The organism is Tropicimonas isoalkanivorans, assembly GCF_900112335.1.
Lineage (GTDB): Bacteria > Pseudomonadota > Alphaproteobacteria > Rhodobacterales > Rhodobacteraceae > Tropicimonas > Tropicimonas isoalkanivorans.
In genome coordinates, this window is sequence record NZ_FOLG01000002.1 from 173173 (window position 1) to 220799 (window position 47627).

The window sequence follows — 47627 nt, forward strand, 5'->3', positions numbered from 1 at the left end:
GCCCGACATGGGCGGCGTACTGGCGCTCGCTCATGCCTTGCATCGCCAGCCCCGATTATCATTCAAAGTCAGGTGCTTATGTCGTTGATAAGCCTCGCGGACAGAGCGAACGTCCATCCCACAAGGACGATGCAACTTACGAAGGAGCCACCACGATGACCACCCGCTTGAACCCGATCACCACCCCGCGCCACGAACTCCGCGCCGAGAAGGCGCGCCGGAACAAGGAAGCCGCGCTGAACGCCTTCATCGGCAAGAAGGCCGAGATCGACGAGATGCTCGCCCGCCTGCAGGCGCTCAGCGACGACCACTTCAACGCCCACCCCGACGAGGTGAACTGGGGCCATGTCGGTACCCTCGAACACTACGCCAGCCTCCTGAGACTCATCACCGACAGCGCCTTTGGTGAGGGCGAACACGCCCGCTGATCTCCGGCGCTGCCGGAACTCCTGCCGCGCGCCCTGCGCGGCTCGGGGTCGTAGAAGGGTCGCGACGGTCGCGACCCCGAACACGGAGACGACCCCATGACCAAGCTTTCCGACACCCAGCTCGTGATCCTCAGCGCCGCCGCGCAGCGCGAGGACCGCAACGTCCTGCCACTCCCCGGCTCGCTCCGCGGCGGCGCCGCCGCCAAGGTGGTCGGCGCGCTGCTCTCCCGTGGGCTGATTGCCGAGACGGCGACCGACAGCCGGGCCAAGACCGACGCCGCGCTCAACCGCATCTGGCGCAACGACGAGGACGGCAACGCCATCCTCCTGCACATCACCGACGCAGGCCTCGCCGCCATCGGCGTCGAGCCGGAGAGCGGCGGCAGCGCGCCCACGGACGCCGACGAGGCGCCGAGCGCGGAGCCCCCGCAGGACGCTCCAGCCGGGGCCGACCCCGCGCCTAAGGCGCGCACACCGCGCACGGGCACGAAGCAGGCGAAGCTGATCGAGATGCTCCGCGCAGAGGGTGGCGCGACCATCGAAGAGATCGTCGCCGAAACGGGGTGGCAAGCTCACACCGTCAGAGGTGCCATGTCCGGCGCGCTGAAGAAGAAGCTGGGCCTGACGATCACCTCCGAGAAGGTCGAGGGACGAGGTCGCGTCTACGCCATAGGCGGCTGACACCTCGCGTGGCAACGAACTCCATGCCGCCGCCCAACGCTGGGCGGCGGTCCTTCATTCCACGCTCCGTATCCGGATCGCCTCAAACAGCCGCCTTAGCAGGTAGCCACGCGCCAGCGAGACGCCGACGAAGGCGAGGCCGATGGTCAGATGCTCCGCGACACCCGTCTCGATCCCGAACCACGGGAACACGACGATCTGCGTGGCGATGGCCAAGAAGTAGCCGACGACAACGTTCGCCGCGGCCTCAACCATCGACATGGCCCGGCTCTGCTTCATCGCAGGCTCTCCATGAAAGCCATCACGAACTCTGCCGCAACCGGCGGCACGATCGCATTGCCGTAGCCCCGCAGGAGCCCCATGCGACCGGATATCCCATCAGCCAGCGGGAATGTTCCGGGCTCAACGGGCCGCCATTTTCCATCCCGGCAGAGGAGCCAGTCCGGATCTCGCCAGACACCGTCCGTCGCATTGGTCCCGGCGGGGTCGGCGCCATCGACCAGTCCACCAGCTTCACCGTCCTGCGGCTCGCATCCGTGTTGCCCGCCGCGTTGTACGCTGACGTCGCGGGCGAACCCGCCATCGCCGTTGGCCAGCCCGCCAACCACACCTGCCGGCCGAGAAGCGCGTTGATCGGAACAGTCCGGCATTCGGATCCGTCCTTGTGATCCCGCGCCGAGGCTGTCGCCCAGCCCGCCCGGCTCCAGGGCCATGGCGCCGAAGAACAGGCGCTGGCGGATGTGCGGCGCGCCGATGCCCGCAGCCGGCAGATCGGCCGCCGCGACGGCGTAAGATGCCGCTTCCAGGTCAGCCGCCAGAGCGTCGAACCACGCCCACCCAGCCGGATCCTCAGCCGCTGTTCGAGCCGCGCCGCCAACGCGTCCGAGCACTGCCGTACTCGCGACCTGCTCGCCGAAAACGAACTCCGGGCGGCAGGCTGCGACGAGCCGCAGGAAGGCCGGGGCGAGATGGCGGTCATCGTCCTGTCCCTTGCGCTGCCCGGCCTGACTGAATGGCTGGCAGGGCGGCGAACCGGTCCAGACGGACATGTCCTCGGCCACGCCCGCGAGGCGCAGCGCGTAGGGCCAACCGCCGATCCCGGCGAAGAAATGACATTGGGTGAAGCCGCGCAGGTCGACGGGCTCCACGTCCAGGATTGACCGCCCGTCTACTTCGCCATCCGGCAGCAGCTTGGCCGAGATCAGCTCCCGCAGCCATGCGCATGCCGCGAGATCGGCAACGTTGTAGTAGACGGCCATCAGGCTGCGGCATCGGCCTTGTCGCCCAGCCGCTCGGCCTTCACCTCGTCGAAGGTCCGGCCGTCTCCGTCGAGGATCACATCGCGCCCGGTCTCGGCCTGCCAGCGTTCGACAGCCACATCGACATAGGCCGGGCTGATCTCCATCGCGAAGACACGGCGGCCATTGGCCTCGCCCGCCATGATCTGCGACCCGGAACCCGAGAACGGCTCGTAGCAGAGCCCGCCGCGGGCGACATGCTGGCGCATCGGGATGCCGAACGCGTCGAGGGGTTTCGGCGTCGGGTGGTCGGGACGCTCGTCCTTTGCGAAGGACGGCATCTCCCAAGTCGAGGGCAGCGTCTGCTCGGCGACCTTCGGCGGGCGGTTCGGCCGGCGCCAGCCCATGAAGCAGGGCTCGTGCTTCCACAGGTAATGCGAGCGGGTCAGGACGCCGCGGTCCTTCACCCAGATGATCTGCTGGTGGACGAAGGCGCCGGCCTTTTCCCAGCAGGCCTCCAGCATCGCCTGGCGGCGAGAGGCGTGCCAGCAATACCAGGCGGCATCGTCGGTAATCGCCTCGGCGACCGCAGCGGCGATGAAACCGTCGTAGAGGTCCGCCCCCTGCGAACTGTCGTCCCAGGTTGTGCCGTAGGACGCCGACCAGTCCTTGTTGCGGGTCGGATGGTTCGAGCCGTCGTAGTCGACAAGATACGGCGGGTCGGTTGCGAACAGGATCGCCCGCTCACCACTCATCAGGCGGCGCACATCCTCGTGGCTGGTCGAGTCCCCGCAGAGCAGCCGGTGGTCGCCGAGGATCCACAGATCGCCTGTGCGCGAGGCCGGGTTGCGCGGCGGCTCGGGGATGGTCACCGGAGGCACCGAGCCCCCGGCGCCACCCTCTTCTTCACCGCCCTCGTCCGGATCGAAGGCCAGCAGCTTGTCGAGCTCGCCGTCGGAGAAACCGACCAGCGACAGGTCGTAGTCGTCCGCGAGCAGGTCCTGCAGTTCGGCCGACAGCAGCGCCTCGTCCCAGGTGCCGAGTTCCGTCAGCTTGTTGTCCGCGATCCGGTAGGCCCGGCGCTGCGCCTCGGTCAGGTGGCCCAGTACGATCACCGGCGCCTCGGTCAGCCCCAGCTGCGTGGCGGCCAAGACGCGCCCGTGGCCCGCGATCAGTTCTCCGTCCTCACCGACGAGGCACGGAACGGTCCAGCCGAACTCGGCCATGCTGGCGGCGATCTTCGCGACCTGGTCGGCGCCATGCACCTTCGCGTTCTTCGCGTAGGGCTGGAGCTTGGCCAGAGGCCAGGTTTCGATCCGCTCGGGGGCGAAGCTCAGCGTCATGGGCGGGTGGTGTCCGTCGTGAGGTGGATACCGGCCGGAATCCGGACTCCGGATGCCGCGCTGGACTCCACGTGGGGTCCAGCGGCATCCGGGGTATCCGGCCCGCAGGCCAGCGATTATTGGTGTTCGCGCGGGAGTCGGGTGGCTCTGGCTTCTGGGTGGCTTCCCAAAAATCCGGCCCTGTCGCTGGCGAAATATTGCGCCAAGCCCGCCAGCATACATAGTCGCCAGGAAGGAACCACGCACTTGGGCTGGGGGCGGACAGCGGCTCGCAAGGAAAGGATAAGCGCCTTTCCTTTCGTAACGGGTTCGCCAACGAAAGGATGTTTTTGCTCGGGTCCGTCCCGCGCGCGCCTCTCCCGAGTATATCCGGTTTCTAACCCGGGAGAGCCGTTTTTGTCTTAGCGAAAACTGTCCGGCGAACACTTTCCTATTGCGCCCATAGGCTTACGCGCCAGCGGCCAGCGCGATCACCTTGCGCTTCGACAGGCTGCGATTGAACGACCGCCTGTTGAGCGTCAGCGCGATCACCGATAGCCCGTATTGCCAGTGCTGATGCGCCGCGGAGCGTCGCAGACCGACCGCCCAGCAGATCTCCTTCCAGCGCTCGCCATGCGCTTTCATCCAGACGATCTTGCCGTCGAGCGGCTCGAGGCAGGCCGTCCAGGTGAGGGTCTCCTCCATCCGGCTGATGTCCTGCGGCGAGGGCAGCACGCGCATCGGCTTTGGCTCCTGGCCGACCTTGTCGCCGAAGCTGTGGACGATCTCGGGCCACGTGCTGAAGTATCCTTGCCGCCGCGGCTCGGGCATCCGCTTCAGCACGAGGGCCGCCACGGCGAGCCGCTCCTCGACCATTGCCGGGGTCCAGTCCGTCATCGCTGCACCTCCTGTTCCGAGGGGCGCGCGCCGTAAAGACGCTCGCCGAGTTGCCGTACTAGCTCCCGCTCAGGCCAAGTAAGTCTCTGGTCGTCAAGCGAAACTGCCAGAACGCCTTGCTCTTTCCAGCCTTCGCGCTTGACCTGTTCGGGGTCGCGGCGATGGCCGCCGTAGCCCTTGGGATGCCACCTCATTGGACGCCTCCCTTGGTCTCCAGCGCCCAGAACAGGATGGCGATGGCATCGGCCTCGTTGTCGTCGGCCGGGCTGAATCCGCGGGCCCGGGCAGCGTCGATCATGGCATCCTTGTTCGCGTTGCCCTTGCCGGTAGCGAAGCGCTTGATCGTGCCCACCGGGACGCCCTCGTAGGGCACGCCGCGCAGCTCTGCCCACGAGGTCAGCGTCGCCATGAGCCCGCCGTAGACATGCGCGGCGTCCGTGCCAGCGTGGCGGCGGACCTCCTCGAACCAGATCGCGGCGATGGGCCCGGAGAGCCGGTCCAGCTCGGCTAGCCAGTTCGTGAAGCGCAGATACCGCATGCCGCCGCCATCGAAGCGACCGGTACGGAAGGACACCGTGCCGGAGGTGATCAGCCCATCGGCTCCGTGCAGGGCCCACCCCGTGGTGATGCCGAGATCGAGCGCGAGCAAGGTGCGATCGGCGCGGTGCGCGACAGGCAGATCGGGGATTGCCTCGCGAGCGCTGGTGGCGAGAGTCATGTCAGCCATGGGTGGTCTCCTCTTCTGGTTGGCTGCTCGGGTGGAAGACGACGGCGGCCTGGTGCTTGGCGGTACGGGGCCGCCGTCGTCGGATCGGGTGGTTCGGGCGAGGACGGGCCACGCGCGCGAAACCCCTGGGGGTGGGCGTGGGAGAACCCGCCTGCGGCGTTCTCCCCCACCCCCGTAGGGGGTGGTTTCTCCCCCCAAACTGGAAGTCTGCATCAACCCACTGACAGAAAATGGGTTTTCCAGTTTGGATGGGTCACTTTCAGCATTTCCGGCCGAAACTGGTTGCAGCGTAGTCTTTGCGGTTCGAGCGCAATTCTGCAGGGGCAGTTTCGGAAGCGGGCCGAAACTGGCCACAACGGACGTGTGCGGGGCGGCGCGAAACGACGGCGAGGCAGTTTCGGAAAGGCCCCGCATCTGGTTCAAACTGGCCCCTGCGCAATTCTGCGCGGAGCGATATGCGGGGGCGATCATGGCCGCTCCCCCTCCGGATAGACCCAGACATTCGGGTTCTCGACCTCAAGGAGCGCCCCGGTCTGTGGCGATTTGTAATGGGTGGGCAGCACAGCGACGCTGGCGGGGGTGACCTCGCCGGTCGCCGGATCGACCTCCTCGCCGCCCGTGGGCATGACCATTCCCTCGACGCAGAGGTACCCGAAGCGCGAACGCGACGGCCCGAGGCCATAGGGGGCGCCGTCGCGGATGAACTTGATGGCGCCCTTGGTCGCCTGCACCGCGATCCGGTCGCGGATCGAATCCTTACCGCCCAGACCGGCCTTGTTCTCGAAGGCCTCGGCGAACTGGTTGATGGTGTAGAGCCGCCCCTCGACCGCCTCGTCGAGCAGGAGGGAAAGGATCACGTCCCGCTTGCGATCACGCTCCGCGTCGTATTTGGCGCCGACCTCCGCACGCACCAACCTCTCGTTCATGGGATTGATCTCGGCCCATGCGCCATCCAGCTTGTCGACGAGCTTCGCTGGCAGTGCCGGCCCGTTCCGGAGCTCGATTTCCAACCGCCTCTGGGTAGAGTCCTCCTCGGGTCGGTGCAGGATCAAACCGGTGGTGTAGAAGCCCCGGAGCGCGCTGGCGCCGGATAGCGCAAGGAACGGATCCTCCTTCACCTGGTGCTTGGAGAGCTTCTTGGTGTGGTGAACGAGGATCACGCCGCACTCGGGATTGACGTGGTCGCGCAGCACCTCGACCCGGTCCTTGAGGAAGAACATCATGGCGGCGTTGTCGTTTTCGCCACCGCCATCAGGGCCGCCATCGAAGAGGTTGCGGATCGGGTCGATGCAGAGGATGTCGAGTGGTTCGTCGGGGAACGCGGCCCTGATTGCCTCGGCCACGCGGGCGCTGCCCTCGGCATCGAGCAGCATCCGCAGTTTCGGCGTAACGATAAGGTTGTCGCGCGCGGCGGCGATCAGCTCGGGCTGGAGACCGATCTGCTGCATGCGCTCTCGCAGGTAGTGGTACTGGATCTCGGCCTGCAGATAGAAGATCCGGAGTGGCCGAGGCGGGGTGAAGCCGAGGAAGGGCACGCCCGCCGCCATGTGCACGAGCAAGGCGATCAGAAGATCGCTCTTGCCGACCTTCGGCGCGCCGCCCAGCACCAGGAGCCCGCTTGGCGTCAGCACGCGCGGGCCGATGATGTCGTCCGGCATCGGGCTCGTGTCGTCAAGGAGCGCGCCCAGAGTGAAGGTCGGCAAGTCCGTCTGCGTGGGCGCTGCGCTGTCGAGGCGGATCAGCGGCGGCCCGTGCCGCTTGATGTGCAGCTCCCAGAGGCGGTTGGTCTCGCGCTTCAGCCGGTCGAGTGGCCAGGACGGGCGCAGCATCGCGGCGTTGTAGCCGCAGATCGCCGTCCAGCCCTCGTCCATCGACATCCGGCCCTCGTGGACCAGCCGCAGGAAATAGCCGATGGCGGCCGAGGCGCCCTCGAAGCGGGACCAGTCGTCCGTGCCGCCCTCGCGAACGGGCGTCACCAGCACGTCGTCGATTGCAGGTTTCTCGCGGGGCTCCGCCGTGGTCATGCCGACGCCTGCCATGGGCGGCATGTCGGCGACGCGCTCGGCCATTTCGGCGAGATCGACCTCGAGCTCGGTCGCCTCGCGGATCTGCACGAGCCGGGTCAGCCCGCCCTTATGATAGACGGTGCCGGGCACGCGGATTGGCTGGTGGGCCGAGCGGAAATGGGTGTCGCCGCCGACCTTGAGCGCGATCTCGCCGCGCAGTTCGCACAGCCGGTCGAGATCCAGGCCCTCCGCGGGCTCGGTCAGCTTCCACCAGACATGGAGCTTGGTCGCGCCTTCGCGCGTGCGCCCGCCGCTCTCGACGATCAGCGTTGGCCGCCCGAGATGGTGGAGGAGATGATCGAGCTTGGCCGGGATGTCGCCGGAGTCGAGATCGACCACGAGGCTCTGCATCTGCAGGACATCCGCGGCGCGGGCCTGGCCCGTTTCCGCGACCGTGCCGGGAATGACGTAGACCGCGGCGCCCTCGCGCGATGCCCAGCCGGCGAAGGTGGCGAGCTTCTCCGGCGCCGTAGCATCCGCCTCGATCCAGATGTTGTGCGGCCGGCCGTCCTTGCCCTGACCCTTGTCGACGAAGCCACGGACCGGGATTAGCCCCTCGGAGTAGCCGAAGACGACATCGACGAAGCAGGCGATCTGGTCCGCGTCCGGTTCGACCGCGAAGGGATCGTGCAGCGGCGCCGCGTCGTTGAAATCCCGCCAGGGATTGAAGTGGATGATGTTGTCGTCGCTCATGCCGGCAGGCTCCAGCAGCGCTCGGCCCATGGGCAGAACCGGCATTCGAAGAAGTCGCGGTTCTGGGCCACGCGCGGCAGCAACTCGCCCGCATCGGTGGCGCGCAGGATTCGCACGCCGCGGTCGGACATGCGCTGCGCGAGATCGGCGTCGAATGGCACGAGCTCGTGGTGCAGCTCGGCCGTGTCCTTGTTGATCGCGGTGAAGAGCGCCGGGTTGGCCGAGATGCCCGGCACCGTCGCTTCCATGTAGGCCTGGTAGAGCGCGATCTGCGCCGCGTAGACGGGCTTGGCGACGGTCACGCCCTTGGCCACCGTCTCGCGCCAGTTCTTCGCGTTCATGGTCTTGCACTCCCAGAGCGCGGGAGTGCGCAGCCCCAGCGCCGCCGGGGCCTCGGCAACGATCCCGTCGACGTGGCCGCGGATCCGCCCGCCCGCGACGGAGAAGCCGAACTGGCCGCCGTCACGTTTCTGGGTGACCAGATCGAGCCCCGCCGTCCGCAGCCAGCGGATGGCGAGATCCTCGAGTTCATGCCCGATCGCGAAGATCCGGAGCGACCGGCCGGAGAAGTCGTGGCCTTCGTCCTTCGGTGCGCCCGCAAACTCGAACTGCAGCGCGCGCTCGCAGGCATGGCCGAGCCGGGACGCGCCGAGATAGTCGCGCGGCGGAGTTGCCGCGCGCTCTGCCTCGAGCGCGGCATCCACGGCGGCGTTGATGCGCTCCGCGATGCCAGGGCGGTGGTTGTAGTCCAGCATCAGAACGGGATCCCCGACTCGGCGGCGATCTCCGCCATCTCCGCGCGGAACGCCTCGACGGTTGTGACGATCAGCCGGTGCATGTCATTCTGAGTCAGCTGCCCCAGCGGTCGGTCCCAGCCGATGCGCTCCATCTCGGGGGCGAGCGCGCGCATCACGGCGGGCAGCGCCTGGGTTTCTTCTTCGGTGAAATCGACCATGCTCAGTCCTCTCTTCGCTTTTCGGGTGAAGGCCGTCTGGCAGCCCATGGAGCAGAACCAGCGGCGGGTTTGGGTGCGGGTTGGGCGCGTCCGGTGGGGATCGAACCAGCCGAAGCCGCGGGTGCGCGCGGTGCAGACGGCGCAGAGGAGCGGGCGCGGATGCCAGAGGCGATCAATGCCCGGTCGATCCGGAGCCGCTTTGGGCGGGGATGGGACTTGCGCGACATGGCTCACGCCGCCCTCCGCTCGGGCGCGGCCGACATCACGAGCCGGCGAATGTCGCGCCGGTTGAACTGGAAGGTGATCAGCGCCGACGCCCGGTAGCGGGTGAGCCCGTAATCCTGCCGCTGCTCGGGCGAGAGGTATTGCAGCTGCTTCTCGGTCGGCGTCTGCGTCAGCCAGCGCTTCGACTTGAAGGCGCTCTCGTCGCTCTCGTGTTCGTTCAGCCAATCGTCGGCCTGCGCCAGACAGACGGTACGCTCGCCCACGCCGAGGAGGCGCGTCCGCTCATTCTTGCCACCGCCTACGGCATGCCAGCGCCCCTCGAGGTAGAACACGCCGCCCCAGGCGTTGAACCCGCTCGCCATGAGCGCGGACTCGTCGTCGAACAGGTCCTCCCAGGCGAAGCTGGAGCGCTTGAGGAGGTCGATCTCGGACATGACCACGCTGTCGAGCGGCGGTACCCCGTCGCGGAGGAACTCGAATCCGCAGATCGGGCATTGGCGGGCAGCGAGCGGGACCGTCGCCTCGCATTCCGGGCAGGTCTTCGTCGGCGCGTCGCACGGTGTGGGATCGCGCCCGTCGAGATCGACGTCCTGCTCGAGCGTGCCGTGGGTCAGGCTCGAGATCCCGAAATCCAGAACGATGCAGTCGGTCTTGACGATGCCCGGATGCTCGGCGGGATCGACCGTGCGCAGGCCGCGCCCGACCATCTGGATCATGGTGGACTTGCAGGAGCTGGGGCGCAACAGCACCACGCAGGAGGTCGGCGGGTGGTCCCAACCCTCGGTCAGCACCGCCACGTTGACGACGACGTGGATCTCGCCAGCGGCATAGGCTGCGAGGATCCGACGGCGCGTCTCGGAGCCGAGATCGCCGTGGATGACGCCGGCGGGGATCCCGTCACTGTTGAATGCCTCGGCGACGTTTTCCGCGTGGGCGACTGTCGAGCAGAAGACCACGGTCTGCCGGTCGCCGGCCTTCTCGCGCCAGTGCCGGATGACCTCGGCCGTGATCGGCGCGCGGTTCATGATCTCTGCCACCGCGCCCATGTCGTAGTCGGACGCGGTCTTGCGCACGGCACGAAGTTTCTCCTGCACGCCCACATCGATCACGAAGGTGCGCGGGGCTACGAGGTGACCAGAGGCGATCAGCTCGGCCAGCGTGACCTGGTCGCCGACGTTGTCGAAGACAGCGCGCAGCCCTTTCCGGTCGCCGCGGTTGGGCGTCGCCGTGACGCCGAAGATGCGCGCTTCGGGATTGGCATCGCGCACCCGGTCGATGATCCGACGATAGCTGTCGGCCACCGCGTGATGCGCCTCGTCGATCACCAGCAGATCGAGCGTGGGCATCGCCTTCAGGCTCGACGAGCGCGACAGCGTCGGCGCCATGGCAAAGGTGACCTGGCCGGCCCACGACTTCGAGCCGGCATCCACCACGGACGTGGTCACCTCCGGATTGACCCGGGCGAACTTCGCGCGGTTCTGGCCGGTCAGCTCGTCGCGATGGGCGAGAACGCAGGCCTTGGCCTCCGTCTCCTCCACCAGCTTGCCGGTGACCGCGGAGAGCATGATGGTCTTGCCCGCGCCCGTGGGCGCGACACCGAGCGTGTTGCCGTGCTTCGAGAGCGCAGCGAGGCTGCGCTCCACAAAGACTTTCTGGCGGGGACGAAGCCGCATCGGACGCCCCTCACTGCGCCCAAGCCGGACGCCCCGGCGCCGCCGGAGCAGTCGGCTGCGATGCCGCCGCCGGCTGCGGCGCGGGCTGCGATGGCGGCTGGTAGCCATGGCCGGCCGTGCCCATGACCTGCGCGTAGTCGCGATGGTCTGGCGTGACCGCGGCACGGATCTCGTTCTTGTCCTCGCCCATCGCATCGGAGCCGATGTCGATGCGCGCGACGAACTCCAGCCCGTCGAGGTCGGCGAAGCCGTTGATCCGACGTGCGGCCTGCGCCTCGGGCGAGGTGTCCTTGTCCGAGATCCCGCGCGCCGAGTTGAGCATGCCGCGGACGAGGCTGCGGCCCATGTTGGCCCAGTCCGGCCCCTTGGGGCTGTGCAGCCCGATCAGCGTGAAGATCTTGCGCCGGGCATAGGGGCCCTCGAGCACGGTGAACTCGCCGTTGAGATACACCGCACCGGTGGAGCCGCGGGTGGCATAGCCCCCGGTCCAGCCCTGCGACGGGTCGTCGAAGCCGCCGGGGCGGATGGTCAGGCGCACCTTGGCGAGCGTCCCCTTGGGGATGAGGTTCGTGTTGGACTGCGCGTCGTTGAAATCGTTCCAGAGACCGGTCATGGCGTGGGGTCCTTTCAGTTGGTGGGATCGGATTGAGGGGTCGCGGCGGGCGCCGGGATGCGCGGCGCGTCGGTGACGAGCGGGCGCGCATCGATCGGCAGCGGTTGGCGGATCTTCTCGATGAGCCGGCCGAGATGCGGCGGCTCGAGCAGGTCGAGGCGTCCGGAGCGGTCCTTGGCCGGATAGCCCCAGCGGTTCTGCGTGTGGCAGACGAAGACCCGCTGCGGCACGCCATTGTCGTCGGGCAGCGAAGTGAGCGTCAGCACCTCGTCGACGATGCCCGGCAGTTCCAGCCCGGTCTTGGACCCATCGATCTGCGGGACGAAGACCTTGCGATTGAAGTCGTCGACCTTCTCGTCGAGGATCCCGACGAAGATCACGTTCTTGGCGCGCGTGTGCTGGAGATGCGTGAGCCAGGCGATCATCTCGCGGCCATGCAGCCCGTAGGCCCCACGGACGTCCGGCTTGCCGGTCTTGTCCGAATGCGCCTCCGGCTGGCCCTTGCACCACTGGAAGCAGAGCCGCCCCGCGACGGTGATCGAGTCGATGAAGACCGTGTCGTACTTCTCCAGCACCTGCGGATCGCCGTACTTCTGGCAGATTGCCTGGTAGTGGTCCTCGCTGTAGGGCTGGTCCTTGCGCAGCGCCGGGTTCGGACCGCCAATGAACACAGCGAAGTCGCGACATTCCCGCCAGGTGCGCGGGCGGATCGTGTCGATCGCCAGCCCCTCAATGGCGAGATCGCCGGCCTCGAGGTCGAAAAACAGCGAGGTGGTCGAATTGAGTGTGCGCAGAAGCGTGGTCTTGCCGATGCCCGGAGGTCCAAAGATGGCGGCCTTCACGCCGCGCACCTCGGCCAGCCGCTCGTCGGCGGTGATGATCGGGAGGCTCATGCGTCGCCTCCCTGCGGCCGGATCTCGACCTTCAACGCGCCGGTCTTCACGGTGCGCGCGGGCTCGAAGCCCTGGCGGATCGCATCGGGCCAGGCCGCGTATTTGCGCTCGGGCACCTTGAAGGCGATGTCGACATACTCGGCCGGATCGTCCCCGACGGCGCGGATCCGCTCGACCATCGCAGCCAGCTGGGACTGGTCCCACTCGACGCGTTTCGGCAGATCCGCGACCACGGTGAAATCGCCGTCGTCGAAGCGGACCGTGCCGGTATCCTTGGCCTGCGCCTGCCGCTCCTCGGCGGCGCGGGTGGCGTAGCGGACGGTCAGTGCGGCATCGAGCCGGGTCTTCGCAGCCGTGTCGCGTTTCAGGCGCTCGTCGATCTCGCGCTGTAGGATGGCCAGCAGTTCGACGGGCAGCGCGGCGATCTCCTGCGGGCTGAGGCCCGGCAGGTCATCGGGCGTGGGTGTGTTCTCTGGATAGGGCATTGGGGTCTCCGGGATGGGGGATGGGGATCAGGCGGCCTCGAGCAGGCGCATCGAGAGCGCCGCGCCGGACGGGCCGGGCTTCGGACGGGCGACAGCGATGTAGGCGAAGGCGTCGGGGCCGAGCCGCGACTGCACGAGGTGGACGAGGTTCTGCTCGGCCGCGCGCCGGGCAGCAGCCGCCACCAGTTGCAGCGTACGTTGGCGATCCGCCGGCAGCTTCGAGATGACCGACGTGGCATCGACGGCGAGGAACCCGCGGTGATAGACCAGCGCCTCGCCGGGTTCGGCCTGCGCGATCCAGGCGGCGAGCCCGATCTCGTCGAGTGTCGGCCCGTTTACGCCGTGCAGCGGCACGACCTCGGCCTCGGTGATGGGCGACAGGTGTCCCATCAGGCCGCCCCTGCGCGCGGCTGGGTGTCCATGGTGTGCTGGAGCTGGTCGCGCTCGAAGGCGACGATGTCCTCGAGGCGGTAGACGACCCGTCCGCCGATCTTCATGTAGGCCGGGCCTTCACCCGCCCACCGCCAGCGCTCCAGCGTGCGATGCGAGATCGTCCAGCGCCGGGCGAGTTCCTTCTGGTTCAGGCAATGCTTCTGCTGCATCGGCTCTCTCCGTTTGCGTGTGCTTCGGAGAGAGATTGCGAAATCCCGCTATGGGATGTCGTCAGGATCGCAGGGGGATGCGGAGGGGGATGGATATGGCCTTGCAGGACAGGCTTGGGTGGCTCGCTGGGGGATCGTCACCCCCCTCCATCCCCCAGCCGATCCCACACCGAGCGCGATCAGGAACCGCGCATGGGGGATGGCAGGCGAGTCAGTCGATGTTGAGACGGTAGCCGCCGCGGCGGTCGGAACGGATCAGCTGCCGCCAGTCCTTCTGCGATTTGAAGACGTCGGCCATGCGCAGGCTCTTCGAACCGGCCGAGGACAGGATGGCCTTGCCGCTCTGCAAGGGCTCGCCCCGCTGTGCGGCCTCGTGCAGGGCGCGGACGACCTGAGCCTGGATCGGGCCGAGCCGGAAGCGGTAGCCGTTGCAGCGCACCTCCTGGTAATCGGCCGAGGCGATGAAGGTGCTCTCCTCCATCGCCGAGCCGCCGGAGGAGAATCCGGACTGGAGCTCGAAACGATCGCGTTCCTCGCGCCGTAGCAGCAGATCGCCGATCATCACGAAGACCGGCTTGGCTTCGCCGTAGAGCGACGCATAGTCCGCGCGTGGCGTACGAAACTCGCTGACATGGAGCTCGCCGCAGCGGAACAGCTGGAAGACATCGCAGGCGTGCAGGTCGAGCAGCCCGCTGAAGGGCTTCTGCTCCCACGGCACGCGGAACCGCTCGCCGTCCTGGCCCTCCTCGTAGTCGCCGAATTCGACCGGCTCGCCGAAGACGCGGACCGACAGCCGGAGCTTGTCGTTCTCGGCAAGATAGACGAGGTCCGTCTCGGAGATCCGCCAGCGCTCGAGCACTTCGGGAAGCGTGAAATACAGCTTGTCGATGTGCACGCGCCCCTCCGATTCCCATGTCCGATGTTTACCTTATGTTCTTATTCACTTGACGAGCTCCGATCAATCCGATTTTATCCTATTTCATCCACAGATGGGTGGGGAAACATGAACGAGCATCACACGCTTGCTGACCGTCTCAGGGCCCGTGCCAACCAGCTCGGCCTCAGCCCCGCCCACGTCGCCGAGATGGCCGGCGTGAACCGATCCTTCGTCTACGACATCCTGCGCGGACGATCATCCCGTCCTGGCATCGACCGGCTGGCAGAGGTCGCCCGCGTGCTGAAGGTCGACCGCGACTGGCTGATCCACGGGATCGGCGATGTCGAGGGCACGCCGCCCTTCATCGAGAACCCGGACGAAGCCTTCGTCTCGATCGCGCATGCGAGCCCGCGCCCCTCGATGGGCGGCGGCGCTGTTGTCGAGGAGCATGAGGATCCCGCCGGCCGCGCCTACCACTTCCGCCGGTCCTGGATCCGCCACAGCCTGAAGGCCAGCCCGTCCCAGCTGCGGATCATGCATGTGGAAGGCGACAGCATGGCGCCCACGCTGCTCGACGGCGACACGGTGCTTGTCGACATGGCGCGCCGCGCGCCGAACCCGCCCGGCATCTTCGTGCTGGACGACGGTATGGGGCTGGTGGCCAAGCGGCTCGAGCACATCCCGAACAGCGACCCGCCGGCGGTCCGAGTCATCTCGGACAACGGCTTCTACAGCCCCTACGAGCGAACGGCCGACGAGATCCACATCGTCGGCCGCATCCGTTGGTTCGCACGGGAGATCTGAGGTGAACGCGTTCCGGGAGGTAGACGATGCCGATCCGGCGCTTGCGTTCTCGCCGATGGTGCGCGCGATCGAAAAGACCTTCGTGTGGATCGACGAGAACGGCGGCATCCCTCTGACGCCATCCAAGGCTTTCAAGCGCGTGTTCGTGCACTGGGCCGCGGCCGAGTTCGAATGGCCCGGCCACACCGAGGCCGAACTCTTCGCCGTCAACAAGGTGCTGAACGAGCCCGACTTCGCCCCGCTCACGGTTCTGCACGACCTGATGATCGCGATGAAGCTCGGCCGGCACTACAAGGGAGAGTTCCGACTGACCAAGGCAGGCGAGGCGCTGGTAAGCCATCCCGGTCGGATCTTCGGCAACTGGGACGTGTTCCTGAACGTGCTGAACGTTGAGACCGAGGACGGCGCTACCGGCGCCCGCCTCCGCCGCGTGCTCTTCGGAGAACCCGAGAAGGAGCCGTTGCCGCGCTACGACGGGGTGATGGGGCAACTCTACATCCAGGTGCTGAGACCGCTGTGTTGGGCGGGGCTGCTGCAGCAGGGGCGTGGCACAGCCAGCTATCGCTTCGAGGAAACGGTGTTCATGAAGACGCCGCTGTGGCGAGCGGCGATCCGGCTGGAGACGGACCAGAGGGTCAGGCGGGCACAGCGGCACTGATCCTGCCTACTTGTGCTCGAAGCGCGCCATGCAGGAGGTTTCTGACCATGGTGAACGGCCCTGGAGAGCGGATTCGCGTTGTGCGACAGGGGAGAGTCATGCGATACAGAGCGAAAAGCGGCGGGCAGAGATGGTAGCGACGATAGACTTTAAGAACCCGACTATGGTGATCGTTGGCCATTGGAACTCTGCGATTCTGAATGAACCGGGCTGGATTGCGAAACACTTGCTTGACGTGCCCGACGGACAGCAAGTGGATCTCCAAGCAATAGTTGTCGGCAACCAAGTTGGACCGTCCCATGTGGCGCCCGAGAAGCAAATTTGGCTGTTTGATCAATACGGTATATGCTGTTCCGGCCAACGACTGGAAATGTACACTCGTGATCTCGACAATTTGGAGCCGCTCTATTTGGCGACGTCAAAGATCTCGCAGAAACTCCCGCACACACCGGTGCGTGCGATCGGCATCAACTTCAACGTGAAGATTAATGGCGACTTTGCCGCAATCACAGCGCTTTTAGAGACAAACGAGAGTTTTGACCTCTTGGGCACGATAAGGTCTACGGAACGTACGGATTCGATAGAGATTGGTAACGAAAATCTGATAGAGATTGATGGCTTTGGTCGGGTTCAGACGACTTTAAATTTGACGAGGAAATCTGATTTTGCTCAGGTTGAGATAAATTTCAATTATCACTCACCGGTGCAAGGCATTGAATTCTTGGATGGTTTTGTTGGCAAAGACCCCATTGCACACTGGCGAAGTCGTGCGATGACAATCCTCAGTGACTGCTACGATCTGACTGAAGTTGCGTCAGAATACTTTTAAGGGAGGAAACGGAAAATGGCAGAAAAAGAAGTGTCGGCAACATCAGGTCGGTTCAGTGGACCGACTGCAAACACCGGAGCGCAAAAGGTCGAAGCTAGCACCTGGACTTCCCGCTCCGTCTCAATCACCGTCTCTGCCTCTAGCAGAGGCGAGCGGCTCGTGTCCTTAAATGACCGCCTTCGGGGCAGCACAAGCAGAAGCACCGCCACCTCAGAATAGGTGTAACCTTGGATTTTGTTTTCAAGGATGTATCCAGACTTGATACGTCTGGTCTATCACAAGGCGATGTTATCGCGAAAACCGATGCCGTAATTGATAGAATTGGTCAGGCGCACCAGTACTACGCTGATGCACCTGACTATACTCATTTTATGGTCCTCACTCAGAGCTGTGACCTTGTGAGGAGGCAGGGCAACTTCAAAGCGCCCTATATAACAATTGCAGCGGCCAAGCCCTTTAGGGGAACTATTGGAGAGTTTTTTGACCAGAAATCGAAGGTGGTTAAGGGTGCGGAATTCTCATTTCATTCCTCTAGCCTTGTAGGGAAGGCAAAGCAGCTCATTGAGCGGCATGTCAATAATACAGAGCCAGAGTTTTTCTTCCTCCCGAAGTCAGGGCACCCAAACATCCCTGAGGATCTTGTAGTTTTTCTTCGCCTGTCTGTAGCGCTGCGCAAGGAGCACTATGATGCACTAGCGGAAGCAAAGATTGCGGAGTTGGCTGACGTTTTCCAGGCTAAGCTTGGATGGCTTAAGGGGAATATTTACTCTCGCGTGGCCACCCCAGATTTTGAGGATCGGGGCTTGAACGCTGCTGAGATTAAGTCGGGGTTTTACGAGCAGTATATTCCGAAGGACACGACGGTATGGCTTTCCGCTCTGCAGGCCGAGCTTCTGCGAAAGATAGTTAATGAGAGGCGAAAGGAAATCGAAAGGGACCTTTCATCAGAAGAGGTGCTGGAGATAATTGAAAGTGAGATCCCAGAGGATATTCAAATAATAGCAAATAACATAGTTGAACGCCTCAAAAAGAATAAGCTTCTTGAGGGAGATCATGAAGCCGAGAAGAAATTTGCTCGAGTAATTTCGAACGAGCCATCGCTCAAGTCACTTGTTAAGTCCCTCGGAGGATAGGTCAGCCGACAGCCGGTTGGGGTGTACGACATCATAAACCCTCAAGAAACAACCATACGACCCCCTCGATTTCGCCCTACTACGCCAATTCGTTTTTTGAACTTGAACTGGAAAGCCTTGACCAGCGAACACGGAGCAAACCGCCTCAGGAGGTTCGCTCCCCATGCCCGACGACATCACCTTCGCACCACCCGCCGAGACGCTCTCCACCGATGAGCGGCTGACGGAACTGGCCGCCATCCTCGCCAGCGCCGTCGCGCACACCAACCCACCGAAAACGAACGAGAATTCTCCGCTCGACGGAGGCAGTTCGCTGGACATTCTCGCCCTCAGACGCCGTCGTCGGAGACAGGTTCGCAACCGAGTTGGAGACGACACATGAGGAAGAACACAAGGAAATCAGGCGCGAAGGCCGCGCCTGCGCACCAGGCGGAGAGGATCGACGTCCTGGCCGAACTGGCGGCGCTGAAGGCGATGACGGTGCCCGAGTTGCAGGAGAAGTGGCAGGCCATCTTCGGGGAGCGCGCGCCGAACGCCAGCCGTGGCAACCTCGAGCTTCGGCTCGGCTACCGCATCCAGGAACTGGCGCATGGCGGGATGCGCCGCGAGACGCGCCGCACGCTCGATGCGCTGGCCGACGAGGTCATGAGCGGCAAGCTCGGCGGCATGGTTGCGGACCCGCGCAAGCCAGCGCCCGGCACGAAGCTGGTCCGCGAGTGGGGCGGCGAAGAGCACATGGTCACCGTTCTGGCGGACGGCTTCGAATGGCAGGGCCGGGGCTTCAGGTCGCTCTCTGCCGCCGTCCGCGCGATCACCGGCGCACACTGGAATGGCTGGCGCTTCTTCGGGCTCGACCAGACCGGAGGCGCCCGATGACCCGAAAGAGCCAGACCGAACCGGCGCGCCGCCTGCGTTGCGCCATCTACACCCGTAAGTCGAGCGAGGAAGGGCTCGACATGGAGTTCAACAGCCTCGACGCGCAGCGGGAGGCCTGCGAGGCCTACATCGCCAGCCAGCGAGCCGAGGGGTGGGCCTGCCTGCGCGAGCGGTATGACGACGGCGGCTTCTCGGGCGGCACGCTGGACCGCCCAGCGCTGAAGCAGCTGATTACCGATGTCGAGGACGGGCTGGTCGACGTGGTCGTGGTCTACAAGATCGATCGTCTGAGCCGCGCGCTGATGGATTTCTCGAAGCTCGTCGAGATCTTCGACCGCCACGGCGTGACCTTCGTCTCCGTCACCCAGTCCTTCAACACGACCACGTCCATGGGCCGGCTGACGCTGAACATCCTGCTCAGCTTCGCCCAGTTCGAGCGCGAGGTCATCGGCGAGCGGATCCGCGACAAGGTCGCTGCCTCGAAGAAGAAAGGCATGTGGATGGGTGGCTACGTGCCGCTCGGCTACGACGTGGTCGACCGCAAGCTGATCTTGAACGAGGCCGAGGCCGCGCAGGTCCGGACCATGTTCGAACTCTTCGCGCAGTCCGATTCCACCGCTGCGGTGATCCGGGAGCTGGACGCCCGCGGAATCCGGTCCAAGCGTGGCCGGCCCATCGACCGCGGGGCGCTCTACAAGCTGCTGCACAACCGCATCTACCGCGGCGAGATCACCCACAAGGACGAGACCTATCCCGGCATGCACGAGCCAATCATCGATTCGGAGTTGTGGGACGCCGCCCATGCCGTGCTGGCCGGCAACCGGAACCAGCGGGCCGGACGCACCCGGAGCACCGAGCCGGCGCTGCTGCGCGGGCTGATCTTCACCGAGACCGGGGTCGCAATGACCCCGCACCACACCAAGAAGGGCAACAGGCGGTACTGTTACTACGTCTCGATGGACGTGATCCAGAAGCGGCCGACGGCCGAGCTGCGCGGGCCTCAGCGGCTGCCAGCGGCCATGGTGGAGGAAGCGGTCATCGGCGAGATCCGGAGGCTGCTGCGTACGCCGGAGATCATCGCGCGCACCGCGCGGGCCCTGAAGAGGGAGCGGCCCGACCTCGACGAGGGCACCGTGACCGCGGCGCTCACGCAATTCGACGATCTGTGGAAGGCGCTGATCCCCGCCGAGCAGGCCCGCGTCGTCCAACTGCTCGTGGCCCGCGTGACGGTGGGCGAAAACGGCCTCGACATCGACCTGCGCCATGACGGGCTCGGCGCGCTGGCGAGCCTGATGACGCCCGCGCGAGAGGACGCCGCCTGATGCCTGCGAACGACACAATCCGCGTTCATATCCCGCTCACGGTCCGCAAACGCGGCGGTCGCCCGCGTATCCTGCCGCCGAAGGACATCGAGACGTCGAACCCGCCGCCGGGTCAGGATCCCCGCGTGCTCCGCGCCATCGGCAGGGCATGGGCATGGCGGAAGCGGATGGAGCGCGGCGAGGTCACGACCATCGCCGATCTCGCCGCCGAGGAGGGACTTTCGGACCGCTATGTCAGCCGGCTTCTTCGCCTTGCATGGCTAGCGCCAGAAGTCCTCGAGCGGCTGGTCGTGCGCCGCGAACCCTGTGCGATCAGCCTCTACGACCTCTGCTTCGTGGCATCGCTGCCATGGGACGAGCAACCAGGGCGGGTGTTAGGCTGACGGTCAGTGAAAGCTGGCCTGAAATGACGTCGCCGTCAGCGAGACATGCGCATCGAGCGGCGGGTACAGCTCGAACGCCCGCGGTTCGCGCGAGAAATTCCACATCCGGAACAGGCACCACTCCGCGCGCCGTTCGTCGGCAACGGCTAGCTCGTTTCGCGTGATGTGGAAGGGCGTTCGTTCCCAGCCGTTCGTCGTCTTCACCTCGATCAGCCGCGGGCGGCCATCAGGCGCATAGCTGGCGATGTCATAGCCCGCCCCGTCGCCGTCCTCCTCCGAGACCCAGCGGACCTTGCGCGCCAGGTCGTCCCGACCGGCGGCCCTCAGGGTGGCATGCTCATGTGCCAGGACGCGCTCCTCGCCCGCGCGGCCGAGGGCGCGATTGCGCTCGTCCCGGCCCGGGACGTCGAACTTTCTGGCGATGTGCAACATCTGGTCCAGCTCTTGTGGCGGAGGCTGGTTGGATAAGGTGGGCGGAGGGCCGATCCAGATCTGCACCGCCTCGCGCATGCCGGTCGCAGGGTACATGCCTGGCAACCGGCCGAGCCAGTCCGGGTGCAGCGCCAGCCACCGCGCCACCGCATCGACCAGCGTCATCTGGAAATTGAAGGCGGGCTTGTAGCCGGGGATCCAGTCCTCGCCGAGGCCCTTGAGAACCGCGCTGATGTTCTGGTGCTTGAACTCGACCGATCCCTCAGACCGGTCGTTCAGAAGCGGCAGGAGCGCCCGGCGATGCTCGGCTTTGCTGTAGCGGCGCCCGGTGATGTCGTCGGCCAGCATCGCGAAATAGTCCGCGACGATCAGGTCGTTTTCTTCATCGGTCCAGGGGCCACTCGCCATGCTGCCAGGCTAGAGGCGCGATGTGCGTTTGTCATCAATGCCTTCGCTGAGCCGGCGCCGAGTGATCCGCCACCGCTACGCGTCGTTCTGCCAGCGCAACTATTGGATACGCCTCCTGCATGTTCGGTCTCTGTTTCGCTCGATAGCGATGGAAACAAGGCGCGCAGTTTTGGCGGCGTTGAGAGTCAGGCCATTGCAAAGGCGAGGAAATTTCCGACCGAACCGCAATCGGCGCGGTTCGCCCGACCAGAGACGAGAGGCCATTCAGAGACGGAAATCGCTGCGCACGCGCGTCTCAGCGGTTCGCACCCAACCGGCAAACGCCTTTGAAAACAGGAGAAAAACGCCACTCCAAGAACGGCCCGAACGCGTTCGAAAGGGTGATAGTGGCGGAGGGAAAGCGATACGCAAAAACTCCGCTCAGCGGGCAGGTTCAGATCCCGACTACTTGCCACGTTTCTCTGGGAATAGCGTCCGATACGATTACTTTCTCTCCCTCTCGCCGGGTGCGTTCACGGCTCTGCGCTAGCCGCGGCGCCTTTGCGCAGGGCACCTCAAGACACTGACTTGCCTCTCTTTTTCTTTCACGCCTTCGTCCTTCTGCAGCCGCTGTGAGTTGCGAAGAAGGAGACGATGATGAAACCAACTTGCTTGAACCAGAAAGAACTGGCGGAACGCTGGACCATTTCGCACCGCACCCTGGAGCGGTGGCGGTGGGCCGGCGAAGGACCTGTGTACATGAAGATCGGAGGTCGCGTCGTCTACCGCATCGCCGATATCGAGGCCTTCGAACGCGACGTACTGAACGCCACTTCGGATCAGGGCGCCCCGGCCTACTGACACCGATCTTATCCTCCCAACCCTCGGTGTCGCTCCAAAGCTCTGATTTGCGACGCATTTCGATTGCGCCACATCCCGGGCTCGGCTAGCCTCGGCTAAAGCCCAGAAAGTGGGCGCGCATAGTTAAGATGCGCACTGCCCGAGCCGGGGAACGCAATGGAAAACGACAGGTCGGAACTTCGCTGGGGCGTCGAGCAACGCCTTGAGTTCATAGAGTTCCGCCTGTTCTGGGAGGGACATGTGAACCGCAGCGATCTGATGGACCAGTTCGGGGTATCGGTGAACCAGGCGTCCACCGACCTGAACCGCTACATCGGCTTCGCACCGGACAACATGGTCTACGACAAGAGCGCGCGGACCTATGTCCGCGGCTCGGACTTCAAGGCGCAGTTCCTCGAGCCCGATGCGAGCCGCTACCTCGCGCAGCTGCGGTCACTCTCTGACGGGATCCTCGACCGGGAGGACTCCTGGATAGCCAATCTCCCGCCCTACGCGTCCGCCCCGACGCCAGTACGTGGCGTCAACCCGGTGACGCTCCGCTCGATCGTTGGTGCCATACGCCGGTCAGAGGCGGTCGAGGTGAAGTACCAGTCACTGTCCAACCCGGAGCCGCGCTGGCGGTGGATCGCGCCCCACGCAATCGCGTTCGACGGCTTCCGCTGGCACACGCGAGCGTTCTGTCTGACTGACGAATGCTTCAAAGACTTCCTGTTGTCCCGGATGCTGAAGATTCGAGGTGCACGAGAGACCGAAGCCTCGGCCGCCGACGACAACGAGTGGCACTCCGATGTCACGCTGGAGATTGCCCCCCACCCCGACCTCTCGGATACACAAGCAAAGGTCATTGCGCTCGATTACGGCATGCGAAGCGGCAAGGCGCAGATTAAGGTCCGACGCGCGCTTCTCTACTACGCGCTCAAGCGGCTTGGCCTCGACACAGATCCTGCGGCGAGGGCGCCTCAGGATCAGCAGATCGTCCTAACCAATCGCGAAGAGATCATCGGTGGTTCGCGAAGAAGCCGTAGTCAGGAGACTACGGCATGATCGAGCTATTCAATCACTTCGGCGCCATTGGCCATAAACTGACAGGTTCTTTCAAGGAGCGTGACTTTGGGTAAGCAAGCTGCATTCAAGACAAACCCGGTCAGCCTCGAAGAGCTTCTGCGCCAGAGCGGGAGCGGCAAGATCCAGTTGCCGGACTTCCAGCGTAGCTGGGTTTGGGACGAGGAACGTATCAAAGGGCTGATCGCCTCGATCTCGCAGGCGTTTCCAGTCGGCGCCTTGATGACGCTCGAGGTCAAGGCTGGCGCAGCGGATACCTTCGCGCGTCGTCCCATTCAGGGCGCAGATGTGGCAGTTGGAGACGGTGCGCCGGATCAGCTCTTGCTTGACGGCCAGCAGCGCATGACCTCGCTGTACCAAACCTGCCTTCGCCGCGAGGTGGTGCAGACGGTGACGCCTCGCCTCAAGCTCGTTAAGCGGTGGTTCTACATCGACATTCGAAAGGCGATGAACCCAGCGGAGGACCGCGAAAACGCAATCATCTCTGTGCCGGAGGATCGGCGGATCAAATCGGACTTCGACCGGAAGATCGACCTAGATCTCTCTACACCGGAGCTCGAATACATGAACCTCATGTTCCCGCTGAACCAGGTGTTTGACTGGGACGAATGGCAGGACGGCTTCAACGAGTACTGGCTCGAGAACGATCCGGAGACCCGCAAACTGTTCAAGCCTTTCAAAGATGAGGTTCTTCAGAACTTCAAGTCCTACCAGCTGCCCGTGATCGCGCTGAGCCCGGAAACCTCGCACGAGGCAGTTTGTCTAGTCTTTGAAAAGGTGAACACTGGCGGCAAGCCGCTTGACGCATTCGAGCTTGTCACAGCGATGTATGCGGCTCGTGGCCACCGTCTTCGCGACGACTGGCTCGGCGCTGACGGGCAGCCGGGGCTACAAACAAGGCTTCAGCTCTACGGCCGCGCCGCGGAGCAAAAGTTTGGTGTGCTCGAGAAGGTGGCTGCGACCGATGTGCTTCAGGCCATCGCCCTGCTGCACGGAGTTGAGAAGCGCGCAGACGAGATCGCGGCCGGACGCAAGGAGTCCGAGCTCTCCGCCGTTCGCGCCACCCGTCAGTCGTTGCTCGATCTGCCGCTCGAGGCCTATCTGAAACACCGCGCCGCAATTGAGGAAGGGTTCAAGACGGCGGCACGCTTCCTCCGCCAGAACTATATCTATCGCGTCCTCGACTTGCCCTACCAAGGCCAGCTTGTCCCCTTCGCCGCGATCCTTGCATTAATTGGGCCCAAATTCGACCACGCGGCAGTGCGTGATCAACTTGCCCGATGGTTCTGGTGCGGGATCTTCGGAGAGCTTTACGGTTCCGCGATAGAATCCCGGTTCGCAAAGGACGTGCTTGAGGTTCCTGCCTGGCTCGACGGAGGGCCCGAGCCGAGCACGATTACAGACGGACACTTCCGTCCGGAGCGACTCCGTACGCTGCGCACCCGGCTTTCGGCCGCTTACAAGGGCATCCACGCTCTAATGATGGCCGAAGGTGCGCGGGACCTTCGCTCCGGCCAGCACTTCAAGGACACGGTGTTCTTCGACGAGTACGTCGATATTCACCACATTTTCCCGCAGGACTGGTGCAAGAAGCAGAAGATCGAGCCCAAGGTATTCGATACCGTCGTCAACAAGACACCGCTGAGCTACAAGACGAACCGCATCCTCGGTGGCGTTGCGCCTTCGGTATACCTAGAACGACTAGAGACGGGCGCAAAGGATACGCCGCCGATCGCACGAGATGCGCTCGACGAGTATCTGGCCTCGCACGCGATGGACCCTGACCTCCTGCGTGCGGATGATTTCACAGGCTTCATGGCGGATCGCGAAGACCGTCTGCTCGCCATGATCTCACGTGCCACCGGTCACACAATCACCCGCTATGACGCCGCGCCCGAGGAGGGCGAGGATGTTCTGCAGGACGACGAAGGCTTCGATCTGCCCGACCCGGACGCAGAGGAGGCCGCCTGAATGGATGCCATCCACAAAGGCGCTGAACTTCACGACGCGTGGCCTGCAGCCAAGCCGGCTATTGGGCATATTGAGGACAGGCCATGACGAAGCTGGAGGACATTAGAAATGGGGCCTCAGTTGCAGGCCTCGTTCCGAACCAAACGGTCGAAGCGATCTCGGTGGAATGGATTGGAGATCAGGCGATCAATGTCGTGTACCGAGCATCGAACGGCTCTGTCGCGGAAACGACGCTCTACCGCGATGACGAGCACCGGCTCGGGATTGAAAGCCGTGGACGGAAATGGTCGTTCGACGCTGATGGTGCTCTGCTCCGCTTGGTGACAGAGGCAAACCGCATCAAGCTCGCTCATTTCTTCGACCCCTACCTGGCGATTCACACCAGCCTTGTGGATCCATTGCCGCACCAAATTTCGGCGGTGTACGGCGAAATGATCCCGCGTCAGCCGCTCAGGTTCCTGCTTGCGGACGATCCCGGCGCGGGAAAAACGATCATGGCCGGCCTTTTGATCAAGGAGTTGATCGCCCGCAGTGATCTCGAGCGCTGCCTCGTGGTGGCACCGGGCAGTCTTGTTGAGCAATGGCAAGATGAACTTGGCGAGAAGTTCGGACTGGAGTTCGACATCCTGACCCGGGACATGATCGAGAGCTCGAGATCAGGGAACCCGTTCAACGACAACAACCGCCTTATCGCACGCCTCGACGTGCTGTCGCGTAACGATGAGCTTCAGGAGAAGCTGACAGCGTCTACCGAGTGGGACCTGATTATCGCCGACGAGGCCCACCGCATGTCGGCGACCTATTTCGGCAACGAGGTCAAGTATACCAAGCGCTACCAGCTCGGTCAGCAGTTGAGCCGAGCTTGCCGGCACTTCCTGCTGATGTCGGCAACGCCACACAACGGCAAAGAAAAAGACTTCCAACTGTTCATGGCCCTGCTGGATGGAGATCGCTTCGAGGGTCGCTTCCGTGACGGCGTGCACGTCGCTGACGTCGAGGACATGATGCGGCGCCTTACGAAGGAGGAGCTTCTCCGCTTCGACGGCCGGCCGCTATTTCCCGAGCGGCGTGCCTATACCGTTAAGTACGAACTCTCCCCTCAAGAGGCCGAACTTTACACGGCTGTCACCGAATATGTTCGGAACGAAATGAACCGCGTGCAGCGCTTCGCTGAGGACGATGGCAAGAAACGGAACAATGTGGGCTTTGCGCTGCAGATCTTGCAGCGCCGTCTCGCATCCAGCCCGGCAGCCATCTACCAGTCCCTGAAGCGGCGTCGCGAGCGGCTGGAGAATGAGCTCTCTGAGGCGAAGCTGGCCACAAGAAGCACCCCATCGTCCTTGAGCAAAACGTCTATCAGCGACGAGATGCTGAGAAACCTCGATGAGTACGGCCAGGACGAAATCGATGATCTTGAGGAACTGATCTCCACCGGGGCCACCACGGCAGAAACCGTGGAGCAACTGGAACTGGAAGTTCAGACCCTCAAAGGACTTGAGAGCATGGCACTCGAAGTCCTTCGCTCAGGCAAGGACACGAAATGGCAGCAGCTCGATCGGATTCTCGATGACGATTTGATGCTCGATCCGGACGGCTATCGACGCAAGCTGATCATCTTCACGGAGCCCAAAGACACCCTCGAATACCTACGTGAAAAGGTCGTTGCACGGCTCGGAAGGCCCGATGCGGTGGACGTCATTCACGGTGGCGTATCCCGTGAAGAAAGGCGGAAGGTCGTAGAGCGGTTCATGCAGGATCGCGATCTCCTGGTGTTGATCGCAAACGATGCGGCCGGCGAAGGCGTGAACCTTCAGCGCGGCCATCTCATGGTAAACTATGATCTGCCGTGGAATCCCAACAAGATCGAACAGCGGTTTGGACGCATCCACCGGATCGGGCAGACGGAAGTCTGCCATCTGTGGAATCTCGTGGCGAAAGACACCCGAGAGGGCGAAGTTTATGCTCGGCTTCTGGAAAAGCTGGAGGCCGCCCGCGAAGCTCTCGGCGGCCGTGTGTATGACGTGCTCGGGGAGCTCTTCGAAGAGCGGGCGCTAAAGGACCTTCTCTTCGAGGCAATTCAATATGGCGAGCAGGACGAGGTGAAGGCGCGCCTCTTCCAGACAGTGGATGGCGCGGTCGACCAAAGCCACCTCCTCCACCTGTTACAGAAACGGCAACTCACCAGCGACACCATGCCGGAGGCGCGGGTTCAGGAGTTGCGGCTCGAGATGGAGCGAGCCGAAGCTCAGCGCCTGCAACCCCATCACATCCAGAGCTTCTTCGTCGAGGCATTCAAGCGGCTCGGCGGCCAGATCAAGCGCCGGGAAGAAGGACGGTGGGAAATCACCCATGTTCCGCTCAGCGTGCGGGAGCGTGACCGCCAAATCGGCTCAGGTGCGCCGCTTCAGAAGAAGTACGAGCGCATCTGCTTCGAAAAGGGCAAGATCAACCAGCAGCCTGTCGCGGCCTTCGTCTACCCCGGGCACCCGCTGCTCGAGGCTGTCATCAGCCTGGTGCGCGAGGAGAACGATCACCTGATGAAACAAGGGGCTGTCCTGGTCGATGACACCGACGACGGCACCGACGTCTCCGCCCTGTTCCTGCTCGAACACAGCGTGCAAGACGGCCGCCCGACCAGCTCCGGCAACGCCAACGTGATTTCGCAGAAGCTGCAGTTCGCGGCGATCGACGAGGCAGGCAACGTGACCAACGCCGGGATCGCGCCCCACCTCAACTTGCGGCCCGCAACACCGGAGGAAATCGGCGGTGTCGAGGATGTCCTGAACGCCGACTGGCTGCGGGGCGATCTCGAGAAGAAGGTCGTTCAGTTCGCCACCGTCGAACTCGCGCAAGGTCACGTTGCGGAAGTACGCGGGCGCCGGCTACCCGAGATCGACAAGGTCGAGCAGGAGGTGAAGGCCCGCCTCAAGAAAGAGATCAACTACTGGGACTCGCGCGCGTTCGAACTGAAGGAACAAGAGAAGGCCGGCAAGAAGACCCGCCTCAACTGGCAGAACGCGCAGCGTCGCGCGGAAGATCTGGCGGAGCGCCTAAAGCGTCGCCTGGAGCTGATCGACCAGGAGCGTTTCATCTCGGCCCAGCCTCCCCGCGTGCGCGGCGGGATGGTTGTGTTGCCCCGCGGCCTCCTGCGCGAGCGCATGCCAGCCGAGATGGCCGATGTGGGGTCGGGCTTCTCGGAGGATCCGGTCGCCCGCCGCGAGATCGAGCTGAAGGCGATGGAGGCGGTCATGGCCGTCGAGCGCGAACTCGGGAACCGGCCGGAGGACGTGTCGGCCCAGAAGGTCGGCTATGACATCGCGTCCTACGATCCGAACGTCGACCACATGCGCTTCATCGAGGTTAAGGGACGGATCGACGGCGCGGACACGGTGATGATCACCCGGCAGGAGGTCATCACCTCGCTCCACGAGCCCGAGAAGTTCATCCTCGCCATTGTCCAGGTCGGCGACGGCTACGTGCATGCGCCCCGCTATCTCCGCGGCGCGCTGGACACGCGAGAGCCGCCTTTCGACCAGAACGCCATTCAATTCAACATCAATCGCCTGCTTGAGCGGGCAAAGGCACCTGCATGAATATCGAAAAAGCTCTCATCGTTGACGAACCTTGGATCAGCAAGATCTTGAGCGGCGCCAAGACTTGGGAAATGAGGAGCACATCAGCCAAGCAGCGGGGCTGGATTGGCCTGATCAAGAAAGGCAGCGGCCACGTCGTTGGTGTCGCGAAGATGACTGGAGTCGACGGCCCGCTCTCTGATCAGAAGATGATCGATAACTCCGACAAGCATCACATTCCTTCCGACATATTTCTCGCAGGGAAATTTTCGAAGCACAGATACGCCTGGATCATGTCCGGTGCGGTTCGTCTGAGACGGCCCGTTCCCTACCGGCACAAAAGCGGTGCGGTTATCTGGGTCGCGCTCGATCAGAACGTCTCGGATGCCTTGGCGCAAGACGAAGCCGTAAAGGCCCTAGCATGACCACCCCCTACAAGAAGAAACTCATCGAAGTTGCCATTCCGCTCGAGGCGATCAATGCGGCGTCGGCGCGGGAGAAGTCGATCCGGCATGGGCATCCCTCGACGCTGCATCTGTGGTGGGCGCGGCGGCCGTTGGCGGCGTGTCGGGCGGTGCTGTTCGCGCAGCTGGTGGACGACCCATCAAGCCATCCGGACAAGTTCCCGACCGAGGAGGTCTTGGAGGCCGAGCGCAAACGGCTGTTCCAGATCATCGAGGACCTGGTGAAGTGGGAGAACTCGACCAACGAGGAGGTGCTGGAGCGCGCGCGGGCAGAGATCCGCGCCAGCTGCGGCGGCGAGCTGCCCCCGGTTTATGACCCGTTCTCGGGCGGCGGGTCGATCCCGCTGGAGGCGCAGCGGCTGGGGCTGCCCGCCTATGGGTCCGACCTGAACCCGGTGGCGGTGATGATCGGCAAGGCGATGATCGAGATCCCGCCGAAGTTCAAGGACATGGAACCGATCCATCCGGGCGGGAAGGAGCGCAACCACTACCGCAACGCCGAAGGGCTCGCGGAGGACGTGAAATACTACGGCGAGTGGATGCGCGAGAAGGCGTGGGAGCGCATCGGGCATCTCTATCCGCAGGTGGACCTGCCGAGCGAGTATGGCGGCGGCAAGGCGACTGTGATCGCCTGGATTTGGGCGCGGACGGTGCCGAGCCCGGACCCCGCTTTTTCGGATGTGCAGGTGCCGATTGCGTCGAGCTTTCTACTGAGCTCGAAGTCCGGAAAAGAAGCTTGGATTGAGCCGCTCGTGGATCGGCAAAGTAAGACAATCAGATACCGCATACGGCAAGGCGGCACGAAGGCAGAGATCGAGAAAGCCAAAAGCGGCGTGAAGCTGGGCCAGGCAACATTTCGATGCCTAATGTCAGAGGCTCCAATCTCTGGCCAGTACGTCGACAAGATGGCCGACAAAGGCAAGATGGGCACTACGCTGATCGCGGTTGTCGCAGAGGTAAAGCGAAACAGAATATTTCTTGAGCCAACTTCTGTTGACGTGCCACTCATGCGGAAGCAAGTCGGCGACTACCTCGAGGGTAGCGATCTCGACGTGCTGGAAGTTCCATGCCGGGGGACATTTGCCAGCAACGCTCAAGGACGCTACTACGGTTTCAAGACCTTCAGGGATTATTTCACCGATCGGCAATTGGTCGCACTGTCAACTTTCTCGGAACTCGCCTCAGAGGTCCAAGAGAAAATTCTGCGCGACGCTCAAGCCAGCCGTTTGGCTGATGACAATGCGAGCCTCCGATCTGGAGGAACTGGGGCCTTGGCATATGCTCAGGCCATAGCAGTTTACCTAAGCTTTGGAGTCAGCCGACTTTCTGATATTCAAAACTCCCTTTGCAGATGGGAGTCCTCGAAGACCCAGGTTCGAAACCTATTTGGCCGACAGGCGATCCCAATGATGTGGGATTTTGGTGAGAACAATGTGTTTGGTGATGCGGCCGGTGACTTCAGGACCAGCCTTGGAACAATCGTCAAAGTGATCGAACGATTTGCTCCGGCAAAGTCGGGCACGATGAAGAATTCTGACGCTCAGACGGTTGAGTATCCAGACGGCGTCGTGATTTCCACAGACCCACCATATTACGATAATATTGAGTACGCAGACCTCTCAGATTTCTTTTATGTCTGGTTGCGGAAGGCGCTCAGGCATATTGAGCCCGAAGTGTTGAGTGTTCTATCCACGCCTAAGTCTGAAGAGCTTGTAGCTACGCGATATAGGCACGGCAGCCAAGAAGCTGCCGAATCCTTCTTTCTCGAAGGCATGCGCAAGGCTGTAACGAACATGGCGGCGCACTCGTCAACTGACTTTCCAGCGACGATCTATTATGCATTCAAGCAAAGCGAGATTGACAAGGAGGGCATCAGTTCCACTGGGTGGGCAACCTTCCTGCAGGCGGTGGTTGAAGCCGGGTATGCGGTGGTCGGCACTTGGCCTATGCGGACTGAAATGGCCAACCGCATGGTAGCCTCTGGCACAAATGCTCTCGCGAACTCAGTCGTCCTCGTCTGCCGAAAGAAGGTCGCTACGGCTGACACCATCACTCGCGCAGAGTTCATCCGAGCCTTGAAACGCGAACTCCCGCCAGCCATCGCCGAGCTTCAGGCCGCCAACGTCTCCCCCGCCGACATGCCGCAATCGGCCATCGGCCCCGGCATGGGTGTCTTCTCGCGCTACAAGGCTGTGCTGGAGGCCGACGACAGCCCGATGACGGTCAAGACCGCGCTGCAGCTGATCAATGCCGAGCTCGACGAGTTCCTGAATGACCTGCATGGCGAGTTCGACGCCGACACCCGCTTTGCCGCGACCTGGTTCGAGCAGCACGGCACCGACAAAGGCGACTACGGCGCGGCCGACAACCTCGCCCGCGCGCGGGGCATCTCGGTCGAGAGCGTGAAGCATGCCGGGATCGTCGACAGCTCGGCCGGCAAGGTCCGCATCCTCAAGCGCGCAGAACTGGACCCGGACTGGGATCCGGCCGAGGACGATCACCTTACGATCTGGGAATGCTGCCAGCACCTGATCCGCGTGCTGGAGAACGACGGCGAATACGCCGCGGCCCTGCTGCTGAAGAAGCTGGGCCCGGACCGTGCCGAGATGGTCAAGGACCTCGCCTATTACCTCTACGACGTCTGCTCGAACAAGCGGCAGGACGCGAAGGAGGCGACCTCCTACAACGGGCTGATCGCGGTGTGGACGGACCTGACGCGGCTCGCCGCGACGATCCGGATCGAAGATGTGAACCGCCAGACGGCGATGGATATTTGAGGGCAGTTTTCAGATGGCAAAGAGTGCACGCCAGACCGTTTTCGAAGGCATGGAGCTGCTGCCCAAGGGCCTGCAACCGTTCGTGATGCAGCGGCTGGAGGTCGCCCTTGGCAAGGGCTGGCCGCAGGACGTGATCTCGCGCTTTCCCGAGTGGCGGCCGGAGCAGAACGGGAAGTTCAGCCTCGACACGCAGAAGCTGCTGAAGATCATGGAGCGGCTGTGGAACGACGCGTTCCGCGACGTGCTGGACCGTACGCATCGCTCGATCGTCAACGAGCTGGTCGATGTACGCAACAAGCTCGCCCATGACGGCAAGTTCTCCTACGACGACGCCGAGCGCGCGCTGGACTCGATGCGGCGCCTGCTGGAGGCGGTGAGCGCCGGTCAAAGCGCCGAGGAAATCGGCAAGATGCGCGACACGATCCTGCGTACGAAGTATCGCGAGCTGGCCCGCTCGGAAGAGCGCAAGAGCAACGTCTCGACGATCTCGACCGAGACAGTTTCGGGCCTGCTGCCGTGGCGGGACGTGGTGGAGCCGCACCAGGACGTGGCGACCGGCGAGTTCCAGCAGGCCGAGTTCGCCGCCGACCTCGCCAAGGTCCACAACGGCAGTGCGCCCTACGAGTACAGCGATCCCCGAGAGTTCTTCAGCCGGACCTATCTGACGGATGGTCTGAGCCGGCTGCTGGAGGGCGCGGCGAAGCGGCTGTCGGGCCAGTCCGGCGATCCAGTCGTCGAGCTTCAGACCAACTTCGGCGGCGGCAAGACGCACTCGATGCTGGCGCTCTACCACATGGTGGGGAAGACACCGGTGCACGATCTGCCGGGCCTGGACCAGTTGCTCTCCGAGAAGGGATTGAGCGTTCCGGACACGATCAGCCGCGCTGTGCTGGTGGGCACGTCGCGCGGCCCGCAAGACGTCATCCGGCTGGATGGCGGTCAGGAGATCCGGACGACCTGGGGCGAGCTTGCGTGGCAGCTGGGCGGGCAAGACGCGTTCGACATGATCGCCGAGAACGACGCGCGCGGGATCGCGCCCGGGTCGAACCTGCTCGAAGCGATCTTCAAGAAATGCGCGCCCAGCCTGATCCTGATCGACGAGTGGGTCGCCTACCTGCGCCAGATCTACAAGGTCGAAGGGCTGCCCTCGGGATCGTTCGACGCGAACCTTTCCTTCGTTCAGGCGCTAACAGAAGCCGTGAAAGCCTCGCCGCAGACGCTGCTGGTTGCATCGCTGCCAGCGTCGCAGATCGAGGTCGGCGGCGAAGGCGGTCAGGAAGCACTCGCGCGGCTCAAGCAGACGTTCAGCCGTGTCGAGAGCTCGTGGCGCCCAGCCTCGCAGGAAGAGAGCTACGAGATCGTCCGGCGCCGGCTTTTCAAGGAGATCCCCGGCGACAAGTACATGCATCGGGACAACACTCTGAAGCAGTTCGCCAAGCTGTACCGCGAAAGCCCGAACGATTTCCCGCAAGGCTGTGCCGACGAAGACTATCGCCGCAAGCTGGAGAAGGCGTACCCGATCCATCCGGACCTGTTCGACCATCTCTACACGGCGTGGGGATCGCTCGACAAATTCCAGCGGACGCGCGGTGTGCTGCGCCTGATGGCACAAGTCATCCACGAACTGTGGATGTCGGGCGATCCATCTGTGATGATCATGCCGGGAAGCGTTGCCATAAGCTCGGCTCGGGTCGAGCCTGAGCTGCTCCACTATTTGCCGAACGCCTGGCAGGGCATCATCGCGGGCGACGTGGATGGCATGAACTCCACGCCCTACAAGATCGACCAATCCGCTCCCAACCTGAACCGCTACTCGGCGACCCGTCGTGTCGCGCGGGCGGTATTCGTTGCGACAGCGCCTACCGAGGGCCAGCAGAATCGCGGGATCGACGACAAGCGGATCAATCTTGGTGTCGTGCAGCCTGGCGAAAAAGTAGCAATCTTTGGTGACGCGCTCCGCCGGTTGACGAACCAGGCGAAATTCATGCACAGCGACCTCGGTCGCTACTGGTACTCGATGTCGGCGAGCCTGAACCGCGTCGCCTCGGACCGGGCTGGCCAGCTGGAAGAGGCCTTGGTTCTGGTCGAGATCGACAAGGCTCTGACAGGCTACATTAATGGCCTGGCAGACCGTGGGCATTTCGATGCCGTTCAGGTTGCACCCGATGGTTCTTCAGAAGTGCCCGACGAAGCCGGCGGGATCAGGGCAGTAGTTCTGGGCGTGGCGCATCCGCATACAGGTCGCGACGGCTCGGATGCGATGGTCGAAGTCAAGGACATCCTGCTGCAACGCGGGGCGACACCCCGCGTCTACCGAAACACGCTCGTGTTCTTGTCAGCGGACAGTCGCCAGCTGGAAAACCTCAAGGAGGCCATGCGGTCGTCGCTCGCATGGGATGGGATTGTTAGAGACGCCGATACTGGACGCTTGGACCTGAAGACGAGCGACATCGCGCTGGCGAAGGACAAGGCGAAAGAGTCCCGAGAAACGGTCCATACTCGGCTTAAGGAGACCTGGTGCTACCTGATCTATCCGTATCAGGATACCGCGCAATCGGACGTCGAGCTTACGTCAGCACGTATTCCCGCACAGGACGGCGTTCTCGGCCGTGCAAGCAAGAAGCTCGTGAGCGATGAGGCACTGCTGCCAGAAATTGGACCCGAGCGCCTCAATCGCGAGCTGGAAAAGTACATTTGGAATGGGAAGCAACACCTGCATCTCAAGGATCTATGGGAGTACCTGAATCGCTACACGTACCTCCCTCGCCTCAAGAACAGAGATGCACTGACTAAATCCGTCCAGTCAGCTGTGTCGGGAATGCTTCCTGGCCCATTCGCCTATGCCGAACGGTGGGATGAAGCATCCCAATCCTACGCCGGCTTGGCGATCGAGAAATCATCGAACGCACTCGTGTCGATTGATAGCGATTCTGTCATTGTGCGGCCGGATATCGCAGAAGCAAATCGGCCCAAACCTGCAGCAGCTCCGGAGCAGAGTGGGCTCGGCTCCGGATCAGACACCGCGACGGCTAGTTCTGGCCAAGGCAGCAGTGCGCCGGCTGGTGCGACCGCAGGTCATCCCGGTAGTGGAGCAGAGCCAGAAGCAGAGGCAAAACCGAAGCGATTTGTCGGGACGGTCATGCTATCGTCGGACCGACCGGCACGCGATATGCATCAGATCGTCGAAGCAATCGTTGAGCAGCTTACGACCCTTCCCGGAGCTGAGGTTTCGCTGCGGCTGGAGATCGATGCCGAGGTCACGTCCGGACTTGACCGCGCGAAAGTACGAACGCTCTTGGAGAACGCGAGCACTCTGGGTTTCATCGACAAATCTGTGAAGTAGAGCCGCCGCTGCCCGATACATTCACCCCACCTCCGCCCCCCAGAACGACGTCTGGTCAGCGGCGAAGTAGCCACGCGCGATCAATGAGCGATAAGGCCGAAGTTATTGGAGAGACTTCAACGACGTATTCTTATCGGTTTCTTGGCTGATCCGTTCGGTCGGTTTCCTCGTGCAATGGAACTGGACGGCGACAGTCTTCGGATCATAAGCCGCGGCCGAGTTGCTTCGATATCGCTGCAATCGATAGCCAGTGCGCCTTCTCTCCGAAAGGGAATGCTTGGAACCGCACTGACCGTCCGTTCAGACAGAGCTGAATATCTGACGTTGAAGGGGGCGAACCATCAAGCTGCCCATCAATTTTCAGAACGGATCAAAGAAGCGTGGTCTCGCTTCAATCTCGCGGCCCTCGAGAAAGAAGCGGCTCACCTGGACAGAATCCGCGCTGAGGTCATGTTGCTGGCGGCGCCGCTCCGATATCCCGCCGCTTGTCAGATCGCGCCCCTCCTGGATGACGCCCGAGCACTGGATGCTTCGCTGCTGTCGAAGCTGAATGCCGAAGCCATCGGCCCCGAGGCCGTCGAGCGCATTGCGCCCGTCCGAAAATTCGCAGCTGAGCCGCGCGCGTTGCGGGCGAATGGCATAGCCGTATTCGTCGCCTCTGAACTGGACCGCTGGAAGGAGTTTTTCGACACGATTGAAAGCAAGCCGCTGACGCCGGAGCAGCGCCTCTCGGTTGTTGTCGATGAGGACGCGACGCTCGTCCTCGCTGGGGCGGGCTCGGGAAAGACCAGCGTCATCACCGCCAAGGCTGCCTACCTCGTCACGGCTGGCATCCGCCAGCCAGAAGAAATCCTGCTTCTGGCCTTCGCGAAGAATGCGGCGGAGGAGATGTCGGAACGGGTCGAGGCACGATCCGGCGTGCCCATCGTCGCGCGAACCTTCCATGCGATTGCCTACGACATCATCGGCATCGTGGAAGGGTCGAAGCCCGCCTTGGCCGAACATGCCACCGACGACATGGCCTTCACCAACCTGATCAAGCAGATCCTGAAGGACCTGGTCCACCAGCTGTCAGCGGTGTCGCGGGCGATCATCCAATTCTTCGCGCATTTCCTGGTCGAACCGAAGACTGAATGGGACTTCCAGACCAAGCACGACTTCTACACCCATCTGGAAACCCAGGACCTGCGCACGCTGCAGGGCGAAAGGGTCAAGAGCTACGAAGAGCTACAGATCGCCAATTGGCTGTATGAGAACGGCGTCGAATACGAGTACGAGCCGGTCTACGAACACAAGATCGCCGAAACCGGAAGACGCGACTACCAGCCGGACTTCCGCCTCATCGAGAGCGGCATCTACATTGAGCATTTCGGGGTGCGGCGCCAGAAGATGGCCGACGGAAGCGAACGGCTGATCACCGCGCCCTTCGTGGACCGCGACGAATACCTTGCTGGCATGGACTGGAAGCGGCAGGTCCACGCCGAGCATGACACCACTCTGATCGAGACCTACAGCTATGAGCGGCAGGAAGGGCGTCTGCTGACCGGGCTTGCCGAAAAGCTGGCGCCGCATGTCACCCTGAAACCCCGACCGGTCGACACGATCTATGACCGGATCGTCGAGTTAAAGCAGGTCGATGACTTCTCGAAGCTGCTCGGAACCTTTCTGCGCAAGTTCAAGAGCGGCGGTTACAGCTTGCAGGACTGCGAGACCAAATCCGAACAGATGAAGCTGGGCAAGCGCGCCCGAGCGTTCCTCGACGTCTTCGCGCCGGTTTTCGAAGAATACCAGAAGCGCCTCGGTGGCCGGATCGACTTCGAGGACATGATCCTGCGCGCCGCCCACTATGCTGAAACCGGCCGCTACAAGAGTCCGTTCCGCCACATCTTGGTCGACGAGTTCCAGGACATCTCTCAAAGCCGAGCCCGGTTGGTGAAGGCGCTGAAGGCTCAGCATCCGGATGTGCGCGTCTTCGCCGTTGGTGACGACTGGCAGTCGATCTTCCGCTTCGCAGGGTCCGATATCCATCTGATGCGTCATTTTGGGCGAGAGTTCGGCGGCAGCTTCGATGGTGAGGCTAGCGTGCACCGGACTGTCGATCTCGGGCGCACCTTCCGGTCGGTCGATCAGATCGCCTTCGCCGCCCGAACCTTCGTTCTGCGGAACCCCGCCCAGATCGACAAGAAGATCGTCCCGGCGGGGACCGCGACCGAACCGGCAATCAGGGTCGTGACCGTGTCAAAGGGCGAAGATGAGGTAAAACTAAACGAGGTCCTTGCCTCCCTGTCCGCTGCCGTGCCGCCGGAAGATAAACCAGCGACGGTTCTGCTCCTTGGCCGCTACCGCTTCATCGAACCAGACATGCCGGATCTTCGGCGCCGTTTTCGGCGTCTGAAGATCAGCTTCAAGACCATCCATGCCTCCAAGGGGCTTGAAGCCGACCACGTCATCCTGCTGAACGCCGACAGTGGGCGCACGGGGTTCCCGTCAGAGATCGTCGATGACCCCCTCCTGTCTCTGGTATCGCCGGAAGAGGAGGCATTCCAGAACGCCGAGGAGCGGCGCGTGATGTATGTCGCGATGACCCGAGCCCGCCACACGCTGACAATACTCGCCTCGAATGCAAGGCCGTCGTCCTTCGTGACCGAGCTTCGCAAAGACCCCGCCTACGGGATCTCGACAGCACCCGGAGCTGAACCCGAAGCGCACGCCTGCGGAGAATGCGGTGGCCGATTGCTGGGCGTGACAGGAAAGGATGGACGCATCTGGTATCGATGCGAGCACGTTCAGCACTGCGGAAACCTACTGCCCACCTGCGCTTCCTGTGGCACAGCCCTGCCGCGCCACGTAGATGGAACCTCCGAGGTTCGATGTGGTTGCGGCGCCAGCTATCCTACCTGCCCGGAATGCGAAGATGGCTGGCTAGTCGAACGCAGCGGTCCATACGGACGTTTCCTCGGTTGCGTTCGATATCCGTCGTGTGTCGGTAAGGCACAGATATCTTCGTCACGGCGGAATGCACCGTCAGCGAGGACAGGTCGTTAGAAGTCCGCCGCCGCCTGGCAAAATTCGTGCTCCGGCATCCGTACAGGGCCGTCCTCTGGGTGTTGTGGGGCCATGGCGCGCCGCACTCAGCCAATCTTCGCGCCCCAGAAGGACGTCTGGTCTGCGGCGAAATAGCCATCCGCGGCGCGAAAGTTGCCTTGCAGCTCCACGGTGTCACCGGCGGTAAGCGACACCATCGTCTGAAGCCAGAGCGCCGTCGCCTCCGAGACATGCGCGCCGCTGATCTCGCCCCGCGAGCCGCGGATCTCGGTCGTGCCGTTCAGGACGAGCCGCCCGCTCATCCGCGCCGACGTGCTGGCGTTGACCTTGTAAAGCAGCGTCGCGCCGAAGAGGTAGGTACCGTCCGCGGGCGCCACGAAGCGGTTGTTGGCTGCATCGAAGGCGCTCTGGTCGTTGTAGTCGGTGTTGTTGATCGCGATTTTCGTCCAGGTCCCGACGCCCACGTAGTTGTCGTAGTTGGTGTACGCCATGAACCGCGGCAGCCGCGGCTGGTCGACGATGCCGGTGGCGTTGTCGACGCTCAGCCCGTCGAAGAAGGTACTGCCGTCGGCCGAGACGGCGAGCCGGAACCTGTCCGAGCCGAACAGCCCGACCAGCGCCTTGGTCACGAAGCCGGTCTGGAGGGTCAGCCCGAGATCGCCGCCTGCCGCCTCCTTGTTCATGGTGTAGAAGAGATCGCCGGTCCCGCCCTCGGCCACGGTCCTAGCGGTCCAGAGCGCGGCGTTCAGCTTTGCCGAGAACGGGTTCGACGCATCTGCCGTCGTCCCCAGCCCAAGAAGCGCAAGGTTCTGCAGCACGTCCGGCGTTGTCCCGATCCAGCCAGACCCGTCGTAGACGAGCAGCAGGCCCTCGTCCTCGACCCACGCCCGCCATCCGGTGCGAGGAGGCAGGCGCAGCCAGGCACCATCCGTGAACAGAGCCACGTTTAGATCCCAGCCAGCCCAGTCGCCGGTCGCGCCCGAGCCGACGATGTAGCGGTCGCCATCGGCGGGAGAAGCCGGCGGCGCGGTCAAATCCCGGTCTAGAACGGAGAGCTGGACGAGCCCGTCTAGGATCCGCAGCGCCTCGTTGTGAGTGACATGCTTCTGGGCCTGCGCCGCGAGGATGTAGGGCAGCAGGAGATGGGTCGTGGCGTCGGACATGGGATGGCCTCAGAACGTGAGGGTGACGGTTTTCGGCGCGCCCCGCGCGACGAGGGCGGAGAGCTGGAAGATGCGGATGTCGAGCGTGTCGCCGGGCCCGAGCGGCGTGCCCCAATCGGCGGTCTGCTGGGCGACGGTGTAGACGGCGCTGGTGGTGGCCGTGCTCAGGACGCGCTTCACGGTCGCGCCGTCGAGGATCTCGACCTCGTAGGCTTCGAGCTCTTCTCCGAGCGGGACCTCGAGCCCGCCCCAGTTGTCGGCCGCGAGCGCACGGGACCGGCGCGTCCAGCGGATGGTCAGATCACCGGGCGTGCGCGGCTTGCGCCATGGCTGCTGGACATGGGCGACCGAGAACGGCCGCACCCCCACGCCCTGAGGCGTGAAGGATTGCGCGACATAGGTCTCGTCGCTGACCGAACGGCTGGCCGGGCCGATGCGCCAGTTCCACGGGATCCCAAGGTTGGCCTCGGCGATCGGCAGCGTTGCGAGGCTGTCGTCGAGCACCACCACCCGCGCGCCAGCGGGCGTCGGATTGCCCATGGCTCCCTCGGTGCCGCGCTGGCCGCGCAGGAGACGTGTCAGCCGATACCTGCCGGGGGCGAGCAGCTCGGCCGCGCCCGCCTGGACGATTTCCCAGACGCCGGGCGCGCTCTCGATGGCCAGCGCGTTAGCCCCGCCGAAGAGCGTCAGGTCCGTTATGCTTTCCAGCGTGCCTGTCAGCAGATCGACGACCAGAGCATTGCCGAGATCGAAGCGCGACGTCGGCCCCGCGTAGAAGTCCGAGACCAGTGTGCCGATCCGGGCGCGACTGCCGAACGTGGTCAGCAGCTCGAAGCCATCGGTCGAAGGGCTGCGGAACACCGCCATCTCGCCCGGCCACGGCACTGCATGCGCCGCCGCGAAGGGCCGATGCGCGGGCTGGTCCTCGGTCAGCTGCGGCAGGTCGAGCAGCACTGCCTCGGGCGCGCCGAAGACGACGGGCTGCGAGAGCGCCGAGGGCCGCGGGGCGCCGGGCGGCAAGTCGTAGGCCTCCCTGTCCTGGCGAACAGCTTCGATGCCGCGCGCGTCCGCGTCGGCGATGGAGACGAGCCGCAGTGGGAAAGCGCGGCCGTCATGGGCGAACGACACGACATCTGCCGGGTCGAGCGCCAGCCGCGACGGTGGCAGTCGGAAGACCGCGCTCTCGCGGCCGGTCCAGGCTTCCATCAGCGCGCGGCGGCAGCGGCGTTCGGCCTCCTCCGGCGGGACCGCCATCGGGAAGCTCTCCGAGGCGATCCGGGTCGTGTCGACGGTGATGCGCCGCGCTTCCACCTGCGCGGCCTCGTAATCCTCGTCGGCGCGGGCGACCTGCCACTTCAGGGCCTGCGGCAGCTCGGTCTCCTGGCCGCGGGTCAGTTCGAGGACATCGCCCTCGCGGGCGGCGACCAGATCGTCCGGCGTGACGCTCGCCACCGCTGCCCGGCCGCGCATGACGAAGCGGATCATGCCCTCAGTCTCAACGGCGTCGAAGCCGAAGTGGCGCGCGAGCGTGCTGATGGACGCACGCGGGCTCTCCTGCGCGCCGATGGCGTAGCCCTCGACCGCGCCCCAGAGTCCGGTGACGTCGATCCGGGATTCGGGCAGGCCCGCGCGCAGGCAGAGGTGGCGGACGAGAGCGGCGAGCGACACTGCGCCGAGCCGGCCGGTCAGCCAGTGACCGAGCCGCCAGTTGGCGCCGTCCGTCCAGACATCGGTCAGCGCCGGGAAGAACGGATAGGGTCGCGCGTCCCAGGTCCAGGCGGCGCATTCGGGCACATGCACCATGCGGCCGCCATAGACCGAGGACACCGGGTTGTTCGCGGCCTCGCCCCAGAAGAGATACGTCGCCTCGAGATAGGCGCGCTGGATGGCGTCGTCCCGCCAGCCGCGGGAGAAGTACGGCACGAAGCTCTCGGAGGATTTCGGGTCGAAGAAGACATTGGGCTGGTTCGTGCCGCGGTCGATGGCTGGGCAGCCAAGCTCGGTGAACCAGATCGGCTTGGATTCCGGCACCCACGCGGTCGGCGTCCCGCTCTCCACCCCGCCCGGGCGGTTGTAGTGCGCGTTCGACCACCAGGCGCGCAGATCCTTGTAGCGGAAGACCCACGGCTTGCCCGCCGCCCCATCGGTGATCGGTGTGCGCACCTGCGCCGATCGGTCGGCGGCGCTGGCGTAGAACCAGTCGAAGCCTTCGCCGCCTGCGATGTTCGCCTGCAGGTAAGCCCGGCCGTAGATGGCAGGCCAACCCTCGGCCGCGTCGAGATGCTCGAACCCGTCGCGCCAGTCCGACAGCGGCATGTAGTTGTCTATGCCGACGAAATCGACGTTGCTGTCCGCCCATAGCGGATCGAGGTGGAAGAACACGTCACCGGTGCCGTCGCCCGGCTGGTGGCCGAAGTATTCCGACCAGTCCGCTGCATAGCTGATGTCCGTGCCGGGCCCGAGGATCGACCGCACGTCGCCCGCCAGATCGCGGAAGGCCTGCACCGCCGAATAGGCGCTGGCGCCCGAGCGGATCGTGGTCAGCCCGCGCATCTCCGTGCCGATGAGGAATGCATCGACCCCGCCCGCCGCCGCACAGAGATGGGCGTAGTGCAGCACCATGCGGCGCAGACCCCAATCGCCCGCCGCGCCGGTCCAGGAGACGGTCTGGCCGGAGATCGCGAAGTCAGACGGGCTGGCGCTGCCGAAGAAGTCCGCGACCTGACTTGCAGCCGTGGCGGTCTTGTCGACACTGCCGGCGTAACCCGCGGCGGGCGAACAGGTGATGCGGCCGCGCCAGGGGAACGCCGGCTGACCAGCCTCGGCGGCGTTGTCGCTGTACGGGTTCGGAAGCGTGCTGCCGGGCGGCACGTCCATCAGGATGAAGGGATAGAAGGTCACGCGCAGCCCGCGGGCCTTCATCTCCTTGATCGCCTGCACCACCGCGAAGTCGGACGGCGTGCCGCCATAGACCGGCCGATCCTGATCGTCGCGGCTGACGAGATGGGCGGCAGACCGATCCACGCCGTTCACCGACCAGGTCTGCGGGCTGGTGGTCTTGGCCGACACCTCCACCCCCGGACGGATGGTGCACTCGCCTGCGCGCAAGTCGTTTCCGAACCAGGCGACGACGAGGCTCACACTTTCCACCTTCGGCGCCATGGCCTGCAGCCGGTCAATCGCCACAACCATGTCGGCGGTGTCCGAGAGCGCGTTCTGGTTCTCCGGCACCTGCGCCCCGCCGCTGCCCTTGCGGATGCCCTGCGTCGCGTAGGTGAACTCGCCCGAGGCCGGAATCATGGTGACGGCCTGCGTCAGCCCTTCGGCTGTGTCGGTATCCGCGAGCGGGCGGAACACCTCGAAGGAGAGCTGCGGCAGGCGGTTGCCATAGTTCCCGAGCGGCAGCTCCTCGAAGACCACATAGGCTGTGCCGCGATAAGCCGGGGTGTTCGCCGCACCCATCTTGGCGGCGATGAACGGGTCCGCGGTCTGGCTCTCGTCGCCCGGATACCAGCGCCAGGTGATCCCGGCCGTGTCGAGGAGTTTCCCGTCTGCCCAGATGCGCCCGATGCCGGTGATCGGTCCCTCGCAGAGCGCCACGGCGAAGCTCGCGTAGTAGAGATACTCGGTCGTCTTGACCTTGCCGCCGCCTCCGCCGCCCTTGCCGCCGCCCTGCGTGGTGGTCTTGGTCTCCTCGCGGAAGTCGGTCGCCCAGATCACGTTGCCGCCCATGCGCATGCGGCCGTAGACGCGCGGGATGACGGCGCCTTCCGTCGAGGCGGTGATCCGGAGGCTGTCGAGCCGCGGACCTTCGATCCGCTGCGTGGGCGCGAGCGAGGACACAATCCAGCTGTCGACCACCGAACCGATGGTGGAGCCCACAAAGCCGCCGATGGTCGCGGCGCTGACGCCGAGGATGGCCCCGCCGATCGAGCTGCCAATGGCGGCGCCGGCCGCGCCGAGAACAAGCGTTGCCATGTCGGGGCCTCAGCGTTGCGGGAACAGGAAGGCGAAGGCGATGCGCCGCCGCCAGGATTGGGTTAGCGGCTCCTCGATCACGCCCAGCCGCTCGTAGGCGTGGAGGAAAGTGTTTGGACCCGTCAGGATGCCGACATGCTTGGCGATGGCGCGAGGCATCATGCGGAACAGCACCAGCGCGCCGGGCCTGGACTCGGCGGGCGCCACCTCGATCATCATTGCACGCGCGCCTTCCGCCAGCAATTCGCGCGGCCCGGTCTCGCCCCAGTCGCGGCTATAGGGCGGGATCGGAAACGGCTCGAGGCCGACCACCTCGCGCCAGACCCCGCGCGCCAGCCCGAGGCAGTCGCAGCCGACACTCTTGAGGCTTGCCTGGTCGTGGTAGGGCGTGCCGACCCACGCGCGCGCCGCGGCGATGACCCTGTCTGGATCGGCGGTGGCTCTCGTGCATCGCGAAGCGATGCGCTGCCACCCGTCGTTTCCATTGGAAACGACGTTGGTCACAGAACACCACCGTCGTGGCCGCCATCCTTGGTTGCATAGCGCAGGATCGTGTCCTGGCCCGGGATATGCGGGAAACCGCGGAAGTTGGCTGTGTTGGCAAACTTCGCGCCGCAGGTCTCGATGCGCTTGTCGCAGCCAGCGCGGATGGCGAAAGCGTCGCCGTCGGCGATGGACCGCACCGGCGCCTCAAGCAGGGAGAGGATCGCGACGCCATCCGTCACGTCATGGCCCAGCACCTCAGCCCGACGCCCCGCGTTCGCGCCGCTGGTCCATTCGATGGTGCCGAAGGTGAACCAGGCCGCCTCGAAGCCGGAGAGTCCGGAGGCGGTGAACGCGCGGTCCCGCAGGAGGTCGACCACCGCGCCCGCGCCCGTGAAGGTGGGGTCCTCCAGATCGACTCCGCAGCGCGCATCGCCGAGCGCGGCATCGCAGCTCGCCTGGAAGGTTCGCCCGACCGTCTGGGCCAACACATGCGCGAGCGAGCGGACCTCGGCGACGAAGGCCAGGCGCCCGCGCCGGATCTGGCCGATGGCGCCGCGTCGCATCAGCACGCGTTGGCTCGTATCGGACCAGTTCACCCGCCAGACTTCGACCTCGGCGTTGTCCCAGCGGCCATCGAGGATGTCGGTCTCGGTGATCCGGTCCGAGGTCAGCACCCCCTCGGCGTCCTGCGCATCGACCGACAGGTCCGATCCTGAGCGGACCTCGGACGCCGTGAGCCCGCTCTCGGGCTCGAAGTCTGTGCCGTCGAAGCTCAGCGTCCGGTCATGGTCGGTGAAGCCAAAGGTGACGCCGTCAGCGCGGGTGATCCGCCAGCACCAGGCGAGCGTCGTCGTGGCCTCGTCGAGATGCGCCTGCAGGGCGGGCGACAGGGGTTTCATCGGCAGCTTCCCGTCATGCGGTCGTCGAGATCGGCGATCCAGTCGGCCCAGTCCGGCGGCACGGCGCCGACCGTTTCGGCGGGTGGTCGGGCCAGCCGCGCCTCGGCGTAGGAGGCGCAGCCGGCGTCACCACCGCCCATCGTTGCGGCGCAGCCGGTCAACAGGATCGCCAGACCCGCGGCCGTCGCGAACCGCGTCGCGTCCGCGCTCCAAGCGCTTGTTCTTGTCTTCCGTCGCATCGCGTTCTGCCTCCCGTTTGCCCGCGCGCTTCCCCTCCGCGCGGCCCCAGAGTCGGCCGAGCACCACGCCCCCGACCGCGCCCAAGGCCGCGACCAGCCAGATCAGAAGATCAGCCATCGTCCCGCTCCCCGCGTGCGGCGGCCACGCAGAGGGCGACGACGAAGACGCCGAGGCAGCCGCCCACGAGCAGACCTGCGAGGAACTCAAGCATCGCTGCGGAACCCGCGCTCGATCCGGTCGCGCAGGCCGATCAGGCCGAGACCGAGGAACATCAGCCCCGCTGGCGAGGCATCGCCAGAGCCGGCGAGCAGCGCGACGAGCCGGGACAGTTCCCCGAACGGCCCGGTGGCGGGCAGCGCGAGGGAGGCGATGCCGGTGAGCATGGCGAGAAGTCCCGCCCACCAGGTGAGCGAGTTGGGTCGGACGTAGCGCATGGGATCAGGCCCTCCGGATCAGGGTGGAGAAGAAGGCGGCCAGCCGGGCAAGCCAGCCAGTCGGCGTGTCGGGTGCAGGATCGAGGACCGGCGGCCTCGGCAGCGGCGAGCGCCGCAGCAGCGCCAGCGCCTCATCTTCGGTCAGGCGACGGATCGGCCGTGAGAAGTCGACGCGGCCCGTGCGGTCCACAGACCAGACCGGGATCGTGCCGCCGGGATAGCGGCCATGGCGGAACAGGTCACGCTCAGCCTCCCGGCGGGGAATGATCGAGGCCGGTCTCCGCCAGTTCAGAAACGCGTCGGCGGCTGCAACGCGATTGCCGTCGTTGAGGTGTCGGGTTAGCGCGGCCTTGGCGATCCCGCCGGTGTTGTAGTGGAAGCTGACCAACGCATCGAACTCGTGCGGCGCCAATGGCTCCTTCACGGCACGCAGGACGGCGGTCTCGTAGCGCGCAAGATCGGCGCGGAACACCCGGAACGCCTCGCGGATCCCGGCGTCGAGATCGGCGGGCATGCCGCGCGGCATGGTGGCGGGATCGGGCGAGCCAGCCGCGGCCGTGTGGCCGATGCCGAAGGTCCAGACCTGTTTCACATCGAGATAGGGTCCGGGCACGAGTCCTTCGTGCCGGACGAGGGCCAGCAGGCCCCGGTCGGTCATGTGCATGGGATTACCGGAGTAGCGAGAGGGTCAGGATCAGCGCCGCGACAGCGAGGCCGATGCGCAGGCGATGGGCGAAGGCCTGCCGGGGGTCGGCCGGGTCGCAGCGGAGGGAGCGCGCGAGGCGGATGAGATCATTCATCGCCGTTGCCTTCGTTGGCGCGACGCAGGCGGGCGAGCAGCATCTCGATGAAGGCCGGCCCGAAGACGCCGACGAGATAGGCGGCCGACCCGGCAGCGCCGCCAGCGGGGATCGTCTCAGGCGGCAGGCCGAGCCAGGCGGTAATCACGGCCATCGACAGGCTGCCCATTCCTGCGGCGATCAGACCACCGAGCAGGATGTGCCGCAGCGCGTCGCGCAGGTGCATCTTCGTGGTCAGCGCGTTGGTCGCGCCGCCGAGCGCGCCCCAGGCGGCGAGGATCACGGCGGTCGAGGCCGCGAGCTCGCGCAGCACGGCTGCGACGAAGCTGCCGGTGTCGTTCATCGCCGGATCTCCAGAAGCGGAATGGTGGTGATCGAGCCGAGCCGCTCGAGGTCGAGCGTCACGTCGAGCGCGTCTGTGTCGAAACGGACCGGCACGTCGAACTCGAAGCCCGCGGTGATCGCGACGCCCGCGGCCGGCGCGGTGTCGAAGGTCACGACGCCGGTGGTCGTATCGACCGTCCAGCCCGACATCTGCTCGACCCCGCCGAGCGCGACGCGCACGCTGCCCGCCACCGGCTTGGCGATGGCGCGTGTCCAGGATTGCGCACCCGAGGAGTAGCGCTTGACCAGCTGGAAGGCGGTCGTCGCGCCATCGCCGGTGCCGATCGACTGGTCGGCGGGCGATGGCGTGCCCGAAGGCAGGCAGGACTTGTGGTCGCCCCAGTCCTTGAACCGGAAGCCATGGAGCCGGCCGTTCCGCGCCTCGAAGAAGGCGACGACCTCCGCCAGATCGTCGGCGCGGCGGATGCCGTAGGCGACGTCGTAGCGGCGGCGCGAATTTGCCCAGCTGGCGTTCCTCTCCTCGTCGCCCGAGGCGAGTTCGACGATCTGCGTGCGCCGTTCCGGCCCGCCGCGCGCGCCGCGGCTGATATTGTCGGGAAACCGGACCTCATGGAACGCCATCACATGCCCCTCCGCCCGAGCGAGACGGCGCGGGCGATGTCGGCAGCGACCTGCGTCCTCGACTGCCGGTAACTCTCGGCATCGCGGGCCATGATGGTGATGTTGACCCCGCCACCCGTGCCGTAGGCCTGCGCCTCGCGCCGCGACAGCACGCGCTCGCCCCGCTGCAGGATCGCGGGCACCTCGTCATGGCGTAGGCCCGCCATGCCGCCGGAATGCATCCGGGGCGCAGCGGCAAAAGCCATGGCCGGGACCATCCGCGAGTGTCCGGCCGATCCGACCATCCCGCCCGCATGCAGGACGTTGGCGAAAATGCCGCCCGCCCCAGAGAACACGCCGGAGAGCGCATTGGCGATCGGCCCGAGGA

At 64.5% G+C, this 47627-nt stretch carries 47 protein-coding genes and 1 pseudogene; 18 read left to right on the forward strand and 30 right to left on the reverse strand.

The features are described 5' to 3' along the window. Nucleotides 1-155: 155 nt before the first annotated feature. Both BM075_RS05055 and BM075_RS05060 read left to right on the forward strand, forming a co-directional pair. Nucleotides 156-428: a hypothetical protein gene (locus BM075_RS05055; RefSeq protein ID WP_093359570.1), complete on the forward strand. Its 273-nt coding sequence runs from the start codon at nt 156-158 to the stop codon at nt 426-428. A gap of 96 nt (nt 429-524) precedes the next feature. Beyond that, nucleotides 525-1109: a DUF3489 domain-containing protein gene (locus BM075_RS05060; protein ID WP_093359571.1), complete on the forward strand. Its 585-nt coding sequence runs from the start codon at nt 525-527 to the stop codon at nt 1107-1109. Nucleotides 1110-1163: 54 nt separating this feature from the next. On the opposite strand, the gene BM075_RS05065 is transcribed toward BM075_RS05060, so the two are convergent. From BM075_RS05065 to BM075_RS05140, 16 genes are all read right to left on the reverse strand, one after another. Next, the gene (locus BM075_RS05065) at nt 1164-1388 is read right to left on the reverse strand and encodes a DUF7220 family protein (protein ID WP_093359572.1); all 225 of its coding nucleotides are present in this window, start codon (nt 1386-1388) and stop codon (nt 1164-1166) included. Next, complete coding sequence (locus tag BM075_RS05070) at nt 1385-2368, reverse strand: DNA cytosine methyltransferase (protein ID WP_093359573.1); 984 nt, start codon at nt 2366-2368, stop codon at nt 1385-1387. The genes BM075_RS05065 and BM075_RS05070 overlap by 4 nt, the downstream gene beginning before the upstream one ends. Further along, nucleotides 2368-3690, reverse strand: a complete 1323-nt coding sequence (locus BM075_RS05075) for a site-specific DNA-methyltransferase (RefSeq protein ID WP_093359574.1) — start codon at nt 3688-3690, stop codon at nt 2368-2370. The genes BM075_RS05070 and BM075_RS05075 overlap by 1 nt, the downstream gene beginning before the upstream one ends. A 447-nt stretch (nt 3691-4137) precedes the next feature. Next, nucleotides 4138-4566 (reverse strand): DUF6362 family protein, encoded by a 429-nt coding sequence (locus tag BM075_RS05080; protein WP_093359575.1) that lies wholly within the window; start codon nt 4564-4566, stop codon nt 4138-4140. After that, nucleotides 4563-4760: a hypothetical protein gene (locus BM075_RS05085; protein ID WP_093359576.1), complete on the reverse strand. Its 198-nt coding sequence runs from the start codon at nt 4758-4760 to the stop codon at nt 4563-4565. Before BM075_RS05085 ends, BM075_RS05080 begins: the two co-directional genes overlap by 4 nt. Further along, entirely contained in the window at nt 4757-5293 is a 537-nt protein-coding gene (locus BM075_RS05090; RefSeq protein WP_093359577.1) for a crossover junction endodeoxyribonuclease RuvC, read from the reverse strand. Before BM075_RS05090 ends, BM075_RS05085 begins: the two co-directional genes overlap by 4 nt. Before the next feature lie 467 nt (nt 5294-5760). Continuing rightward, nucleotides 5761-8052 carry an AAA family ATPase gene (locus BM075_RS05095; RefSeq protein WP_093359963.1) on the reverse strand — a complete coding sequence of 764 codons (2292 nt, stop codon included), beginning with the start codon at nt 8050-8052 and terminating at the stop codon, nt 5761-5763. Beyond that, entirely contained in the window at nt 8049-8807 is a 759-nt protein-coding gene (locus BM075_RS05100; RefSeq protein WP_093359578.1) for a PD-(D/E)XK nuclease family protein, read from the reverse strand. Before BM075_RS05100 ends, BM075_RS05095 begins: the two co-directional genes overlap by 4 nt. Next, on the reverse strand, nt 8807-9241 hold the full coding sequence (locus tag BM075_RS05105; protein ID WP_093359579.1) for a DUF6511 domain-containing protein: 435 nt from the start codon (nt 9239-9241) through the stop codon (nt 8807-8809). The genes BM075_RS05100 and BM075_RS05105 overlap by 1 nt, the downstream gene beginning before the upstream one ends. Further along, entirely contained in the window at nt 9238-10905 is a 1668-nt protein-coding gene (locus tag BM075_RS05110; protein WP_093359580.1) for a DEAD/DEAH box helicase, read from the reverse strand. The genes BM075_RS05105 and BM075_RS05110 overlap by 4 nt, the downstream gene beginning before the upstream one ends. Nucleotides 10906-10915: 10 nt before the next feature. Beyond that, nucleotides 10916-11518 (reverse strand): hypothetical protein, encoded by a 603-nt coding sequence (locus BM075_RS05115; protein ID WP_093359581.1) that lies wholly within the window; start codon nt 11516-11518, stop codon nt 10916-10918. A gap of 14 nt (nt 11519-11532) precedes the next feature. Further along, complete coding sequence (locus tag BM075_RS05120; RefSeq protein WP_093359582.1) at nt 11533-12411, reverse strand: ATP-binding protein; 879 nt, start codon at nt 12409-12411, stop codon at nt 11533-11535. Continuing rightward, entirely contained in the window at nt 12408-12896 is a 489-nt protein-coding gene (locus tag BM075_RS05125; protein WP_093359583.1) for a hypothetical protein, read from the reverse strand. The genes BM075_RS05120 and BM075_RS05125 overlap by 4 nt, the downstream gene beginning before the upstream one ends. A gap of 27 nt (nt 12897-12923) precedes the next feature. Beyond that, nucleotides 12924-13286, reverse strand: coding sequence for a hypothetical protein (locus BM075_RS05130; RefSeq protein WP_245758747.1), 363 nt, complete (start codon nt 13284-13286; stop codon nt 12924-12926). Then, a complete protein-coding gene (locus BM075_RS05135) occupies nt 13286-13498 on the reverse strand; it encodes a helix-turn-helix transcriptional regulator (RefSeq protein ID WP_074219579.1) in 213 nt (70 codons plus the stop codon). Before BM075_RS05135 ends, BM075_RS05130 begins: the two co-directional genes overlap by 1 nt. Nucleotides 13499-13709: 211 nt before the next feature. Beyond that, nucleotides 13710-14393, reverse strand: a complete 684-nt coding sequence (locus tag BM075_RS05140; RefSeq protein ID WP_093359584.1) for a hypothetical protein — start codon at nt 14391-14393, stop codon at nt 13710-13712. Between the two features lie 108 nt (nt 14394-14501). On the opposite strand from BM075_RS05140, the gene BM075_RS05145 reads away from it, so the two are divergent. The 8 genes from BM075_RS05145 (at nt 14502) to BM075_RS05180 (ending at nt 20380) form a co-directional block, all read left to right on the forward strand. After that, the gene (locus tag BM075_RS05145) at nt 14502-15179 is read left to right on the forward strand and encodes an XRE family transcriptional regulator (RefSeq protein WP_093359585.1); all 678 of its coding nucleotides are present in this window, start codon (nt 14502-14504) and stop codon (nt 15177-15179) included. Nucleotide 15180: 1 nt separating this feature from the next. Beyond that, on the forward strand, nt 15181-15837 hold the full coding sequence (locus tag BM075_RS05150) for a hypothetical protein (protein ID WP_093359586.1): 657 nt from the start codon (nt 15181-15183) through the stop codon (nt 15835-15837). 28 nt (nt 15838-15865) lie between these two features. Beyond that, nucleotides 15866-16666, forward strand: a complete 801-nt coding sequence (locus tag BM075_RS05155) for a hypothetical protein (RefSeq protein ID WP_143089816.1) — start codon at nt 15866-15868, stop codon at nt 16664-16666. 227 nt (nt 16667-16893) lie between these two features. Then, nucleotides 16894-17799 (forward strand): hypothetical protein, encoded by a 906-nt coding sequence (locus BM075_RS05160; protein ID WP_143089817.1) that lies wholly within the window; start codon nt 16894-16896, stop codon nt 17797-17799. A 163-nt stretch (nt 17800-17962) separates the two neighbouring features. Then, entirely contained in the window at nt 17963-18181 is a 219-nt protein-coding gene (locus tag BM075_RS05165; RefSeq protein WP_093359589.1) for a hypothetical protein, read from the forward strand. Then, nucleotides 18178-18675: a DUF2924 domain-containing protein gene (locus BM075_RS05170; protein WP_093359590.1), complete on the forward strand. Its 498-nt coding sequence runs from the start codon at nt 18178-18180 to the stop codon at nt 18673-18675. The genes BM075_RS05165 and BM075_RS05170 overlap by 4 nt, the downstream gene beginning before the upstream one ends. Then, entirely contained in the window at nt 18672-19997 is a 1326-nt protein-coding gene (locus BM075_RS05175; RefSeq protein ID WP_093359591.1) for a recombinase family protein, read from the forward strand. Before BM075_RS05170 ends, BM075_RS05175 begins: the two co-directional genes overlap by 4 nt. After that, a complete protein-coding gene (locus BM075_RS05180; RefSeq protein WP_093359592.1) occupies nt 19997-20380 on the forward strand; it encodes a hypothetical protein in 384 nt (127 codons plus the stop codon). The genes BM075_RS05175 and BM075_RS05180 overlap by 1 nt, the downstream gene beginning before the upstream one ends. A 3-nt stretch (nt 20381-20383) precedes the next feature. On the opposite strand, the gene BM075_RS05185 is transcribed toward BM075_RS05180, so the two are convergent. Continuing rightward, on the reverse strand, nt 20384-21220 hold the full coding sequence (locus BM075_RS05185; protein WP_093359593.1) for a protein NO VEIN domain-containing protein: 837 nt from the start codon (nt 21218-21220) through the stop codon (nt 20384-20386). 633 nt (nt 21221-21853) lie between these two features. On the opposite strand from BM075_RS05185, the gene BM075_RS05190 reads away from it, so the two are divergent. From BM075_RS05190 to BM075_RS05225, 8 genes are all read left to right on the forward strand, one after another. Beyond that, the gene (locus tag BM075_RS05190) at nt 21854-22060 is read left to right on the forward strand and encodes a helix-turn-helix transcriptional regulator (RefSeq protein WP_093359594.1); all 207 of its coding nucleotides are present in this window, start codon (nt 21854-21856) and stop codon (nt 22058-22060) included. A 156-nt stretch (nt 22061-22216) separates the two neighbouring features. Continuing rightward, nucleotides 22217-23104, forward strand: a complete 888-nt coding sequence (locus BM075_RS05195) for a BrxR family helix-turn-helix transcriptional regulator (RefSeq protein WP_093359595.1) — start codon at nt 22217-22219, stop codon at nt 23102-23104. 60 nt (nt 23105-23164) lie between these two features. Further along, nucleotides 23165-25093, forward strand: coding sequence for a GmrSD restriction endonuclease domain-containing protein (locus BM075_RS05200; RefSeq protein ID WP_245758748.1), 1929 nt, complete (start codon nt 23165-23167; stop codon nt 25091-25093). 83 nt (nt 25094-25176) lie between these two features. Next, entirely contained in the window at nt 25177-28686 is a 3510-nt protein-coding gene (locus BM075_RS05205; RefSeq protein WP_093359597.1) for a helicase-related protein, read from the forward strand. Beyond that, entirely contained in the window at nt 28683-29090 is a 408-nt protein-coding gene (locus BM075_RS05210) for an ASCH domain-containing protein (RefSeq protein WP_093359598.1), read from the forward strand. Before BM075_RS05205 ends, BM075_RS05210 begins: the two co-directional genes overlap by 4 nt. Further along, nucleotides 29087-31906: a DUF1156 domain-containing protein gene (locus tag BM075_RS05215; RefSeq protein WP_093359599.1), complete on the forward strand. Its 2820-nt coding sequence runs from the start codon at nt 29087-29089 to the stop codon at nt 31904-31906. Before BM075_RS05210 ends, BM075_RS05215 begins: the two co-directional genes overlap by 4 nt. A gap of 13 nt (nt 31907-31919) precedes the next feature. Further along, complete coding sequence (locus BM075_RS05220) at nt 31920-35249, forward strand: DUF499 domain-containing protein (RefSeq protein WP_093359600.1); 3330 nt, start codon at nt 31920-31922, stop codon at nt 35247-35249. Between the two features lie 174 nt (nt 35250-35423). Next, a complete protein-coding gene (locus BM075_RS05225; protein WP_093359601.1) occupies nt 35424-38294 on the forward strand; it encodes a UvrD-helicase domain-containing protein in 2871 nt (956 codons plus the stop codon). Nucleotides 38295-38380: 86 nt separating this feature from the next. Here BM075_RS05225 and BM075_RS05230 read toward each other — a convergent pair whose 3' ends face one another. The 13 genes and pseudogenes from BM075_RS05230 to BM075_RS24110 form a co-directional block, all read right to left on the reverse strand. Then, nucleotides 38381-39457, reverse strand: a complete 1077-nt coding sequence (locus BM075_RS05230; RefSeq protein ID WP_093359602.1) for a DUF2793 domain-containing protein — start codon at nt 39455-39457, stop codon at nt 38381-38383. A 9-nt stretch (nt 39458-39466) separates the two neighbouring features. Beyond that, on the reverse strand, nt 39467-43435 hold the full coding sequence (locus BM075_RS05235) for a baseplate multidomain protein megatron (protein WP_093359603.1): 3969 nt from the start codon (nt 43433-43435) through the stop codon (nt 39467-39469). Nucleotides 43436-43444: 9 nt separating this feature from the next. Further along, the gene (locus BM075_RS05240; protein WP_093359965.1) at nt 43445-43897 is read right to left on the reverse strand and encodes an NlpC/P60 family protein; all 453 of its coding nucleotides are present in this window, start codon (nt 43895-43897) and stop codon (nt 43445-43447) included. Between the two features lie 38 nt (nt 43898-43935). Then, nucleotides 43936-44820, reverse strand: a complete 885-nt coding sequence (locus BM075_RS05245) for a DUF2163 domain-containing protein (RefSeq protein WP_093359604.1) — start codon at nt 44818-44820, stop codon at nt 43936-43938. Further along, complete coding sequence (locus BM075_RS24385) at nt 44817-44960, reverse strand: hypothetical protein (RefSeq protein ID WP_177208256.1); 144 nt, start codon at nt 44958-44960, stop codon at nt 44817-44819. Before BM075_RS24385 ends, BM075_RS05245 begins: the two co-directional genes overlap by 4 nt. Continuing rightward, a complete protein-coding gene (locus BM075_RS05250) occupies nt 44947-45177 on the reverse strand; it encodes a hypothetical protein (RefSeq protein WP_093359605.1) in 231 nt (76 codons plus the stop codon). Before BM075_RS05250 ends, BM075_RS24385 begins: the two co-directional genes overlap by 14 nt. Beyond that, nucleotides 45170-45271: a DUF3789 domain-containing protein gene (locus BM075_RS24750; protein ID WP_143089818.1), complete on the reverse strand. Its 102-nt coding sequence runs from the start codon at nt 45269-45271 to the stop codon at nt 45170-45172. The genes BM075_RS05250 and BM075_RS24750 overlap by 8 nt, the downstream gene beginning before the upstream one ends. Continuing rightward, on the reverse strand, nt 45264-45494 hold the full coding sequence (locus BM075_RS05255) for a hypothetical protein (protein WP_093359606.1): 231 nt from the start codon (nt 45492-45494) through the stop codon (nt 45264-45266). Before BM075_RS05255 ends, BM075_RS24750 begins: the two co-directional genes overlap by 8 nt. 4 nt (nt 45495-45498) lie before the next feature. Further along, complete coding sequence (locus BM075_RS05260; protein ID WP_093359607.1) at nt 45499-46158, reverse strand: lysozyme; 660 nt, start codon at nt 46156-46158, stop codon at nt 45499-45501. A 4-nt stretch (nt 46159-46162) separates the two neighbouring features. Further along, nucleotides 46163-46294: a hypothetical protein gene (locus BM075_RS24970; protein WP_281244921.1), complete on the reverse strand. Its 132-nt coding sequence runs from the start codon at nt 46292-46294 to the stop codon at nt 46163-46165. Beyond that, a complete protein-coding gene (locus BM075_RS05265) occupies nt 46287-46637 on the reverse strand; it encodes a hypothetical protein (RefSeq protein ID WP_093359608.1) in 351 nt (116 codons plus the stop codon). The genes BM075_RS24970 and BM075_RS05265 overlap by 8 nt, the downstream gene beginning before the upstream one ends. Further along, a complete protein-coding gene (locus BM075_RS05270) occupies nt 46634-47260 on the reverse strand; it encodes a DUF2460 domain-containing protein (RefSeq protein ID WP_093359609.1) in 627 nt (208 codons plus the stop codon). The genes BM075_RS05265 and BM075_RS05270 overlap by 4 nt, the downstream gene beginning before the upstream one ends. Continuing rightward, a pseudogene (locus BM075_RS24110) lies at nt 47260-47627 on the reverse strand (phage tail tape measure protein); the annotation flags it as partial. The pseudogene BM075_RS24110 and the gene BM075_RS05270, both read right to left, overlap by 1 nt.

Coding starts and splice junctions, on each gene's coding strand:
- BM075_RS05125 (WP_093359583.1), bottom strand. CDS start 12,896: ATGCCCTATCCAGAGAACACACCCACGCCCGATGACCTGCCGGGCCTC.
- BM075_RS05055 (WP_093359570.1), top strand. CDS start 156: ATGACCACCCGCTTGAACCCGATCACCACCCCGCGCCACGAACTCCGC.
- BM075_RS05230 (WP_093359602.1), bottom strand. CDS start 39,457: ATGTCCGACGCCACGACCCATCTCCTGCTGCCCTACATCCTCGCGGCG.
- BM075_RS05220 (WP_093359600.1), top strand. CDS start 31,920: ATGGCAAAGAGTGCACGCCAGACCGTTTTCGAAGGCATGGAGCTGCTG.
- BM075_RS05120 (WP_093359582.1), bottom strand. CDS start 12,411: ATGAGCCTCCCGATCATCACCGCCGACGAGCGGCTGGCCGAGGTGCGC.
- BM075_RS05175 (WP_093359591.1), top strand. CDS start 18,672: ATGACCCGAAAGAGCCAGACCGAACCGGCGCGCCGCCTGCGTTGCGCC.
- BM075_RS05065 (WP_093359572.1), bottom strand. CDS start 1,388: ATGAAGCAGAGCCGGGCCATGTCGATGGTTGAGGCCGCGGCGAACGTT.
- BM075_RS24750 (WP_143089818.1), bottom strand. CDS start 45,271: ATGCTTGAGTTCCTCGCAGGTCTGCTCGTGGGCGGCTGCCTCGGCGTC.
- BM075_RS05170 (WP_093359590.1), top strand. CDS start 18,178: ATGAGGAAGAACACAAGGAAATCAGGCGCGAAGGCCGCGCCTGCGCAC.
- BM075_RS05100 (WP_093359578.1), bottom strand. CDS start 8,807: ATGCTGGACTACAACCACCGCCCTGGCATCGCGGAGCGCATCAACGCC.
- BM075_RS05265 (WP_093359608.1), bottom strand. CDS start 46,637: ATGAACGACACCGGCAGCTTCGTCGCAGCCGTGCTGCGCGAGCTCGCG.
- BM075_RS05085 (WP_093359576.1), bottom strand. CDS start 4,760: ATGAGGTGGCATCCCAAGGGCTACGGCGGCCATCGCCGCGACCCCGAA.
- BM075_RS05070 (WP_093359573.1), bottom strand. CDS start 2,368: ATGGCCGTCTACTACAACGTTGCCGATCTCGCGGCATGCGCATGGCTG.
- BM075_RS05095 (WP_093359963.1), bottom strand. CDS start 8,052: ATGAGCGACGACAACATCATCCACTTCAATCCCTGGCGGGATTTCAAC.
- BM075_RS05235 (WP_093359603.1), bottom strand. CDS start 43,435: ATGGCAACGCTTGTTCTCGGCGCGGCCGGCGCCGCCATTGGCAGCTCG.
- BM075_RS05190 (WP_093359594.1), top strand. CDS start 21,854: ATGATGAAACCAACTTGCTTGAACCAGAAAGAACTGGCGGAACGCTGG.
- BM075_RS05135 (WP_074219579.1), bottom strand. CDS start 13,498: ATGCAGCAGAAGCATTGCCTGAACCAGAAGGAACTCGCCCGGCGCTGG.
- BM075_RS05250 (WP_093359605.1), bottom strand. CDS start 45,177: ATGGCTGATCTTCTGATCTGGCTGGTCGCGGCCTTGGGCGCGGTCGGG.
- BM075_RS05255 (WP_093359606.1), bottom strand. CDS start 45,494: ATGCGCTACGTCCGACCCAACTCGCTCACCTGGTGGGCGGGACTTCTC.
- BM075_RS05205 (WP_093359597.1), top strand. CDS start 25,177: ATGACGAAGCTGGAGGACATTAGAAATGGGGCCTCAGTTGCAGGCCTC.
- BM075_RS05155 (WP_143089816.1), top strand. CDS start 15,866: ATGCAGGAGGTTTCTGACCATGGTGAACGGCCCTGGAGAGCGGATTCG.
- BM075_RS05075 (WP_093359574.1), bottom strand. CDS start 3,690: ATGACGCTGAGCTTCGCCCCCGAGCGGATCGAAACCTGGCCTCTGGCC.
- BM075_RS05060 (WP_093359571.1), top strand. CDS start 525: ATGACCAAGCTTTCCGACACCCAGCTCGTGATCCTCAGCGCCGCCGCG.
- BM075_RS05260 (WP_093359607.1), bottom strand. CDS start 46,158: ATGCACATGACCGACCGGGGCCTGCTGGCCCTCGTCCGGCACGAAGGA.
- BM075_RS05180 (WP_093359592.1), top strand. CDS start 19,997: ATGCCTGCGAACGACACAATCCGCGTTCATATCCCGCTCACGGTCCGC.
- BM075_RS05210 (WP_093359598.1), top strand. CDS start 28,683: ATGAATATCGAAAAAGCTCTCATCGTTGACGAACCTTGGATCAGCAAG.
- BM075_RS05080 (WP_093359575.1), bottom strand. CDS start 4,566: ATGACGGACTGGACCCCGGCAATGGTCGAGGAGCGGCTCGCCGTGGCG.
- BM075_RS05110 (WP_093359580.1), bottom strand. CDS start 10,905: ATGCGGCTTCGTCCCCGCCAGAAAGTCTTTGTGGAGCGCAGCCTCGCT.
- BM075_RS05225 (WP_093359601.1), top strand. CDS start 35,424: ATGGAACTGGACGGCGACAGTCTTCGGATCATAAGCCGCGGCCGAGTT.
- BM075_RS05090 (WP_093359577.1), bottom strand. CDS start 5,293: ATGGCTGACATGACTCTCGCCACCAGCGCTCGCGAGGCAATCCCCGAT.
- BM075_RS24385 (WP_177208256.1), bottom strand. CDS start 44,960: ATGGGCGGTGGTGACGCCGGCTGCGCCTCCTACGCCGAGGCGCGGCTG.
- BM075_RS05145 (WP_093359585.1), top strand. CDS start 14,502: ATGAACGAGCATCACACGCTTGCTGACCGTCTCAGGGCCCGTGCCAAC.
- BM075_RS24970 (WP_281244921.1), bottom strand. CDS start 46,294: ATGAATGATCTCATCCGCCTCGCGCGCTCCCTCCGCTGCGACCCGGCC.
- BM075_RS05115 (WP_093359581.1), bottom strand. CDS start 11,518: ATGACCGGTCTCTGGAACGATTTCAACGACGCGCAGTCCAACACGAAC.
- BM075_RS05270 (WP_093359609.1), bottom strand. CDS start 47,260: ATGGCGTTCCATGAGGTCCGGTTTCCCGACAATATCAGCCGCGGCGCG.
- BM075_RS05165 (WP_093359589.1), top strand. CDS start 17,963: ATGCCCGACGACATCACCTTCGCACCACCCGCCGAGACGCTCTCCACC.
- BM075_RS05185 (WP_093359593.1), bottom strand. CDS start 21,220: ATGGCGAGTGGCCCCTGGACCGATGAAGAAAACGACCTGATCGTCGCG.
- BM075_RS05245 (WP_093359604.1), bottom strand. CDS start 44,820: ATGAAACCCCTGTCGCCCGCCCTGCAGGCGCATCTCGACGAGGCCACG.
- BM075_RS05215 (WP_093359599.1), top strand. CDS start 29,087: ATGACCACCCCCTACAAGAAGAAACTCATCGAAGTTGCCATTCCGCTC.
- BM075_RS05195 (WP_093359595.1), top strand. CDS start 22,217: ATGGAAAACGACAGGTCGGAACTTCGCTGGGGCGTCGAGCAACGCCTT.
- BM075_RS05130 (WP_245758747.1), bottom strand. CDS start 13,286: ATGGGACACCTGTCGCCCATCACCGAGGCCGAGGTCGTGCCGCTGCAC.